This is a genomic window from Nonomuraea sp. NPDC004186, assembly GCF_053603495.1.
This window is the reverse complement of sequence record NZ_JBSGFQ010000023.1, coordinates 53,803-111,473: the sequence shown is the minus strand read 5'-3', so window position 1 is coordinate 111,473 and position 57,671 is coordinate 53,803. Positions and strand designations below refer to the sequence as shown.

Below are 57,671 nucleotides of genomic sequence, written 5' to 3'. Positions count from 1 at the left end.
TCAGCGGGCATCCGCAGGTCGGCGAGTCCGTCGTGGCCCTCTACGAGCCCGTGCCCGGCGACCGCCGCCTGATCGCCTACTTCGTCCCGGCACGCGCGGAAGCCGCGCCGACCCTCACCGAGCTGCGCCGCTACCTCGAACGCGGACTGCCCGCCTACATGGTGCCCTCGACGCTCGTGGAGCTCGACGCGCTTCCCCTCAGCGCCAACGGCAAGCTCGACCGCAAGCGCCTGCCCGCGCCGGACGGCGGCAGGCCCGAACTGATCGAGGACTACGTCGCGCCGAGCACGCCGCTGCAGCGGAAGCTGGCCGACATCGTGGCCACGGTCGTCGGCGTGGACAAGGTCGGCATCTACGACAACTTCTTCGAGCTCGGCGGCGACTCCATCCAGGCCATCCAGGTCGTGGCCAGAGCCCAGGAGGACGGGATCGGGCTGTCGCCACTCGACTTCTTCGAGCAGCCGACGATCGCGCTGCTGGCACAGGCGGCCACGGACGCCAGGCCGGACCGGATCGTCCGGCCACGGCCGCCGGACGCCGAGCCGGTGCTCTCCTTCGACCAGGAACGCCTGTGGCTGGAACACCAGCTTCGGCCCAAGACCGCCTACCACGTCGGCGGCCGCTACCGCCTCGCCGGCCCGCTCCAGGTGGACGTGCTGGAGGCCAGCATCCGCGCGATCGTGGCGCGTCACGAGGTGCTGCGCACCACGTTCCCCGTCGTGGACGGCCGGCCGGTGCCCGTGGTCGGCGAGGTGGGCGACTGGCGGCTCGACGTGGTGGACCTCTCCGCCGCCGAGGACGGCTTCGAGATCGGCAAGCGCATGCTGGACGAGCAGTTCAGCGCCGCCTTCGACCTGGCCGAGGGCCCGCTGTTCAAGTGCACGCTGGTCCGGCTGAGCGACACCGAGCACCTGCTCAACATCACCTCGCACCACGTCGTCTCGGACAACTGGTCGATCGGCCTGTTCGGGCGGGAGCTGCTGGCGCTGTACGAGTCGGGCGGGGACCTGGCGCGGGCGGGCCTGCCCGACCTCCCCGTCCAGTACCGCGACTTCGCCGTCTGGCAGCGCGAACGCCTGACCGGGGACGCGCTCGCGGAAAAGGTCGAGTACTGGCGCGGCCACCTGGCCGGAGCGCCACCCGCGATCACCATGCCGAACGCGCCGCTGAACCTCGGAGCCGGGGGCGGGCGCAGCATGCTGAAGATGACCGACGAGCAGACGGTCGCGCTGCACGAGCTGTGCCGCCGCCTCGGCGTCACTCCGTTCATGCTGGTGCTGGCGTGCCTGGCGACGGTGCTGCGGCGCTGGTCCGGCCAGTCCGACATCGTGATCGGGACCTCCGTGAGCGGGCGGACCGACGTCGCGCTGGAGAACCTGATCGGCTGCTTCATCAACACCATGCCGCTCCACCTCGACCTGTCGGGCGACCCGGACTTCACCGAGCTGCTGCGGCGGGCCCGCCAGGTGTCGGTGGACGGCTACACGCACTCGGACACGCCGTTCGACGTGCTGGTGAAGGAACTGCAGGTGCCCCGAGACCCGCGCAGGACGCCGATCTTCCAGGTGGTCCTGAACGTGTTCGACCTGCCGCCGATCCGGCGCATCGGCGACGTCGGCCTCGAGGTGATGCCGCTGCCGGAGCTGTTGAGCAGCTTCGACCTCGTCTTCACCGCGCTGGAGGCGTTCGGGGCCTTCCAGCTCCGGCTGGAGTACGACGCCGAACGGTACCAGGCGCCGATGATGGACGCGCTGCTGGAGCACCTGCGCACGATGCTCAACGCGGTGGTACGCGATTCGGGCAAGGGGATCCTCGACTATCCGCTGGAGGAGGCGGCCGAGGTCACGCCCGGCGAGCGGGTGCTTCCCGCGCCGCACCTGGCGGTGGTGCGGCAGGGCCGTACCTCTGAGCGGGTCGCGGTGGTGGACCGGGACGGCGAGTGGAGCTACGGATGGCTCGCCGCGGCGGCCGAGCACTTCGCGCGGGCGCTTCCCGACGCGGAGAGGATCAGCATCGTCAGGCGGCCCACGGCGGCGTTCGTGGCGGCGGTCCTCGGATGCGTGCGGGCGGGAGCGGCGTTCGGCGTGGACGCGGCCGGCGCGCAGGGCCCGGCGGTGCTCGACGTGGGTGAAGGCCCGCTCGACCTCGGCGATCTCGGCGGCGCTGCCGAGGGTCTTGACGACCTCGCGGCGGCGGACCGGCGGGACTGGGCGGCCGAGCGGTTCGGGCTCCGCGGTGACGACCGGTTCGCGGCGGTGTCGAGCAACCCCGCCCATCTGGTGTCGGCGATGACGAGCGCGTTCCACGCCGGAGCGACGCTGGTCGTGCCGGACCGCTCGTTCACCGGGGACCTCGACGGCCTCGTGGCATGGCTGAAGGAGAACTCGATCAGCGTCGCCTACGTCGACGCGCCGCTCCTGCGCACCATCGCCGCGGGCGGGAACCTGACGGAGCTGCCGGGGTTGCGGTGCGTGTTCGTGGACAACTCGGGCGAGCTCATCTCCCACGACCTGGACGCGCTGCGGGGGCTGTCGCCGGACTGTCAGTACGTGGCGGTCTACCGGATGGGCCTCGACGGGCGGCCGCTGGCCGCGTACGCGGTGCCGCACGACTGGCAGCTCGACGCGGCGCCGCTGCGGGTGCCGCTCGGCGCGCCGCTCGACGACCTGCCCGCGCGGTTGCTGCACCCGTCGGGACAGCCGGCCGCGACCGGCGAGGTCGCCGAGATCTGCTTCGGCGACTACCACACCAGCGACCTGGGCCGCCGCTGGGCGGACGGGACGCTGGAGTTCGTCGGCAAGCTCCGCTGAGGAAGGGACCGGAAACATCGTGGTGAACCACACCGACCCGCAGGTGGACACCGTCGAGACCCTGGCCGCCCTGCGCCGCGTTCCTGACGTGCGCGGCGCGGTGGTGACCGGATACGTCGGCGTGGACGGCCGGACGATGCTGCTCGGCTACGTCACCGGCCCGGACCCGGCGGTCGGCACGATCCGGATCCGGCAGCACCTCAGCAGCAGGCTGCCCGGCTATTTGATCCCGGACCACCTGTTCGTGCTGGACGCGCTGCCGCTGACGCCGGAGGGCGACTACGACCTGAGCGCGCTGCCGACGCCGGAGGCGGACCTCGGCCCGGCCGACGCGCACGTGGCGCCGCGCACGCCGGTGGAGCGGCGCCTGGCGGAGATCTTCCAGGAGCTCCTCGGCGTCAGCGACGTCGGCGTCCACGACGACTTCTTCGCGCTCGGCGGCTCCTCCATCGTGGCGACCCGGCTGGCCGCCCAGGTCCGCGAGGTGTTCGCGGTGGAGGTGTCGCTGGTGGACGTGCTCGCGGCCTCGACCGTCGACGAGCTGGCGCGGCTCGTGGACGAGGCATGACGAGCTCTCCGGGCAGGTGCGCATGATCCCCGATGAGACCCGGCCGGCTGCCCGTCCCGATCTGCCGGAACCCGGCGGCCCCGTCCCGCGCCGTCGCCGCCGGCTGTGGAGGGTGGTGCGGTGGACGGGCGCCGTGGTCGTGGTGCTCGCGCTGGTGGCGTCCGGGCTGGCGGTGTGGTCGGTGCGGCGCGGCTTCCCCCAGTACGACGGGACGTTGTCCTTGCCCGGCCTGACCGCGCCGGTGAAGGTCTTCCGGGACTCGTACGGCGTCGCCCAGATCTATGCGGATTCGGCCACGGACCTGCTCCAGGCCCAGGGCTACGTCACCGCCCAGGACCGCTTCTGGGAGATGGACTACCGGCGGCACCTGACCTCGGGCCGCCTGGCGGAGTTGCTGGGCCCTCCGCTCGTGCGCACCGACGCCTTCCTGCGCACGCTCGGCTGGCGGCGGACCGCGGAGCGGGAATGGCAGCGGATCTCACCCGAGGCGAGAAGCTACCTGCGCGCCTACGCCGACGGCGTCAACGCCTGGGTTGCCGCGAACGGCGCCGCCGCGGCCTCCGGAGCGAAGAGCCTGGAGTACACCGTCCTCGGCCTGCAGAACCCCGGCTACACGGTGGAGCCGTGGGACCCGGTGGACTCCCTGGCCTGGCTGAAGGCGCTGGCGTGGGAGCTGCTGGGCAACATGGACGCCGAGATCGACCGCTCGCTGCTGCTGGCCCAGGGCCTGAGCAGGCGCCAGATCGAGCAGCTCTACCCGCCCTACCCGTACGCGAGGAACCGCCCCATCGTGGACACGCCGGGCACCCCGTCCCGGCCGGTTCCCGCTCGCGTGTGGCGGGAGGCGGCCCCCGCGCTCGACGCGCTGCGCTCACTCCCGCTCCGCGCGGGCGGGGACAGTGGCGCGGACACTGCGGGCATCGGCTCGAACTCCTGGGTGGTGAGCGGCGCGCTGACGGCGTCGGGCAAGCCGCTGCTGGCCAACGACCCGCATCTGGCGGCGTCGTTGCCGGGGACGTGGTACCAGATCGGGCTCCGGTGCTCCTGCGCGTACAACGTGCAGGGTTTCACGATGCCCGGCCTGCCCGGCGTGGTCACGGGACGCAACGAGCGGATCGCCTGGGGGCTGACCAACCTGCCCGCCGACGTGTCCGACCTGTACCTGGAGAAGGTCGACGGTGAGCGGTACTTCGACGGCAAGGCGTGGCGCGCGCTCGACTCGCGGCAGGAGGTCATCAAGGTGGCGGGCGGCGAGCCGGTGACGATCACCGTGCGCGCCACGCGGCACGGTCCCCTGCTGTCGGACCGGCGGGCGGACATGCTCGGGGTGGCGGCCCGGCCTCCCCTGGACCCGTCGGGCGGACCGCTGCCGAGCCTGAGGCCGGGGCCGCTGCCCAGCCTGGACACCGGCGAGCCCGGAGTGCCCGCGCCGGCGGCGGCGGAGCCGTACGCGGTGGCGCTGCGCTGGACGGCGTCCGAGCCCGGCCGGACGATGGACGCGCTCTTCGGCATCAACAAGGCGGCGAACTGGACGGAGTTCCGGGCGGCGGCGGCGCTCTTCGACGAGCCCGCGCAGAACCTGGTCTACGCCGACGTGGACGGCCACATCGGCTACCAGGCGCCGGGACGCATCCCGGTCCGCGGCAAGGGTGACGGATCCTGGCCGGTCCCGGGCTGGGACCCCGCTTACGACTGGACGGGATTCATCCCGTTCGCCGAGTTGCCGACGCTGTCCGACCCGCCCGGCGGCGTCATCGTGACCGCCAACCAGGCGGTGGCCGGGCCGTCCTACCGGCACGTCATCACCACCGACTGGACGTACGGCTACCGCGGCCGCCGCATCCTCGACCTGATCGCCGAACGCACGGCGCGCGGGAAGATCGGCGTGGCGGACATGCGGCGGATGCAGTCCGACAACCTCAACGGCGGCGCCGCCGCCGTGGTGCCCGCGCTGCTGGCCGTTCCCCTGAACGACGGCGCCGTCGCCAAGGCGCGGAACCTGCTGAAGGGCTGGGACTTCCAGCAGAGCGCCGACTCGGCCGCGGCGGCCTTCTACAACGCGACCTGGCGGAGCCTGCTCGCGCGGACCTTCGACGAACTGCCGCAGGACCGCAGGGCCGGCAACGGCGACCGCTGGTGGGAGGTCGTGGCCGCGCTGCTGAAGTCGCCCGGGTCACCGTGGTGGGACGACCGGCGCACCGGCAAGAGGGAGTCGATGGCCGACATCCTCGCCGCCGCCATGGACGAGGCCACCGCCGAGCTCACCGCGCGGCTCGGCCCCGACCCGGCCGCCTGGCGCTGGGGCGACCTGCACACGCTGACGTTGCGGGGCTACGGGCCGGGCCAGTCCGGCATCGCGCCGGTGGAGTGGCTGTTCAACCGCGGCCCGGTGCCGATCGCGGGCGGCGGCGACGCGGTCAACTCCACGAGCTGGTCGGCCGCGGGTGGGTACGACGACGTCGTCTTCGTGCCCACGATGCGAATGATCGTCGACCTGTCCGATCCGGATGGGTCGCGATGGGTCCTGCTGGCCGGCGCCTCCGGGCACGCCTTCCATCCCCACTTCGACGACCAGCTGGAGCTCTGGCGTACGGGACAGGACACCCCCATGCGCTGGAGGAGGAAGAGCATCGAGGCGGCGGCAGAGCACGTCCTCACCTTCGCACCGACCGGTAAAGGATGACCGTTCATGAAGCTCGCGATCGCGAAACTCGAAGAGTGGATGCGCCTCTACTACCACAACGTCGACCACGACATCGGCAGCAGCGGCGTGCGTGACCTGACCATCGACGAGCTGAGGACGATCTGCGGGTTCGACCTGTCCGAGCTCGGCTCGATGATCTTTCATGACAGCGAGTGCTTCGGCGGCGGCGCGTTGCGGGCGGCGCTGGCCGACCGGTGGACGGGCGGCGACGTGGACGGCGTGATGGTCACTCACGGCTCCAGCGAGGCGATCTACATCGTCATGCACACGCTGCTGGACCCGGGGGACGAGGTGATCGTGGTCGATCCCGCCTACCAGCAGTTGTACGACATCGCCGCCGGGATGGGCTGCCGGATCACCCCGTGGCCGCTGCGCGCGCAGGAGGGCTTCTCCGCCGACCTGCCGCTGCTGCGGAAGCTGGCTTCCACCGGGCCGAAGATGATCGTGGTCAACTTCCCGCACAACCCGACCGGCGTCTCCATCACGCGCGAGCAACAGCAGGAGCTGATCGACATCGCCGCCGAGGCCGGGGCCTGGCTGGTGTGGGACCACGCCTTCGGCGAGCTGACGTACACGGCCGACCCGCTCCCGCTGCCCTTCGGCCGGTACGACAGGTGCATCACGTTCGGCACGTTCTCCAAGAGCTACGGGCTGGCCGGGCTCCGGGTCGGCTGGTGCCTCGCACCCCCCGAGCTGCTGTCCCGGATGGCGGTGCTGCGCGACTACATCGCGTTGTACGTCTCGCCGGTCCTGGAGTTCTTCGCCGAGAAGGCGGTCAGGAACGCCGACCGGATCGTCGCGATGCAGCGCGAGCACGCGCACGGCAACCTGCGGTTGCTGCGCGACTGGGCGGCGGAGCTCCCGGACCTGGTGCGGGTGAACCCGCCCGACGGCGGCGTGACCGCGTTCGTGGAGTTCCCCGGCCACCCCGACGCCACCGCCGTGTGCCGCCGGCTCGCCGAGCGGGACAGGGTGCTGCTGGTGCCCGGCGAGTGTTTCGGCGATGCCTTCACCGGCTACGCGCGGCTGGGCTTCGGCGGCACCACCGCGGAGCTGACGGCCGGGCTGTCGAGCGTACGGCGGGCGCTGCTCGAAGGCATGCCGGTCCCGGAGGCGCGGTGAGCGGCCCCAGGCTCCTGGCGGTCAGCGACCTCCACGTCGGCCACAGGGACAACCGCAGGCTGCTCCTCGACCTGGAGCCCGGGTCCCCGGGCGACTGGCTGATCGTGGCCGGGGACGTCGCGGAGCGGCCCGGCGAGATCGAGTGGGCGCTTCGGCTGCTCACCGAGAGGTTCGCCAAGGTGATCTGGACGCCGGGCAACCACGAGCTGTGGACGCTGCCCGGCGACGTGTACGGCCCGCGTGGCGAGGACCGTTACCGGAGCCTGGTCGAGATGTGCCGCCGGCTGGGCGTCGTCACCCCCGAGGATCCCTACCCGATCTGGACGGGGCCCGGCGGGCCGGTGACGGTGGTGCCCATGTTCCTGCTGTACGACTACAGCTTCCTGCCCGAGGGGACGACGACCAAGGCGGAGGCGCTCGCGCGGGCGTACGAGTCCGGTGTCGTCTGCACGGACGAGCTGCTGCTTCACCCCGACCCGTACGTGAGCCGCGAAGCCTGGTGCGAGGCGCGCGTCAAGGAGATGGAGGAGCGCCTGGCCGAGCTCGGACCCGGGGTCCGCACGGTGCTGGTGAACCACTTCCCGCTGGTGCGCGATCCCACGCGGGTCCTGCGTCACCAGCTGTTCGCGCAGTGGTGCGGCACGCGGCGCACCGCGGACTGGCACCTGCGCTTCAACGCCGCCGCGGTCGTCTACGGCCACCTGCACATCCGCAGGACCACCTGGCACGACGGCGTGCCGCACATCGAGGTCTCCGTGGGCTATCCGCGGGAGTGGTCCAGGCGCGGCGGGGTCAACGGCACCGGGCCGCGCCAGGTGCTGCCCCTTCCCGTCGAGCCGTCGTGATCGAGCGGCTGCTCCCGCCCGTCGTGGCGGCGGCCGAGGCGTACGGCGACGCGCCGGGGGTGCCGCTGCACCCGGAGGAGGCGGTCTGCGTGACGCGGGCGCTGCGCGGCCGCCGCCAGGAGTTCGCGACCGGGCGCCGGCTGGCCCGGTCCGGCCTCGTCCGGCTCGGGTTGCCGCCGGTAGGCATCCCCAAGGGTGAGCGTGGCGCGCCGCGCTGGCCGGAGGGGGTGGTGGGCAGCATCACGCACTGCGCCGGCTACCGGGCCGCCGCGGTGGCGCGAACGGACGACCTGCTCGCGCTCGGCATCGACGCCGAGCCGCATGGTCCGCTGCCTTCCGAGGTGCTGAAGCTCGTGGCCACGCCGGCGGAGGGCGCCAGCCTCGAAAGGCTGGCCGGCGGCAACCCGCGGATCGCCTGGGACCGGGTGCTGTTCAGCGCGAAGGAGTCGGTGTACAAGGCGTGGTATCCGCTGGCCGGGTCGTTCCTCGACTTCGACGCCGTGGAGGTGGTGATCGAGGAGGCCACGGCGTCCTTCGCGGCTCGCCTGCTGCTGCCGGGGCCTTTCGTGGCAGGTGAGCGGCTGCGGGAGCTCACGGGGCGCTTCGCCGTGCAGGGTGGGCTGGTGGTCACCACGGTCACCATTGACGCGGCCTGACGGGGAGTTCCCCGTCAGGCCGCGTGGGGTGCTCACTTCCGGAGTGCCGAGCTGTCGTGGGCCACCGCGAGGTTCTTCACGTGGCCGTTCTCGGCTCATCCGTTCTCGCTACCGACCAGACGGCCCAGCAGGGCCGCGCGGGTGAGCTCGGCCTTGTTGCCCACGCCGAGCTTGGTCCTGATCCGTTTGACGTAGGTGTCGACCGTGTGGGGGCTGATGCCGAGCCGCGTGGCGATCTGCCCGTGCGTCAGGCCCCTGGAGATCTGGCGGAGCACCTGTTCCTCCCGCTCGGAGAGGTGGTAGCCGGGCGCCTCCTGGCGTTCGAGCATGGGCTGTACCTCACACTCGACGGGAACGAAGCGGGAGCCGGACGCCACGGCCCGCACCGCCGAGACCACGCGCTCGGCCGTCGCCCGCTTGCCGATGACGCCCGACGCTCCCGCGTGCAGGTAGCTGTCGGTGTCGTCCCCGTCGTTCAGAACCAGCACTTCGGTGCGCTTGGCGACTTCCCTGATGTAGGCGAGATTGTCGGACAGCGGCAGCGCGTCCACGTCGATTAACGCGGCGTCCGCTATCCAGGAGGGTTCTTCGTCGGGAGAGGATCTCTCCGCGACCACCTGAATACCGGCACTTGTCAGAGCCTGGACGAGCCCAGCGAGGAAGATTGGCGAACTGATAAGGACGTCGATTCTGATCACGGGGCCCCCGTACATCCCGCCGGCCGGGCATCATCATGGATTTCCATTACAAGCGAGGAAATATACTTCTTGACTCGCTTTTCACCTTACCAGCCTTTTCTAAGCCGTTTTCTCGTCGATGTCAACCTCTCGGCGTGCCTATCGAATTTCACATCGAGTGATGATTCCGCGCCGGTCGGTAATTCTCGGAGGTGACCTGGAGCTGGCCCGATAAGGCCTATAGGCAGCGCCGCGGCGGAGATGATAAGGTCCGCCGCGGCCTGCACTTCTAGATGAATTCGGGATCTAGGTAAATGTGATCAATTCGCAGGTATGGTCATGTACGACATTCCCGCGGCAGTCAAGCGACCGGCGAAATCAGTGAACGATTCCTGATCCACATTGCTAAAACTTGCCCGCAGCATCCGACCATCTTCAGGGAGAAATGCCGTACCGGGAATGACGAGCGTGTCATACGTGATCGCCAGGTCCCGGACGACCTCCTCGGTGGGGCGCCCGGCGAACGGATGGCGTATCCACCCGTAAAAGCCCCCGGCGGAGACCAGCTCGAAGCCGCCCGGCCGCTCCGCCATCACGGCGGCGAAGCGCCGCCGCTTCTCCTCCATCTCGCGCGCCCGCGCGAGCTTCCACTCCTGGGCCAGCGTCAGGCCCGCCCAGGCGGCCTCCTGCCCGATGCGCGGCGCGCAGATCGCCACGCAGTCGAGCAGCTTCATCACCTCGCGGTTGAGCAGCGGCGAGGCGACCAGCGCCCCCACCCGGTAGCCGGGAATGGCGTAGTCCTTCGAGAAACTGTGCAGGCTCACCACCGTCTGCTCCCATTGGGGGTCGGACAGGAGCCGGTGCGCCGGTTCGGCGGTGTCGCGGAAGGAGCGGTAGGTCTCGTCGAGGATCAGCGCCAGGTCATGCCGCCTGGCCACCTCCGCCAGGCGTTCGATCGCCTCGGGGCCGGCCGTCACCCCGCTGGGGTTGCCCGGAGTCACCAGGACGATCGCCCGGGTCCGCGGGGTGATCAGCGCCTCGGCCGTCTCCGGGCTCGGCAGGAGATCCGGGCCGGGCTCCAGGTAGACCGGCCGGATGCCGTTCAGGCGCAGCCACATGTCGTGGTTCGGGTAGTACGGCACCGCCAGCACCACTTCGTCGCCCGCCTCCGCCAGCGCGGACACCACGAGGCAGAAGGCCTGGTTGCAGCCCGCCGTGATGACGATCTGCTCCGCGCGCACGTGGCTCAGATAACTTCGGGAGAGGTCGGCGGCGAATGCCTCGCGCAGGTGCGGCAACCCGGCGATGTCGGTGTAGTCCCCGCCGTGGGGGTCTCGCGCGACGGCGGCGATGTGCTCGACCACGGCCGGAGCGGCCGGATAACACGGAGCCGCCTGAGAGAGGTCGAGCAGGTCGCGTTCCCTGCGGCGCAGATTTTCCAACTCGCGTGCCTCGCCGAACGGCGAGTCGATCTGGCGCACCGTCCTCGGACTCAGTCGCAAGTGAATGCTCCCTTCGTATGGCACTGAGCATCCCGAGCACCGCGTGACAACACCATTCCCTCCTTCAGGGGACATTGATCCCGTATATCAACAAACCTTGTGAATCCAGGCGAAAGGGTCGGGGGTGCGGCCGTACTGGATGTCCATGAGGCTCTGGCGCAACCTGAGCGTGACCGGCCCCACTCCGCCGTCGCCGACGAGCCAGTCACCCGAGGTGCTCCTGACCGCGCCGACCGGGATCACGGTGGCCGCCGTGCCGCAGGCGAACACCTCGACGAGCTCGCCGGACGCGCACTGCGCGCGCCACTGATCGACCGAGATCCGGCCCTCCTCGACGTCGATGCCGAGCGTGGGCGCGAGGTGGAGCAGCGAGTCGCGGGTCACCCCCGGCAGCAGCGTCCCGGTCAGCGCGGGCGTCATGATCCGGCGCCGGCCGTCCTCGGTGGCGTAGACGAAGAACAGGTTCATCCCGCCCATCTCCTCGACCCAGACGTGCTCGGCGGCGTCCAGCCAGACCACCTGGTCGCAGCCCCGCGCCACGGCCGCCTGCTGGGCGGCGAGCGCGGGAGCGTAGTTGCAGGCCGCCTTGACGTCGCCGGTGCCGCCGGGAGCGGCGCGCGTGTAGTCCTCCGACAACCACACCGTGAGCGGTCTCGGCGTGCCTCCGCCGAGATAGCTCGCCGGGGAGGCGATGGCGCACAGCAGGTAGCTGCGCGAGGGCAGCGTGAAGCCGAGACCGCGCTGGGTCGCGATCACGAACGGGCGCAGGTAGAGGCTGTTGCCGTCGCCCGACGGCACCCAGTCCCGCTCCTGGGTGACCAGCAGCTCCAGCATCCTGATGAAGACGTCCTCGGGCAGCTCGGGCGCCGCCAGCCGGCGCGCCGTCCGGTTGAACCGGGCGGCGTTCCGCCTCGGCCGGAACATCACGATCGCCCCGCTGTCCTGCCTGTACGCCTTCATCCCCTCGAAGAACTCCTGCGCGTAGTGGAAGACCACGGTCGCCGGATCGAGGCTCAGCGGCGCGTACGGCTCCACGCGGGCGTCATGCCAGCCCTGCTCGGTCGTCCAGCGCAGCGTGGCCATGTGGTCGGTGAAATGCTCGCCGAACCCCGGCGCGGCCAGCACGGCCTGCCGGTCCGCGGCCGGCACGGGGTGGTCGCTGGGGCGGATCTCGAAAGAGATCGACATGGGGTGCTCCTCAGGCGGCGGGCGACGGTTCGGGGCGGAGGGTGAGCTCGGAGGGCAGCGAGGCGAACCCGCGCTGGTGCGGCGAGTGGACGCGCCGGGCGGCGGACAGGTCGAGGTCGTAGTCCGCCACCACCGCGCCGACCTCCTGCAGCACGACCGCGATCTCGAGCTGGGCCAGCGCCGCGCCGAGGCAGAAGTGCGGGCCGTGGCCGAAGGCGATGTGCCTGCTCGTGTCGCGGTCCAGGTCGAAGGTGTCCGGGTCGGGGAAGACCCGCCCGTCGCGGTTGGCGGAAGCGGGCAGCAACGCGATCCTGGCGCCTTCGGCCAGCCGGACGCCGTGGATGACGCTGTCCTCGGTGAGCGTCCTGCCCGTCATCTGGCTGGGCGAGTCGTAGCGGAGCGTCTCCGCCCCCCAGTCCGTGGCCCGCCCGTTCAGGCCCGCGCGGCCGACGTCGGGAAGGCGCCACCCGTGATACCAGGCGTTGCCGATCAGCTTGCCGGTCGAGTCGTTGCCCGCGCTGACAAGCAGGAAGAGGAAGGCCACGAGCTGCGAGTCGGTCAGGGGCCTCCCGTCGACCCGCGCCTCGATCATCATCGAGGTGAGGTCGTCACCCGGCCGCCTGCGCCGCTGCGCGATCAGGTTCACGTAGTAGACGGCGAGGCGCAGCCCCGCGCCGATGGTCTCGCCCGACCTCTCGTCGGTGCCGTCCTCGCAGTGGTTGAGCAGGTCGTTGTCGGCGCGGATCCGGTCCCGGTCCGCCGCCGGTATGCCGACGACCTCGCACATGACGTCGTTCGGCACGGCTGCCGCGAAGTCCGCGAAGTCGAAGACCCCGCCGTCCCGTGCGGGCGCCAGCCTGGCCCGCGTCAGCTCCCGTATCCGGGGCTCCAGTGCCGCCACCCACCGGGGCTTGAACGCGTTGCCCAGCAGGCGGCGCATCGCACCGTGGTCGGGAGGGTCCATGGCGAGGAAGAAGCTGGTCTTGACCGCGGCCTGCCCCCACAGATCCGGCTCCAGGGAGATGCCGTTACGGCTGGAGAACAGGCCCGGGTTCCGCAGCGCGGGCAGGACGTCCTCGTAGCGGGACAGCGCCCAGAAGTCCCGCTCGGCGTTGTGGTAGAGCGGCGCGTGCTCGCGCATCCAGGCGAACACCGGATACGGGTCCTCGTGGATCCGGTACGAGAACGGGTCGTAGACGAGCTCACCCGGTGCCAGGTTGCGCATATTCGGAACGTACGGACATGTCGCCCGTGTCGCCTGTCACGCGAACCAGGGGCTACCCCGGAAGCAGCGTGGTCTCCAGGTCGGGAAGCTTCTCCCACCAGCGGTCGTAGCGGCGATACGGGTGCGGCTCACGCCCGGCCAGCAGCGCCACCAGGGCCTTCGCCTCGGCCGCGAGCCCGTCCCACGCCTCGTCCGGCAGCGGATGGAACGCCGCCGCCTCGATCCCTCCTTCGGCCGGCCGCCACACCCCGGCGACGTAGCCGTCGACGAGCAGCGTGGGCAGCACGTCGCCGTTGGCGCGGATGACGAGCTTGCGGTAGGCCGGCGGGAGCAGGCGGTCGCGCTCCACGTGCGCGAGCAGCGTGTTGTCCCACATGGCCATCAGCCGGGGCGGCGCCGGGACGTCCTCGGGCGGGCGGGACGCGCCCCGCAGGTCCCACATCACCTTGCCGCCGGGGCCTTCGAACTGCTCGACCTCGCCGTCCATGGCACGCAGCGCGACCTTGACCCGGGCCTGCTGGACGAGCGCGAACTGCGCGACGTCCGCCACCGACGCCGGTCCGAACGCCTCCAGGTAACGCCGCGTCAGCACCCGCAGAGCCTCGGCCGAGGCGTCCAGGTCGAGCGTGGGCCGAGGTGAGGAGGCCACGCACGACACCCGCGTGGTGAACGACCACGACCCGCCGGTCGGCACCCGCAGCAGCGGCGTGTACGAGCGCAGGATCGCCCACACCCCCGCCGCCGACAGCCCGCCGAGGCGTGGCTCCAGCCAGTCCTTCATCTCCTCCACGGTCCGCGGCTCAGCGGCGAACTCCAGCAGGTCCCTGACCAGGATCCGCCCCGCCTCGACGGTGAGGCCGCGCGGCGTGAAGCGGCCGTTCAGATGGGTGGCGTACATGGTCGGCTCGATGGCGTCGCGGAAGGCCGGATAGTCGTCGACGTGCACGGCGTGCAGCGTCATCCGCATCATCGTCCCCCGCACGACCGTGTAGCTCGAGAAGGCGGCGTCGAGGTCGGCGAGGTCCAGGTCGGCGACGCGGTTCCACAGCGCGACATACGGCGAGGCCGCCTGCTGCGCCTGCAACGCCATCACGCGGCGCACGGCCTCGGCCACCTCCAGCGGCTCCCTCCGCAGCAGGAGCTGCCGATCGAGTGTGGCCCGGTTGAGTGCCCGCGCGGTGAGCTTCATGCCCGGATTCTCTCAGCCCCCGCCTCCCGGGCAGATCCCCGTGAGGTCCCCAGTAGAGGGGACAGGTGCGCGACCGTGGCTCGACCTAGGCTGCCGCTGCGGCGGCATATGCCGCGAAGCCCCATGTCATGCCGCTGGGAGGGCCACAGATGATCGAGGTTGGCAACCTCACCACGATGGAAGTCGACGCGCTGACCGACGTCGATGGCGGCCTCAACCTAACCGACGGTCACGCGAGGCTGGTCCTCTCCGAGCAGCAGGCGGCCATCGTCGCCCGGATCCCGGAGATGTTCGCCGAAGCGTCCCGCCGTCCATTCCCCGACATCGAACGCGAGGCGCACGCCACGTTCCTGAAGGCGATCGGGCAGCACAGCGCCCCGGTCGGCACCGGTCGCATCCTGAGCTGCTACTCCTCGACGCTCGCCACCGACATCGTGGCGCGGGCGTTGCCCGCCGGGTCGACCGTCGCCGTGCTGCACCCCACCTTCGACAACATCGCCGACCTGCTCGTCACCCGCGGGCTGAAGCTGGTGCCCCTGGCGGAGGAGGAGCTGCTCGACATGAGCTGGCCGGGGCCGCCGGTCAGCGCCATCGTGGTGACGCACCCGAACAACCCGACCGGGCTGGTCACCCCCGAAGGCCATCTGCGCTCGCTCGCCGAGCACGCCGTACGGCACGGCCAGATCATCATCGTGGACGCCAGCTTCCGCGGGCAGGTGCGCGACGCGCAGTACGACACCTACGCCGTCCTCGACGAGGCGGGCGCCGACTGGATCGTGATCGAGGACACCGGCAAGCTGTGGCCGACGCACGAACTCAAGATCGGGCTGCTGGCCTACAGCGCGCGGACGAAGCTGCCCATCGACCGGGCGTTCTCCGAGTCGCTGCTGTCCGCCTCGCCGGTGGTCCTGCTCCTCATCGCGAACCTCGCCGGCGACTGGGTGAACGGCGGCTACGAGCGCGCCCGCGACCTGGTGACGCGCAACCGGACGGTGCTCAGGGAGACGATCGGCGAGGTCGATCTGCGGCTGGCCGACCCCGCCTCGCAGATCAGCGTCGCGCGGATCGAGCTGCCTTCCCACGGGCCGGACTCGTCGCTGTTGTACAAGGACATGGTCGGGCGCGGGGTGCACGTGCTGCCGTGCGCGCCGTTCCACTGGGCCGACTCGGACAGCGGTCTCCGGTTCATCCGGGTGTCCCTGGCGCGCCCGTACGACACGGTGGAGTCGGCGGCGCGGACACTGGTCCAGTCGTACACGGAGATGTCCGCGCGAAAGCCGTGAACCCCGGTTACTCTCCCGTCTCCCCGTCCACCGACTCCCGGAGGAGGTCGGCGTGACCGTTGTGGCGTGCGTACTCCTCGATCATGTGGACCACGATCCAGCGCAGGCTCGGCGCCTGGCCGTTGGGCCAGGCGCGCTGGGCCGGGCGGTCCAGCCCGCCGTCCTCCAGTGCCTCGGCGACCGCCTCGCGGGAGTGGTCCACGGCCTTCTGCCACAGCGCGAACAGCTCGTCCGGGGTGTCGCCGGCGGCGGAGTGCCACTCCCAGTCCTGGTCGGCGCGCCAGTCCACGGTGTTCCACGGAGCGGAGCGGTCCCGGCCGTGCAGCGCTCGGGAGAACCAGTCGTCCTCCACGTAGGCCAGGTGCTTGAGCAGCCCGCCCAGCGTCATCGACGAGGCGCCGACCGTCGCCGTCAGGCCCGCGGTGTCCAGGCCCCGGCACTTCCAGGCCAGCGTCGCGCGCTGGTAGTCGAGGAAACCCAGGAGGGTCGCGGTCTCGTCGCCCGCGACGGGCGGCCAGGGCCGATCGTGCTCGTCCATGTCTGTCATGGGCAGCGAGTGTAGCCACTGGGGCCCTCCACCGGTCACGACTCGCCAGGCCCCAGGTTCCGGGGACGCGACGAGCGCGTGGCCCCGCCGTACAGTCGCCGTGAGCAGCAGTGGAGTGTTGATGCCGCATTACGATCCGTTCGACTTCAAGGTGCAGGAGGATCCGCATCCCGTCTACGCGTGGATGCGTGAGCACGCGCCGGTCTATCGCAACGAGGAGCGCGACTTCTGGGCGCTGTCACGCCACGCCGACGTCCACGCCGCGCTGCGTGAGCCGCACCTTTTCTCCAACAGCCACGGCATCTCGCTGGAGCCGGAGCTGTGGGGGCCGCAGGCGAAGAAGACGAGCCTGTTCCTGTCCATGGACCCTCCCGAGCACGGCCTCTATCGAGGGCTGGTGGCCTCGGCCTTCACCCCCCGCCGCATGGCCGCGCTCGAACCCCGCATCCGCGAGCTGGCCCGCGCCCGGCTGGAGCGGCTGTGGGACGAGCCGACGTTCGACTTCTGCGCCGACTACGCCGCGGCGCTGCCGAACGACGTCCTCTGCGAGATGCTCGGCTTCCCCGCCGACGAGTGGGACGTGGTACGCGCCGACACCGACCTGCTCAACCACCACGTGGACGGCTCGGACGGGCGCAGCCCGGACTCGGCCATGGCCGCCCTGCGCCTGGCGAGCCGCTTCGTCGTCCTGGTGACCTCGCTGCGCCGCCGCCCCGGCGACGACCTGACCTCGGCCATGATCGCGGCGGAGGTCGGCGGTGCCAGGCTCACCGACGCGCAGATCGTCGCCTTCCTGTTCGTGATGATCGGCGCGGGCAACGAGTCCACCGGCAAGACGCTCGGCAACGCGTGGTACCACGGCTGGCTCCGGCCCGACGTGCAGCGGGCGGGGCTCAACGGGCGGGCCGACGACTGGGCCGCCGAGACGCTGCGCTACGACTCCTCCAGCCAGATGGTGGCGCGCGTGCTGACCGAGGACACCGTCATGCACGGCGTCCGGATGCCCAAGGGCGCCCGGATCGCGCTGCTGCCCGCCTCGGCCAACCGGGACCGGCGGGTGTTCCCCGACCCGGACACCTTCGACCTGGACCGCGAGACCAAACGGATGATCAGCTTCGGGCACGGGCCGCACCACTGCCTCGGGGCCGCGCTGGCCAGGCTGGAGATGCGGATCGCGCTGGAGGAGATCGGGGCGTTGATCTCCTCGTACGAGATCGACCTGGCCAACGCCCGGCGGTCACACTCGCCGCACCAGTGCGGGTTCACCTCGCTGCCCTGCGTGGTGACCCCTCGTACCTGAGCCGAGCGGTACGGCCCGGGCCGGGCCGTACCGCTCAGGCGAGGTCGTGGCTGATGGTCCTGATCACCTGCTGCTCGCCGGCGGAGTCGAAGAAGTGCCCGCCGGGCACCGGGTCGAGGTCGAAACGCGCCGCGGTCTCCACGCGCCAGCCGTCCATCCGCGGCGGCGGCGACTCGATGTCCTCGGTGCCGGCGAAGGCGCGGATCGGCACCTCCAGCGGCTTGTCCGGGTGGAAGCCGTGCGTGCTGAGCACGGTGAGGTCCGCGCCCAGCGTGGGCAGCAGGCCCGCGAGCAGCTCGGGCTCGGCCAGCACCTCCGCCGGCGTGCCGCCCATCTCGCGCACGTAGCCCTCCAGGCCGTCCTCGCGGTCTTCCCACGCCCAGGTGCCGTCGTCCAGGCAGGGGGCGATGCTGGCCGCCACGAACAACACGCGCGGCAGCGGCAGCGCGCGTTCCCGCAGCTCGTGCGCGAGCGCCCAGGCCACCCGCGCGCCCATGCTGACGCCGTAGCAGGCGAACGGACGGTCGAGCAAGGGCTTGATCACCGCGATCAGCTCGTCCACGAGCGGCGCCATCCGATCGAACGGCGGCTCGGCGAACCGGTCGGCCCGGCCGGGAAGCTGCACCGCGATCGGCTCGACGTAGCCCGGCACGAGCTGCGGCCAGTGCCGGTACATCGCCGCGCTGCCGCCGGCGTGGTGGAAACAGAGCAACTGGACCTCGGCGGGCGTGCCACGCCCGAAACGCTTGAGCCAGCGGGGGTCGCCGTGCCGCACCTGCCCGTCCTTCCTAACCCGTCCTTACGCGGCGCTCAGCCCTGAGCACATCACGTCCAGCAGATCCTCGGGCGCCTCGATGAAGCGGTGGTGGCGGCCGTCGAGGAGCACGGAGGTCGTCTCGCCGCACTCCCCCCATCCGCCCATGGTCGAGAACGGGATCTCGTCGTCCTCGGTCCAGCCGATCGCCGTGATCGGGCACGACAGCCGGTACGGCTCCGGCATCACGTACCGCTTGTTGGTCTCGACGTCGGCCCGTAACACCTCCAGGTAGAGCTCGATGAGCTCCGCGCTGGGCTTCCCCCCGAGCTGGGTGATCAACTTCTCCAGCTCGGCGCCGAGCCCGGCGTCGTCCATGGACAGGAACCGCCCGGCGGGCCCGTCCTGCGGCGCCACCTCCGAGGAGACGTAGACCCGGGCGGGCGCGGGCATGCCGCTCCTGATCAGCTCGGCCGACACCTCGTAGGCCGCCAGAGCGGACCCGCAGTGGCCGAAGAAGCCGAACGGCACGTCGAGATGGTCCTCGAGCCCGATCACCATGCTCTTGGCGAGCTCCTGGTAGGTCTCGAAGTTCGGCTCGGCGAAGCGGGTCTCGTGGCCGGGCAGTTCGACGGGCAGGAACTCGACACCGCCGCGCCGCCGCGGCCACTGGCGGTACATGCTGGCGCCACAGCCCGAGTACGGGATCAGGAAGACCCGGCCGGTCGCCGTGGCCGACGGCTCGTGCGGCAGCCATGGGTTGCGGCGCTTCGGGCGGTTTGCCATGAGCGGCCCTCCGGGAGTCAGAGCGTCTTAGCGGTGATCGGCAGGTGCTTGAAGCCGGAGATGAAGTTGGAGTGCAGGCGGACGGGCTCGCCGGCCGGCTCGAAGGCGGTGAAGCGCGACAGCAGCTGGTTGAACAGGATGCGCAGGGTGACCCGGGCGACGGTGTGGCCGACGCAGTAATGCGGGCCGATCCCGAAGGCGAGGTGCTTGTTGGGCTTGCGGCGCAGGTCGAACGTCTCGGCGTCCGGGAAGACCTCGGGGTCGCGGTTGGCCGCGCCGAGCCAGGAGACCACCGCCTGACCGGCCTTGATCCTGGTGCCGCGCACCTCGGTGTCCTGGACGGCGTACCTCATGAAGTGGCTGACCGGGGAGCCGAGGCGCAGGCCCTCCTCGACCGCGGTGGGGGTGACGCTCAGATCGGCCGCCCACCGGTCCAGCAGGCCGTCGCCGATGTGCTCGGTCATCATGTAGTTCGGCGAGTGCGGGGTGGTGACCACGGCGCCCAGCAGCACGCTGTAGCAGTTGGACATGACCTCGCCGGGCGACATGGTGCGCCCGTCGACCTCGGTGGTGATCAGGATGCTGATGAGGTCGTCGCCGAGGTTGCGGCGGCGCTCCTTGTAGATGTCCTGGAAATAGGCGAACAACTCGCGGTGCGCCTGGTCCAGGGTGGCCTGCGCGCCGCCGGGTACCCGGTACTCCGGATCCTCGGCGGCGATCGAGGCGTTGAGCAGCTGTCCGAGCCAGGGCCAGTCGGCCCGGGGGAGGCCCATGGACTCCCCGCCCACCGCGACCGGCAGCGCCAGCATGGCCTGGGCGAAGTCGAACGGACCGCCGTCGGCGAGCGGGGAGATCACCTCCAGGACCAGGTCGCGGATCAGGTCCTGCTGCGCCTCGATGGACTTGATGGCCAGCGCCTTCTGCAGGCGGGCCCGCATGATCGTGTGCCGGGGCGGGTCGGTCGCGGCGATCTGCCTGCCGCCCGCCGGGTCCTCGACGCCGAGGATGTTCAGGAGCGTGCCGCGTTCGGAGGTGAACGTCTGGGCGTCGCGCAGCACCCGGTCGACGTCGTGGTATTTCACCACCGACCAGAACCCGTTCCGCTCGTCGATCTGCTCCCAGTCCAGGTGGTCATGGTTGCGCAGGTCCGCCCACTTCTCGCGGAAGCGGAAGTCGAGATCGGCGTAGAGCATCGGGTCGGCCAGCCCTCGCGCGGCGGTGCCGACTGGGCAGCCGGCCGCGGCCTGCTCGCCGGTGCTACTGGGTCCCTGCATCCGCGCTCTCCTTCCTGGTCGTGCCGGGCTCCTGCCTCAGGAGCAGTTCCTCGGCGAGGGCGGCGATCGTCGGCCGCAGGTAGAGGATGCGGGCCGGCAGGTTGACGTCGAACTCGGCCTGGAGCGCGGACAGCAGCTCGGCGGCGAGCAGCGAGTGCCCGCCCAGGTCGAAGAAGTTGTCGTCCACCCCGATCGGCTCGACGTCCAGCGCGTCGCTCCAGATCTCGGCCAGGCGGCGCTCGACCGGGCGGTCCGGCTCGACGTAGTCGTTCCAGACGTTGCGGGGGATCTTCTCGGTGGGCAGCGCCGAGCGGTTCACCTTGCCGTTCGGGTTGAGCGGGATGTCCCTCACCACGATCACCGCCCACGGCACCAGGTGGGCGGCGACGGTCGCGATGAGTTTCTCCCGCAGCGCCGTACCGAAGGAGGTCCACTCGGCCGGATCCATGTCACCCACGGCCACGTAGGCGATCAGGCGGGTGTCACCGGCCCCGTTGGTACGGGTGAGGACGGCGGCCTGCTCGACGCCCGGCTGCCTGAGCAGCTCCATCTCCACCGTGCTCAGCTCGACCCGGTAGCCGCGGATCTTGACCTGCCGGTCGGAGCGGCCGAGGAAGTCCAGCACGCCGTCCTCGGTCCAGCGCGACAGGTCGCCGGTGCGGTACATGCGGCTGCCCGGCGGCCTGGACGGGTCGGGGTCGGCGACGAAGCGCTCGGCCGTCGCGCCGGGCCGGTTGAGGTAGCCGGTGGCGACGCCGTCGCCGCCGACCCACAACTCGCCGACGTCCCCGTGGGGGACCTCGTGCAGCCGTTCGTCCAGGACCCTGCCGGTGCTGCCGTCGATGGGCACGCCGATCGGCACGCGCGTCGCGTCGCCGCTGTCGCGGGTGGTCCAGCACGTGCTGAACGTGGTGTTCTCCGTCGGGCCGTAGCCGTTGGTGAAGACCAGATCCGGGTAGGCGGCCATCACCCGCTGGACGTGCGCGGGAGACAGCACGTCGCCTCCGGCCAGCAGGTGGCGGATGCCGGACAGCCCGTCGAGGTGATGGGTGACGATCTTGTGGAACAGGCCGGTCGTCAGCCACAACACGCTGACGCCTTCGTCGCGGAGCGTCGCCACGATCTCCTCGAGGTCGGCGTGCCCGGTCGGTGCGAGCGCCAGCCTGCACCCCTTCACCAGCGGCATCCAGATCTCGAAGGTGGAGACGTCGAAGCCGACCCGGGTCAGTTGCAGGAAGACGTCGTCGTCGCGGACGTCGATCCAGCCGGGAGCGTTGATCAGCCGCCAGACCGCGCGGTGGGGGACGACGACGCCCTTGGGCTCGCCGGTGGAGCCCGAGGTGTAGCAGACGTAGACGGGGGTGTCGGGGTGGAGCGGCCGCGCCGTTCCGGCCGGCTCAGGTGCGCTCGCCTCGGTCATCTCGGGCTCGACGTAGAGGATGTGCTCCACGTCCGGCGCCTGCTCACCGAAGCGCGAGCCGACGACGGCGAACCGGGCCCGCGCGTCGCACACGATCTGCTCCCGCTGGCCGGACGGCTCCGCCGGGTCGAGATAGAGGTAGGCGCCGCCCGCCTTGAGGATCGCGTACAAGGTGACGATGAGCTCCGGCGTGCGGCCCAGGACCACCGCGACCACCGACCCGCTGCCGACCCCGGCCGCTCGCAGGCGCGACGCCAGAGCCTCCGCGGCCTCGTCGAGCCGGCGGAAGGTCAGGGTGCTGCCGCGGAAACTGACCGCGATCCGGTCAGGCGTGCGTGCGACCTGCTCGGCCACCATCTCGTGGATGCATCGCGGTGCTCCTGCGTCGGTCATCGCCACTCCTACTCGTGAGCGGTACTCGCGAGGTGCTCGCGACGGGCGCTGCGCGGGCGCAGGTCCGTCCAGTTGGCCTCGATGTAGTCCAGGCACGCCTGCCGCGTGTCCTCGCCGTGCACGACCCGCCACCCGGCGGGGACGTCCAGCGCCGCCGGCCACAGCGAGTGCTGGTCCTCGTCGTTGACGAGCACCGTGAAGCTGCCATCGGGGTCATCGAACGGGTTCATGAAGTCCTCTCCTTACGCTCCACCAGCAAAGCTAACGAGGACGCCGCTCGCCCGGATGTCCCCTCTAACGGGGACCCATGCGGGACGCGGATGGCTCCTACACTCCGGAATGTCACCGACATGGAAGGGAACCGCGGTGCGCCGTTTGACGCTGACACCGGAGGACAACGCGGAGCTGTCCCCGATGATCGCCGAGATCGCCAAGGCCTATGACACGGTCGAGAACCCCGAGCTGATCCGCCGGGCGCCGGTGCTCGCCCGGTCCTTGCCGGTCCACGTGCTGGAGTTCCTGGAGGAGTACCGGATCGGGGAACCCTCGGCCCTGTGCGTGATCTCCGGGCTCGACGTCGACGAGGCGCAGCTCGGGCACACCCCCGAGCACTGGCGCGACAGCCAGTACGACTCCCCGGCCTTCCCCCAGGAGGTGTTCTTCCTCCTGTGCGGCTCCGTGCTCGGCGACGTGTTCGGCTGGGCCACCCAGCAGGACGGCCGGATCATGCACGACGTGCTCCCCATCAAGGGCCACGAGCACTACGAGATCGGCTCCAACAGCCTGCAGCACCTGTCCTGGCACACCGAGGACGCCTTCCACCCCTGCCGGGGCGACTACGTGGCGCTCATGTGCCTGAAGAACCCCGACGCCGTCGAGACCATGGTCTGCGACGCCGCCGACCTCGACTGGCCGGCCATCGACGTCGAGACGTTGTTCGCCGCCGAGTTCACGCAGATGCCCGACAACTCGCACCTGCCGCAGAACGCCACCGAGTCCACCGGCGACCCGACCATCGACCGGCTCCGGGCCAGGAGCTTCGCGCTCATCCAGTCCTGGAACGACGATCCGGTCAGGCGGCCCGTCCTGTTCGGCGACCGCGCGCAGCCGTACATGGCGCTCGACCCGTACCACATGAAGACCGAGGGCTGGTCCGAGGCGTCGCTGCGTGCCTTCCAGGGGTTGTGCGACCAGATCGAAGCCAACATGAAGGACGTCAGCCTGCGTCCCGGCGACTGCGTGTTCATCGACAACTTCCGGGCCGTGCACGGCCGCAAGTCCTTCCGTCCTCGCTACGACGGGTCCGACCGCTGGCTCAAACGCCTCAACATCACCCGCAACCTTCGCGGCTCTCGCGCATGGCGGCCGGCTGCCGACAACCGCATCATCTACTGAACCCGCGCCGCGGAGGTAACAGGGCCAGTGACCAGAGGAGACTTCCCCAACGTTCGCACGGTCGCCGAGGTGGAGACGCTGGCGTGGCTGCTCCGGTGGCGGGCTGTCCGCCGGCCCGAGCAGGTCGGTCACGTCTTCCTCGCCGAAGACGGTGCCGAAACCCCCCTCACCTACGGCGAGCTGGACCTCCGGGCCCGCGCGATCGCGGTCCGGCTGCGGCGGGCGGGCCTGGCCGAGGGTGATCGGGCGCTGCTGCTCTACCCGCCCGGCGTGGACTTCCTCGCGGCGTTCTTCGGCTGCCTGTACGCCGGTGTGGTCGCCGTCCCCACGTTCCCTCCCGACCCGCTCCGGCTGGACCGCACGCTGCCGCGCCTGCTGGCCACCGTCACGGACGCCGACCCTCGCGCGGCGCTCACCGTCACTCCGCTGCTGCCCCTGGCCGGCAGCCTGCCCGGGCAGCCGGCCTGGATCGCCACCGACGCACCTGCCTCGGACGCCGCCGAATGGCGGCCGCCCGAGGCGACCGCTTCCTCCACCGCCGTGCTGCAGTACACCTCCGGCTCCACCGCCGAGCCCAAAGGCGTGATCCTCTCCCACGGCAACCTGCTGCACAACTCCCGGCTCATCCACGAGTTCTTCGGCACCACCGAGGACAGCCGCGGCATGAGCTGGCTGCCTCCCTACCACGACATGGGCCTGATCGGCGGTCTCCTCCAGCCGCTCTACGCGGGCTTCCCCGTCTGGCTCATGTCTCCCCTCGACTTCCTGCGGCGGCCGCTGAGCTGGCTGGAGACGCTGTCGCGGGTGGGTGTGACGGTCAGCGGCGGCCCCAACTTCGCCTACGACCTGTGCGTGCGCAAGACCACGGCGAGCGAGCGGGACCGCCTGGACCTCAGCTCGTGGCGGGTCGCCTTCAACGGCGCCGAACCCGTCCGCCGCGCCACCCTCGAACGCTTCGCCGACGCCTTCGCACCCGCCGGTTTCTCCAAGGAGTCCTTCTTCCCCTGTTACGGCCTCGCCGAGGCCACGCTCATCGTCACCGGCGGCTTCGCCTCCACCGTGGACGACTCCGTGGACGACTCCGTGGACGACCGGGTCAGCAGCGGCCGAAGCGCACCCGACCAGAGCGTCGAGATCGTCGACCCCGGCACCTGCCGCCCCTGCCCGCCCGGTCAGGTCGGCGAGATCTGGGTACGCGGCCCCAGCGTGGCAGGAGGCTACTGGGGCCGTCCCGACCTGAGCCGCGAGGTCTTCCAGGCGAAGCTCGCCGCTGGGTCCGACTACCTCCGGAGCGGCGACCTCGGCTTCCTGCGCGACGGCGAGCTCGTGGTCACCGGCCGGATCAAGGACCTGATCATCATCCGGGGCCGCAACCACTACCCCCAGGACCTCGAGGCCACCGCCGAGCGGGCCCACGCCGCCGTGCGTCCCGGCGGGGTCGCCGCCTTCCTCGTCGAGGACCGGCTGGCCCTGGTGTACGAGCTCGCCAGGGACGCCGGTGACGTGGACATCGCCGCCGTCTCCCGCTCGATCCGCCACCGGGTCGCGGAGGAGCACGGGGTGAGCGCCGTACTGGTCGTGGCCATCCCCGCCGGCGCTCTGCCCAAGACCACCAGCGGCAAGGTACGGCGTGACGCCTGCCGTCAGCGACTGCTGGCAGGAGACCTGCCCGAGATCGGCAGGAGCGAAAGCGACCCCGACGCGATGGACGTGTCCGCCGCCGGTCTCACCCGGGAGGCGCTGCTCGCCATGCCCGGCGACCGGCGTGCCGGGGCCGTCCAGGACTACCTGCGCGCCCGGCTCGCCGCCCTCTGCGCCGTGCCCGCCGACGACCTGACGCCGGACCTGCCGCTGCTGGCCGCCGGGCTGGACTCGCTGGGCGCGCAGCAGCTCCAGCAGGACGTGGAGACCGAGCTGGGGTTGCGCCTGCCCCTCGCCGACATCCTCAGCGGCGCCGCGCTGTCCGAGGTCGCCACCCGGATCGCCGCGTCCGCGGACGGCGAGGCCGTACCGGACCCGCACACCACGGCACCGGCGGTGCCTGAGACGACGACGCGGCTCACCCCCGGCCAGCGCACCCTGTGGTTCCTGCAGCAGCTGGCACCGGAGAGCACCGCGCACACCACGGTGGCGGCGTTCCGGCTGAGCGGCCCGCTCGACCCGCTCGCGCTGCGGGCGGCCTTCGACGCGCTCGTGTCCCGGCACGACGCGCTGCGGGCGGCCTTCACCGGCAAGGACGGCGAGCCCGTACGGGTGGCCCTGCCGAACCTGCCGGGAGCCTTCGAGCACGTCGAGGTGGACGGGCTCGACGACGAGGCGCTGCGGGCGCGGCTGGCCGAGGACGCCCACCGGCCGTTCGACCTCGCCTCCGGCCCGCTCGTGCGACTGCGCCTGTACCGGCGCGCGAGCGACGAGCACGTGGTCCTGGTGACGGCGCACCATATCGTGACGGACTTCTGGTCGACGATGATCCTCGGCCGTGAGCTCGCGGCGCTGTACACGGAACGGGCGGGCGGCCCGCCCGCCGAGCTCGCACCGCCCGGCGCGGACGTCACGGACGTGCTCGCGTGGCAGGACGCGCTGCTCTCCGGCCCGGCCGGACGTGAGCTGGATCGCTACTGGAGCCGGCGGATCGGCGACGGCGCTCCTCCGCTGGAGCTCGCGTCGTGGAACGCGGACAACGCATCGGATCGCGGTCAGGCCCGGCATTTCAGGATCGACAGCGCGCTGATCGGCAGGCTGAAGCGATGCGCGGCGGAAGAAGGCGTCACGCTGAACGTGCTGCTGCTCGCCGGTTTCCAGGCACTGCTGCACCGGCTGACGGGCCAGGACGACATCGTGGTCGGCACGCCGGTGGCCGCCCGCACCGGACCGGGTTTCGCGGAGATCGTCGGCTACCTCATGAACCCGGTGCCGATCAGAAGCCGCGCCGACGGACGGCTCACCTTCCGGCACCTGCTGAAGGAGACCAGAAGCCAGGTCATCGGCGCGATCGAGCACCAGAGCCTGCCCAGCGCGCTCCTGGCCGAGCGGCACGCGCGCCGCGGGTTGTTCCAGACGATGTTCGTGTTCAACCAGCCGAGCGCCGCCGACCTGGCGCGCTTCCCCGCGGTGCTGCTCGGCCACGCGGGGGTGCGCAGAGCCTTCGGCGGCGGTCTGGTGGCCGAGTCGCTGCCGGTCGAACCCCGGGAGAGCGCGTTCGACGTGGAGGTGTCGCTGTCCGAGATCGACGGCGAGGTCCGCGGCCTGCTCCGATACCGGACCAGCGTGTTCGACGGCCCGGGAGCGGAGCGGTTCGCGGAGACCTTCCTGACGCTGCTGGAGGCCGCCGCCGGCGATCCGGAGACCCGGCTCGGCACGCTGCTGCCCGCGACGGGGGCCGAGCGCGTGCGGGTCCTGCGGGAGTGGAACGCCACGGATCGCGCCGTGGACACGAGCACGACCGTGGCGGAGCTGTTCGAACGGCAGGCCGCCCGGACACCGGACGCGACGGCCGTCGTGGCGGGCGGCGAGCGGGTCTCCTATCGGGAGCTGGACGAGCGCGCCAACCAGCTCGCGCACCTGCTCGGCGAGAGGGGGGTCAGCCCAGGAACACGGGTGGGGATATATCTGGACAAGGGCCCGGCCATGGTCGAGGCGCTGCTCGCGGTCGTCAAGGCGGGAGCGACCTATGTCCCGCTCGATCCCCTCAACCCCCCGGAGCGGGTCGCCACCGCCTTCGCCGACGCCTCCGTGACGGGCGTGCTGAGCGAGCGTGCCCTGAGAGACAAGCTGCCGGAAGCCCCGGTGATCCTGCTCGACGCGGACCGGCCGGAGATCCGGCGGCAGCCGACGACGCCGCCACGGATGAAGCCCTCCGACACGGCATACGTGATCTACACCTCAGGCTCGACGGGGACGCCGAAGGGGGTGGCGGTCCCGCACGCGGCCCTGACCAATCACACGCTGCACGCCGCCGGGATGTACGGGATCGGCCCGGCCGACCGGATCCTCCAGTTCGCCTCGATCGGGTTCGACGCCAGCGCCGAGGAGATCTACCCCGCCCTGGCTCAGGGCGCCTGCCTGGTCCTGCGCACGGACCGCATGCTGGCCGACCCGGCCGGGTTCCTGCGGGCCTGCGCGGCGGAGGCGGTGACCGTGCTCGATCTGCCGACCGCGTTCTGGCACGACCTGGTGGGAGCGCTGGAGGACGGCGAAGCCGTACTGCCGGAAACCCTGAGGCTCGTCATCATCGGTGGCGAGCGCGCTCTGCCGGATCGGGTCGCGGCCTGGCGGGAACGGGCCGGCGACCGGGTGCGGCTGGTCAACACCTACGGGCCCACGGAGGCCACGATCGTGGCCACGTCCGGCGAGCTGACGGGCGCCGCGGCCCCCATCGGCCGTCCGATCGCGAACACCCGCGCCTACGTGCTCGACGAGGCGTGCCGGCCGGTGCGGGCCGGAGTGGTGGGTGAGCTGTATCTGGGTGGCATCGGGCTGGCCCACGGCTATCTCCATCGGCCGGCGCTGACGGCGGAGAGGTTCGTGGCCGACCCGTTCGGCCCCGCGGGCGGGCGGCTGTACCGGACGGGCGACCTGGTCAGGCACCTGCCGGACGGCTCGCTGGCGTTCGTGGCCCGCGCCGACCGCCAGATCAAGCTGAACGGCTACCGCGTCGAGCTCGGCGAGATCGAGTCGGCGCTGCGCCGCCTGCCCGGCGTCGCCGACGCGGCGGTGACCCTGCGAGAGCACCTGATCGCCTACGTGACGCCTGCCCTGCCCGCCGAGGAACTGCGCGCGTCTCTGCGCGCCGTCCTCCCCGGGTACATGGTCCCGGCCCACTATGTCCCCTTGGCCGCGCTGCCCCGGACCGTCAACGGCAAGATCGACTATGCCGGGCTGCCCATGGCCGATCCCGCCCCCGTGCGGGAGGGCCCGGCCGAGCCGCCGCGGACGCCGGAGGAGCGCGCGCTGGCGGAGATCTGGCGCGAGGTGCTGGGAGTGCCGGAGGTGGGGCGGCACGACGACTTCTTCGCGCTCGGCGGCCACTCGCTGCAGGCCACCAAGGTGCTGGCCCGCGTGGCCGACACCCTCGGGCTGGACCTGCCGTTGCGCGCGGTCTTCGAGTCGCCCACGCTCGCCGCCCTCGCGGCCCGCCTTCCCGGCGCCGCGCCCACCCGATCCGGGCCGGTGCCGCCCGCCCCGCGGGACCAGCCGCTGCCCCTGTCGTTCGTCCAGGAACGCATCTGGTTCCTGCAGCAGGTCGAGCCGGACAGCACCAATTACAACGTCCCCCGGGCCATGCGCCTGTACGGCAAGGTGAACCTGGAGACGGTCACCCGGGCGCTGGCCGACCTGGAGGTCAGGCACGAGATCCTCCGCACGACCTTCCCCGACTTCGACGGCGAGCCGGTGCAGCACGTGCACGAGCCACGCGGCATCCCGGTGACCACGCTCGACCGGACCGGGCTGCCCGAGCACGAGCGCGACGCCTGGATCCGCGACTACATCCTGGCCGCGGGACAGGAGCCGTTCGACCTGGCGGAGGGCCCGCTGCTTCGCGTGTCCCTGGTCCGGCTGGCGGCCGAGGAGTACGTGCTGGTCGTCGTGGAGCACCACATGATCCACGACGGGTGGGCACAAGGGGTGTTCCTGCGCGACTTCCTGGAGCTGTACGAGGCGCACGCCACCGGCCGCGAGCCACGTCTGCCCGAGCTGCCCGTCCAGTACGCCGACTTCGCGCACTGGCAGCGCCGCGCGATCGCGGGGGAGCGGCTGACGACCCTGCTGGACTTCTGGCGCCGCCGGCTCGACGGCGCGCCGCCCCTGCTGCGACTCACCACCGACCGGCCCAGGCCCGCCGCGCCGACGTTGCGCGGTGGTGAGGAGGTCCTGGTCATCGAGGACGGCCTCGCGCGGCGACTGCGCGAGCTCGGGCGGGACCACGACGCCACCCTGTTCATGACCATGTTCGCGGTGTTCGCGATGCTGTTGTACGGCGACAGCCGCCAGCAGGACATCGTCATCGGCAGCGGGATCGCCAACCGGCAGCGGGCCGAGCTGGAGAACCTGCTCGGCATGATGATCAACACCGTTCTGCTGCGGGTGGACCTGTCCGGGGACCCGGCCTTCCCGGAACTGCTGGAGCGGGTCCGTGACACCTGCCTGGAGGCGTACGCACACCAGGACATGCCGTTCGAGAAGCTCGTCCAGCACCTGCGACCGGCGCGGAGCCTGAGCCACACGCCGTTGTTCCAGGTGATGTTCAGCTTCCTCGACACGCCGATGCCGAGACTGCGGCTGCCCGACGTGCGCTTGGAGGTGCTGAACGCGCACAACCGCTCGGCCAAGTTCGACCTGAACGCGGTGATCATCCCGCATGCCGAGGACCGCTTCCAGGACGCGGGCTCCGGGCCGCGTGAGGAGACGATCACGGTGTTGCTGGAGTACAGCACGGATCTGTTCGACGCGGCGACCGTGCGCGGGATGCTGGATCGCTACCTCACGCTGCTGCGCGCGGTCGTCGCGCGGCCGGGGATGTCGGTGGCGGAGCTGGTGACGGGTGACGGGGTGCTCCTGTGAACGACTCGCTTCCCGCGTTGTTCGCGGAGGTGTGCGCGCGGCAGCCGTACCGGATCGCGGTCGTCTGCGGTGCGGAGCGCCTGACCTACGCGGAGCTGGACGCCGCGGCCCGGGGGCTCGCCGCCGAGCTCGTGCGCCGGGGTGTGCGGCGCCGGGAGCTGGTGGGGCTGCGGGTGAGCCGGTCGGCCGACGTTCCGGTGGCGGTGCTCGGGATCATGCTGGCGGGCGCGGCGTATGTGCCGCTCGATCCGCGGTATCCGGCCGAGCGGCTGCGGCTCATGGTGGACGAATCCGGGATTCGGCACACGGTGGGCGGCGACGTGCCGGTCTGGGGCCACGAGCCGGCACCGGCGGACGGGCTGCCCGCGCTGACCCCCGGCGACCTCGCCTACGTGATCTACACCTCCGGCTCCACCGGGCGGCCGAAGGGCTGCGTGCTCACCCACGCGAACGTGCTGAGCCTGCTCGACGCCGCGCTGCCGCTGTTCGACGTCGGGGCGGACGACCGGTGGACGCTGTTCCACTCGATCAACTTCGACTTCTCGGTGTGGGAGCTGTGGGGGGCGCTGGCCACCGGCGCGACCCTGGTGATCGTGGACGCCGAGACCTCCGTGGACCCGGTGGAGTTCCTGGAGCTGCTGATCCGGGAAGGGGTGAGCGTGCTCAACCAGGTGCCGCCGGTGTTCCGCGTGCTGGTGGAGACGCACGCCGACGCGGGACGGCCGCCGCTGCCGCTGCGCTATGTGATCTTCGGCGGGGACGCCGTGGACCTGGACGTCACCGCCGCCTTCCTGGACGCGCTGCCCGAGGACGGCAGGCCGGTCGTGGTCAACATGTACGGGATCACCGAGACCACCGTGCACGTCACCTTCAAGGAGCTCGACCAGGCGGCGTTGCGGGGCCCCGACCGCTCGCCGATCGGCCGTCCGCTCCCGCATCTGGACGTCGTGCTCCGCGACGCGTACGGCGTGGCGGTGCCGGACGGCGAGGCCGGCGAGATGTGGGTGTCCGGCGGCGGGGTCGGCGTGGGGTACCTGGGCCGTGACGACCTGACGGCCGAGCGGTTCGTCGTCGCGGACGGCGTTCGCTGGTACCGGTCGGGGGATCTGGCCCGCCGTACAGGTGACGGCGAGTTGCAGTACCTCGGGCGGGCCGACCGGCAGGTGAAGCTGCGCGGGCTGCGCGTCGAGCTCGGGGAGATCGAGACGGTGTTGCGCGGGTGCACGGGGGTCCGGGACGCGGTGGTGCGGTTGGTCGCCGATCGCACGCTCGGGGATCTCCTGATCGCCTATGTGGTGGCGGGCAACGGCTATGACGCCAAGCTGGTGCGGGACGAGTGCGGGACGGTGTTGCCCGCCTACATGGTGCCCGCCCGGTACGAGACCCTGCCGGCGATTCCGCTGTCCACCACCGGCAAGGTCGACCGGGCTGCCCTGCCGTACCCCTAAGGGCGCTTCATCGCGACGATGCGCAGCTCGGCGGTGTAACGGGCGCCGCGGGCGTCGCGCAGCCACAGGCGGTCGATGTCCGGCAGCATCTCCGAGATCGTGACCGTACCGGACCCGGTTTCGGCGCTGCGGCGGATGGACTTGCCGAGCAGGTTCACCAGCGACAGGCTCCTGAAGTCCACGGCCATCGGCTTGCGCTCGGTCGGCACCCGGACGAAGCCGCGTTCCGGCAGGCCATGCTGAGCGCGCCAGCGTCGTCCCTGCACGTAACGCCGCCGCTCGTCCTTGACGAAGGCCCAGGCCACGTCGGCGGCCGGGAACGTCCACGCCTCGCGGTTGACGACCAGCCGGTCGACGGTGATGCGCGGGCTGTGCGCCGCGCCGCCGAACGGCTTGAACGCGTCGACGACCAGCGAGCTGAACAGGTCGCCCGCGGCCTCCGTGAACGTGTGCTCGCGGCCGTGCCCGGAGCGATGCCGCACGACGAGGTCGTCCCCGCGCCGCTCCACCACCAGGTCCAGCACGGAGACCAGCGGAGACTCCGGTGGCGGCTCGAACGACTCGGCGCCGATGCACAGGTAGGTGTAGCCGGACAGCATCATCTCGTCGGCGCGCGACATCCGCGTGGTGGCCAGCGGCGAGTCGGCGCGCGGGACGACCACCACGCGCTCGTCCAGGCCGCTGGCGACGGCGGCCTCGTGCAGGCGGCGCGGGTCCGGGTGCTGGTTGACGAACACCTTGTTCTCCAGCGTGTTGGCCGAGCAGTGCAGCTCGCCGAGCACGAAGTCCACGTCGCCGCGGGCCAGCGCGTCCTCGTCGGCGGTGAGGAGCATGAGGTCCGGCGAGAACCAGTGCGCGGCGCTCCAGCGCGGCACGCCCGTGGCGAACTCGGCCGCCACCCGGCCGGCGAGCTCCCCGGCGGTGAACCGGAGCTCCCGCGTCAAGCCGAACTCCTCCGGCGGCAGCTCGATCACCCGCAGCCAGCGCCGCCGGAACTCCTCCACGACCTCGTCCACGATCTCCGACCCCGGCGTCAGCGTGAGCCTGCCCAGCTCCGGCATGACCGAGGTCAGCAGTTGCAGCAGCGGCATCGTGGCAGAGCCCGTGCGGGCCGTCTCGCGGTCGAACGACTCGCGCGCCCGCGCCTCGTAGCGCTCGGCGACGGCATCGGTCAGCCACCTCGCGCTGTCCAGCATCAGCCCGAGCGGCGCGGCCAGCGCGTCGGTCACCCTCCGTCCCAGCCGCACGTCGAGGTCGCGGACGGTGTCCTCATAGACGAGGGTACGGCCGGCGTACACGCCACCGGAGCGGCGGGTGGCCTGCCGGCCGGTGATCCGCTCGAACGTCTCGGCCAGCTCACCCTGCGCCGTCATGAGCCGCTCCGCGTCCCCCGCCGCGGCCGACACGGCGTCACGCGCGCCGACCAGCTCGTCCAGCGAGGACCGGGCGCGGGCGCGTACCGCGGCGTCGGCGATCAGGTCGATGCGCTCGGCCAGCTCCCGCTCGGGCCAGGTGACCAGCTTGCCGTTCAGGTCGACGCGCACCGCGCCGAGCTCGCACAGCCGTAGCAGGACGGCGACGATCGCCGGATCCGGCGGGTCGCCCGCGAGGTCGCGCACGGTGCGGCGGCCGTCGCAGCGTCCGAGGACACGCAGCTCGGCGGCCCGCAGCGGGACCGGCTTGCGGAACGGCAGCCGCAGCACCCCTCCGGTGAGCGTCGCCGCCGCGTCCGTCGTGGGACGAAGCCAGGGCCACACCTCGGGACGCGCCGCGAGCGTCTCCGCCACGGCGTCGATAGCCCAGCCCTCGAAGTAGGCGGTGCGCCGGGACAGCAACCCGGGCCCCGGAGTCATTTCCAGGCCGGTGTCATCCGCGCCGATCCGGGCCCAGCCGAGCGGGCCGAAAAAGCCGACGGTGTCGTTCTTGAGGGAGTAGCGCTGCAGGTATGTCGTGATGGTGAGCTCGTGGCGGCGGCCCTCGCGGTGCGAGCGCGGCTCACCCGCGGCCACCTTGTCCAGGCAGACGCGGACGACCTGCGGGTTCTGCCAGGCCACCGCCTCGCGGAACAGGGGATCGGTGGACGCCCGGCGCATCACGGCGGTCAGCCGGTCGGTGGCGGCGGCCCAGACCTTCTCCCACTGCTGCTGGGTGGCCGGAGCGCGCTCATCCAGGTGGTCCGCCGCGGCGGCCAGCTCGGCGTCGCACAGCTCGGCGAACCACGCGGCCGGCAACCCCGTGCTGCGCAGCGCGCATTCGCGCCACAGCATCCAGCCCGTCGCGCCCAGCGGCGTGTGGTGCTCGGTTTCCTGGGTCATCGTCCTCAAGCTCCCGGTCCTGCCGACTCGATCTCGTTCAGCAGCGCTTCGAGGTCGTCGGCGCCGTACAGCTCTCCCTGAGCGCGGACGATCAACTGGGCCAGGCTCTCCACCGTCGGCGAGCCGAAGACGTCCCGCAGCGACAGCTCGATGCCGAACGTGTCACGGATGCGCGAGGCGAGCTGGGTGGCCAGCAGTGAGAAGCCGCTCAGCTCGAAGAACGTGTCGTGGACGCCGACCCGCTCCACGCTGAGCAGCTCCTCGAAGATCGCGACGAGACGGTGTTCGATCGGCGTGCTCGGCGGCGCATAGTCGTCGACCGGGTCGCCGTCGTCGTCGGGGACGGGGAGAGCGTCGAGGTCGTAGTCGCCGTCGCGGGTGCGGGGCAGCTCATCCAGGATGAACAGGTGCTCGGGCATCAAGGCGTCGGACAGCACCGTGAGGAGGTACTGCCGGATCTTGACGGTGCCGAGCGCCGGGTCGGGGCCGGTGAGGTAGCAGACCAGCACGATCCTGCCGTCCGCCGCGACATGCTCGGTCACCAGCGCGTCCCGGATGTCCGGGCCGTCGCGCAGCGCGGCCAGCGTCTCGACGGGATCGGCGTCCGCCCGGCCGACGAACTCCAGCGTGCCGTCGATCCAGCGGCGGGCCAGGTCGCCGAAGTGCTGGGAGCCGGAGCAGAGCTCGGCCACCTCGCCCACGGCGGCGAGCTGATCGCCGGCGTGGCGCAGCTCGGCCCGGTCGTCGGCCGGACCGCCGCTCAGCGGCACCCGCACGCCTGCGTTCTGCGGCTGCCAGTCGGCCGGGACCGGATAGACGGCGACCGGCCGCCCGTCGCGGCCCACCCGGTAGACGCCGACACCCCGGCATCCGGGCGACAGGCGGCGCAGCGCCACCAGGTCGTGGGAGATCAGGTCGCCGGAGTTCTCCACGAACGCGTGGCGGAGCGCCGGGAGCGTCTCGCGGGCAGCGTCCAGACCGCGCAGGATCGCCGGGGTCAGGTAGGCGACCGTGACCGCGTGTTCCCTCAGCAGGGACAGGTCGCCGCGCTCCGGCAGCAGCAGCGCCGCCCCGGCGCCGAACGCGCTGGACATCGCCGACACCAGGTGACCGGGCAGGGCCGACAACACCGCGAACCGGTCATCCTCCTCCAGCCCGAACCTCCGCACCGCCCAGTCAGCCTCCGGCCGTGCGTCCGGCGGCTCCTGATCCGGCCCCTCTCCGTCTCCGGTCACCCTCTCGCCGTCGTTGTCGGATATTTCGGCGAAGATCGGGCTCAGATCGACATCCGCCTCGCTCCCCGGGAGCACGTCCACCACCGTGGAAACCCCGAGATACCGTGCCGCGACCGGCCCCGCCTCCTCGATCACGGAGAAGGTCACGCCTGCCTTCCCGCATCCGAGGACCGCCGCCACGAAGGCCGCCGAGGCCCGCCGTACCACCCCGAAGTGCTCCATCTGCGACGCCGCACGCTCCGACACCACGCGAGCCACCCGATCGGCCGCGCGGCTGATCCACCGGTAGCTCCGCTCGCCGTCCCGGTCGATCACCGCGACCCGATCCCGCCCCTGCGCGAACCAGTCCACCGCCAGATGCGGCGCCACGGCAGGCCAGTCACCGGCGGCCGTCTTCCCGGCCGCGTCCGGCGGGTAGTCCAGCAACCCCCGGCCGGGATCCTCCACCACGGCGTGCAGGAACACCCGCAGATGCTCCATCAACACCCGCATCATCGCCGACCGGTACCGCTCGGCGTTGAACTCGAGGTGGATCTGCAGCGCCTCCCCGACCTCCTGCGCGCTGATCATGAGATCGAACTTGCTGTCCAGCGCGGGCATCTCCATCGGCTCGACCGCGACGCCGGTGATCTCCTCCGCCACCGGACTCCCGATCACGTTGAGCAGCACCTGGAACAGCGGCGTCCGGCCCGGGTCCCGTGGCACCCGCAGCTCCTTCACCAGCACGTCGAACGGCGCGTCGGAGTGCGCGTACCCGTCCAGCGCGACCTGGCGCACCCGGGTCAGCAGGTCCGCGAACGTCGGCTCGCCCGACAGGTCCACCCGGAACGGCAGCGTGTTGACGAAGAACCCGATCAACCGATCGGTGCCCTCGTCCGTACGCCCGGCGACCGGCACGCCGATCACCACGTCCCGCTGCCCGGACCAGCGGCCCAGCGTGGTGGCCAGGCTCGCCAGCAGCACCATGAACGGCGTCACACCGTGCTTGCGGCACAACTCGTGCAGCTCACCGGTCTCCTGCGGCGACAGATCGAACCGCAGCCGCTCACCCCGCGCTCCCCTGGCCGGCGAGAACCGCCGCGCCAGCGGCAACGCCAGCGGCGGTGGCGCGTCGGCCAGATGCTCGCGCCAGTAGCCCACCTCCCGCTGGAGCGCCTCGCCCGCCAGCGCCGCCCGCTGCCACACCGCGTAGTCCCGGTACTGGATCGGCAGCTCGGCCAGCTCCGCCCGCTCCACGTCGCCGCCGGCCTCGTACAACGCCGACAACTCACGCACGAACAGCCCGACCGACCAGGCGTCGGAGACGATGTGGTGCATCGTGACGGCCAGCACGTGCTCGGTGTCGCTCAGCCTGACCAGCAGGCACCGGAACAACGGCCCCCGCGCCAGATCGAACGGAGTGGTCGCCTGCTCGTCCGCCAGCCGGCGCGCCTCGTCGAGATCGGCGCCCTCGACGACCTCCAGCCTCCAGTCGGCGCCGAGATCGTCCACCACCTGGACCGGCCGCCCGTCCACCGTCGGAAAGCGGGTACGCAGCGTCTCGTGCCGGACCAGGATCGCGCGGATGCTCGCCTCCATCGCCGCCACGTCGAGCGGCCCCACCAGCCGCCGCCGCCCGTGCACGTTGTAGGCGGTACCGGGCCGGAGCTGGTTCTCCAGCCACAACCGCTCCTGGTCGAACGACAACACCGGCTCGGCCTCGGCCGTACGCGGCTCGACGGCGGAACCCTCCGACGACGAGCGCGCGGCCACCACCGCTGCCAGCCCGGCCACGGTGGGGGCGGCGAAGAACTCCTTCACCGAGACCCGCACACCCAGGATCTTCCTGATCCGCGCCACCACCTTGGGCGCCAGCAGCGAGTGCCCGCCCAGCTCGAAGAAGTCGTCGAACACGCTCAGGTGCGGAGAGCCGAGGATGTCGCGCCAGATGTCCGCGACAACCTCCTCATAGGGGGTACGCGGGGCCATGCGCCGGCTCGGAGCCCAGGAAGGGTGTGCCATAGTCGAACCGTACGTGTCGCCCCCGGGCGTCCGGATGTCACACAAAAGGGGGATCGCAGCAGCCCGGCCCGTCCGTGCGCTACCCCCGGATCACGTGCTCCGGGCCGGGCAGCGCCGCCGACTCGGGGTTGCGCAGATATCCCATGACGAGATCGGCCAACCCGGCCCGCCGCGCCTGCCCGCGCGGGTCGGGGGTGGGCTCGCCCCTGACGAGGAGCTCGGCCTGCCTCCCGGCCCGGCTCGCGCTCACGACCGCGGCCGCCATCGGCCCGGCCGGCTCGGTGGACCCGGTGAGGACGTAATGGCCGGCCAGTAACTCCTCGATGTCGCCGCTCACCTGCACCTGACCGTCGTTCAACATGACCAGCCAGTCACAGGTCTCCTCGATGTCGGCGACCACGTGCGAGGACAGCAGCACGGTCAGTTCCCGCTCGGCCACCTCCGCCATGATCGAGCGCATCACATCGTGCCTGGCCAGGGGGTCGAGGTTGGCCAGCGGCTCGTCCAGCACGAGAAGGTCGGGCCGCCGGGCCATCGCCAGCGTGATCGCCACCTGCGCCCGCTGCCCGCCCGACAGGACGCCCACCTTCCGATCCAGAGGCACACCCAGCCGGCCGAGCCGGTCACGGGCGGCGCCGTCGTCGAAGCGGGAGTTCACCCGGCGGCCGAAGGCGAGCATCTCGGCGGCGGTGAACCTCTCGGTCAGCGGCCTGTCCTGGGCCACGAACGCCACCTCGCCGTGCACCACGACGCTGCCGCAGGTGGGCTTGAGCATGCCGACGGCGGCGTGCATGAGCGTGGTCTTGCCCGCGCCGTTCGGTCCTACGAGCGCGGCCACGCGCCCGGCCGGGATGGACAACGAGCAGTCACGCAACGCCCAGGAGCGGCGGTACCGCACACCCAGCCCGTTCGTCTCCAGCGCCGGCCTCACGCCGCCCCTTCCTTCGCGCCCTTCCCGGGGCCGCCCTTCTGGGAGTCCGCGAGGACAACGGTGACCAGCGCCCTCAGGTCCTCCTGGTCGAGCCCGGCCTCGCGCGCCTCGCGTACCCACCTCTCCAGGTCGCGCCGCAATCGGGTGTGCGCGACGAGCGTCGCGCCCGTGACGCTCTGCAGCACGAATGTCCCCATGCCCGGCCGCCCTTCGACCAGCCCGTCCCGCTCCAGCTCGCGGTAGGCCTTGAGCACGGTGTTGGGGTTGATGGCCAGGCTCTCGACCACCTCGCGGGCGGTGGGCAGCTGGTCGCCCGGCCGCAGCGTGCCGAGCCTGAGAGCCTGCTTGACCTGGTGGACGAGCTGGAGGTAGGTCGACACTCCCGAGCCGCGGTCGAGATGGAACTCGATCACCGCAACACCCTTTCTCTATTCGATTAGTGAAAGAGTGTTGCAGGGGATCACCTGTTGTCAACTCCGAGCCGCGTCATGGGGTGAAGCGGTAGCCCATGCCCGGCTCGGTGATCAGGTGGACCGGGTGGGCCGGGTCGCGTTCGAACTTCTTGCGCAACTGGGCCATGTACTGGCGCAGGTAGTGGGTCTCCTTGACGTGCTTGCTGCCCCACACCTCCGTCAGCAGGTAGCGCTGGGGGATGAGCTTGCCGGGGTTGCGCAGCAGGATCTCCAGGATGTGCCATTCGGTGGGGGTGAGCCGCTGGCCACCCGAGATGGTCTTGCCGACGAGGTCGACCGTGTGGTCGCCGATCTGGATGCTGGCCAGCTCGGCCTCGTGGATGGCGGCGCGGCGGGAGACGGCTCGGATGCGGGCCAGGAACTCCTCGATGCTGAACGGTTTCGTCACGTAGTCGTCGGCGCCGGCGTCCAGAGCGTCGATCTTGTCCCGGTTCCCGGCCCGGCCGGACAGCACCACGATCGGGATCCGGGTCCAGCCGCGCAGGCCGTGGATGACGTCGACGCCGTCGATGTCGGGCAGGCCGAGGTCGAGCACGACGAGGTCGGGATGCCATTCGGCGGCTTCGCGCAGCGCGGCGGAGCCGTTCTCGGCGACGGCGACCTCGTACTGGCGGGCGGCCAGGTTGATGCGCAGGGCCCGCAGGATCTGCGGTTCGTCGTCGACGACGAGGATCTTGGTCATGCTGTCACCGCCTGGGATGAGATGGGCATCTGGACGGTCATGGTGAGACCTCCCCCTGGTGTCTCCTCCGGTATGAGCGTGCCGCCCATGGCCTCGGTCAGGCCGCGGGAGAGCGCGAGCCCGAGGCCGACGCCCGTGCCGTTGTCGCGGTCGCCGAGCCGCTGGAACGGCTGGAAGACCCGGTCGCGGGCCTCGGGCGGGATGCCGGGGCCGCGGTCGATGACGCGGATCTCCACCTGCTCGTCGTGCCAGCTGGCGGTGATGAGCACCTTCCGGCCGGCGGGGCTGTAGCGGACGGCGTTGGTCATCAGGTTGACCAGGACGCGCTCCAGCAGGGCGGGGTCGGCGACGATCTCGGGGAGTTCGATGGAGATGTCGCCCTCGACGCGGTCGCGCAGCGATCCGAGGTCGTCGATAGCGCGGGGCACGACCTCTTCCAGGGCGACGGGCTGGAGCGACAGGCCGAGCACTCCGGCCTGCAGGCGGCTCATGTCGAGCAGGTTCTCCACCAGCCGGTCGAGGCGGCCCAGCGATTCATGGGCGGTGTCGAGCAGTTCGTCGCGGTCCTGGGGAGACCAGTCGATGTCGGCGCTGCGCAGACTGTCGACGGAGGCCTTGGCGGCGGCCAGCGGGGTGCGCAGGTCGTGGCTGACGGCGGCCAGCAGGGCGGTGCGCATCTTGTCGGCCTCGGCCAGCGGCTTGGCCTGCCCGGCCTCCTCCTCCAGGCGTTCCTGCCGCAGCGCGACGGCGGCTTCGGCGGCGAACGCCTCCAGCACCCGCCGGTCGCTGGCGTCCAGCAGCCGGCCGCGGGCGGCGAGCACGAGCCGGTCGTTGATCTGCACGTCGGTGTCGGCCGCGCCGGGGTTGGTGCACGGGGTCTGGCCGGTGGTGGCGATGATGCGCCAGGCGGCGGGCTCGGACTGGTCGTCCGGGGTGGGCTCGCCGAGGCGTTCGAGCAGGGTGACCGAGTCCAGCCCGAACGTCTCGCGCAGGCGGCCGAGCAGCGACGGCAGCGCCGCCTCACCGCGCAGCACGTGCCCGGCCAGCGTGGACAGCGCCTCGGCGTCCGCGCTCGCGCGGGCGGCCTGTCTGGTACGGCGCGCGGCGAGGTCCACGATCGAGCTGACCGCCGCCGCGACCAGCACGAACACGACCAGCGCGAACAGGTTCTCCGGATCGTTGATGGTGAACTCGCCGAGCGGCGGCGTGAAGTACCAGTTGAGCAGCAGCGATCCGCCGACGGCCGCGGTGACGGCCGGCCACATGCCACCGGCCAGCGCGACCCCGACGGTCAGGCAGAGGAAGAACAGGATCTCGCTGGGCAGCGACAGCACGTCCCTGAACGGCGCGAGCATGGCCGTGAGCAGCGGCATCCCGGCCACCGCCAGCGCCCAGCCGGTCAGGCGGCGCTTCCTGGTCAACGCGGCCCGCGAGCGTTCGGGACGCCTGCGCCCCTGCTTGACCTCCTCGTGGGTGATCATGTGGACGTCGATGGAGCCGGACAGGGCCGTGGTCTCCACGCCGACGCCCCGGGAGAAGATCTGGGCGAAGCGGCCTCTCCGCGACGCTCCGAGGACGAGCTGGGTGGCGTTGACGCCGCGGGCGAAGTCGAGCAGCGCCTGGGGGATGTCGTCGCCGACGACCTGGTGGTAGGTGCCGCCCATGCTCTCGACCAGCGTGCGCTGGCGGGCCAGGTTGGCCGGGTCGCCGCCGGCCAGTCCGTCGGCGCTGGTGACGTGGACGGCCAGCAGGTCGGCGCCCTTGGTGCGGGCGGCGACGCGGGCCGCCCGGCGTACCAGCGTGTCGCCTTCCGGGCCGCCGGTCAGTGCGACCACGACGCGTTCCCGGGTGTCCCAGGTGGTGGCGATGCCGTGCTCGGCGCGGTAGCGGTCGAGCTGGTCGTCGACCTTTCCCGCGACCCAGAGAAGGGCGAGCTCACGGAGGGCCGTGAGGTTGCCGACGCGGAAGTAGTTCGACAGGGCGGCGTCGACCTTCTCGGGCATGTACACGTTGCCGTGGGCCATGCGGCGGCGCAGCGCCTCCGGCGACATGTCGACCAGCTCGACCTGGTCGGCGCGGCGCACCACCTCGTCGGGGACGGTCTCGCGCTGCGGGATTCCGGTGATCTCCTGGACGACGTCGTTGACGGACTCCAGGTGCTGGATGTTCACCGTCGAGATGACGTCGATCCCGGCGTCCAGGATGTCGTCGATGTCCTGCCAGCGCTTGACGTTCCTGGAGCCGGGCACGTTGGTGTGGGCCAGCTCGTCGATCAGCGCGATCTTCGGCTTGCGCTCGATGACGGCGTCCACGTCCAGCTCGGTGAAGGTGGCCCCGCGATAGACCAGCGTCCCGCGCGGGATCACCTCCATGCCCTCCAGGAGGGCCGCGGTGCGGGCGCGGCCGTGGGTCTCGACGAAGCCCACGACCACGTCCCGGCCGCGCTCCATACCGCGACGGCCCTCGCTGAGCATCGCGTACGTCTTGCCGACCCCGGGCGCCGCCCCGAGGTAGACCCGCAGGCGGCCCCGGCTCATGACCGATCCAGCGCCAGGTTGAGTTCGAGGACGTTGACGGCGGGTTCGCCCATGAAGCCGAGCACCCGGCCGGTCGTGTTCTCGTCGATCAGCGCCTTGACCCTGTCCAGGGCCAGGCCGCGTTTCCTGGCCACCCGGGGAGCTTGGAGCTCGGCGTAGGCGACGGAGATGTGCGGGTCCAGGCCCGATCCGCTCGCGGTCACCGCGTCCGCGGGCACCGGCACCCGGCTCACCTCGCCGCGCACGGGTATGGTCCGGCCGGCGGCGTAGTCCTCGCCCGGCTTGGCGCACTCCACCTTCAGCCCCTGGTAGGTGGCGACGAAGGGGGCGGCCGGGCAGGCCTGGTTGACGCTGACCGCCCGGTCGGGGAAGACCTTCAGCACCGCGCCGACCCCGTCGGCGGTGCAGTACGGGCGGGCGCCGCTGACGCCCTCCAGCTCGCCGACCGCCTTGGACCGGGCGCACACCCGGGTCAGCAGCGACTGCCTGCCCTCGGCGCCCGGCACCGGCAGCACGTCGACGACGTCCTCGGGACCGAGGTTGCTGGCCCCGGTCGAGGTCGGGTCGTAGCCGTCGCCGGCGGCCGACGGGCGGGACTGGAAGTACTTCTTGACCGGATTGCCGTCGGCGTCGGTGAAGGATTGACCGATGATCGCGCTGCCCACGTCCTTGCCGCCGGCCCGCACGATCGAGCCGTTGGCCTTGCCGTTGAACAGCGCCTGCGCGATCCCGGTCGTGGCCAGCGGATAGATCAGGCCGAGCAGCACGGTCAGGACGGCCACGGCCCTGATCGCGGCCAGATGCCGGCGCAGCCAGCTGGGTAGACGGTCCATTACGACATCCCCGGAAGAAACTGGATGAACAGGTCGATGATCTTGATGCCGACGAACGGCGCGACGATGCCGCCCAGGCCGTAGACGTACAGGTTGCGGGAGAGCAGCTTGGAGGCGCTGGAGGGCCGGTACCGGACGCCGCGCAGCGCCAGCGGGATCAGCGCGATGATGACCAGGGCGTTGAACACGACCGCGGACAGGATCGCCGACTGCGGGCTGGCCAGGCGCATGACGTTCAGGGCGTCCAGGCCCGGGTAGACCGCCGCGAACATGGCCGGGATGATCGCGAAGTACTTCGCGATGTCGTTGGCGATGGAGAACGTGGTCAGCGCGCCGCGGGTGATGAGCAGCTGCTTGCCGATCTCGACGATCTCGATCAGCTTGGTCGGGTTGGAGTCGAGGTCGACCATGTTCCCGGCCTCCTTGGCGGCCGAGGTGCCGGTGTTCATCGCCACGCCGACGTCCGACTGGGCCAGGGCGGGGGCGTCGTTGGTGCCGTCGCCGGTCATCGCGACCAGGCGGCCGCCCTGCTGCTCCTTCCTGATCAGGGCGAGCTTGTCCTCGGGGGTGGCCTCGGCCAGGAAGTCGTCCACGCCGGCCTCGTCCGCGATGGCCTTGGCGGTCAGCGGGTTGTCACCGGTGATCATGACGGTGCGGATGCCCATGCGGCGCATCTCGTCGAAGCGTTCGCGCATGCCCTGCTTGACCACGTCCTTGAGGTGGATGACCCCGAGCACGCGGCCCTTCTCCGCGACGACCAGCGGAGTCCCGCCGGAGCCGGAGATGCCGTCCACGATGTGCCCGACCTCGTCGGTGGGGTGGCCGCCCCGGTCGCGGACCCACTTCATCACCGCGGTCGCCGCGCCCTTGCGGACCTGCCGATCGCCCAGGTTGACCCCGGACATTCGGGTCTGGGCGGTGAACTGCACCCACTCGGCGCCGTGGATCTCCCGCTCGCGCAGGCCGTAGCGCTGCTTGGCGAAGACCACGATCGAGCGGCCCTCGGGGGTCTCGTCGGCCAGGCTGGACAGCTGCGCCGCCTCCGCGAGCTCGGCCTCGGTGACGCCGTTCACGGGGACGAACTCCGACGCCTGCCGGTTGCCCAGGGTGATCGTGCCGGTCTTGTCCAGCAGCAGCGTGGACACGTCCCCGGCGGCCTCGACCGCGCGGCCGGACATGGCCAGGACGTTGCGCTGGACGAGGCGGTCCATGCCCGCGATGCCGATCGCGGACAGCAGCGCGCCGATCGTGGTCGGGATCAGGCAGACCAGCAGCGAGACCAGCACCACGCCGGTGACGCCGTCGGCGTTCAGCGCGAGCGAGTCCGGCACGCCGGGGTTGGTGAGCTTGGAGTAGATGGCCAGCGGCTGCATGGTGACGGTGGCCACCAGGAAGATGACCGTCAGCGCGGCGAGCAGGATGTTGAGGGCGATCTCGTTCGGCGTCTTCTGCCGGTTCGCCCCCTCGACCAGGGCGATCATGCGGTCGATGAAGCTCTCGCCGGGCTTCTGGGTGATCCGGACGACGATCCGGTCGGACAGCACCTTGGTGCCGCCGGTGACCGCCGAGCGGTCGCCGCCGGACTCGCGGATCACCGGGGCGGACTCGCCGGTGATGGCCGACTCGTCCACCGACGCGATGCCCTCGACCACGTCGCCGTCGCCGGGGATGGTCTCCCCGGCCTCGACGATCACGAAGTCGCCCTGCCGCAGCTCGGGCGCGCCGACCACGTCCCAGTCCGTGGACGTGCGGCTCTTGAGGCGGCGGGCCCGGGTGTCGGTCTTGGCCTTGCGCAACGTGGCCGCCTGCGCCTTGCCGCGCCCCTCGGCGACGGCCTCGGCCAGGTTGGCGAAGACGGCGGTCAGCCAGAGCCAGACCACGATGGCCCAGGCGAAGAACGACGGGTCGAGGATCGCCAGCACGGTGGTGAACGCGGCGCCGACCTCGACGATGAGCATCACCGGGTTGCGCCACAGCGTGGCCGGGTTGAGCTTCTTCAGCGCGTCCGGCAGCGACCTCAGCAGCTGCTTCGGATCGAGCAGACCGCCGCCCACGCGGCCGTTCCGCTCCGCTGTCTTGAGCGCGGGGGATGACATGTCAGGACAGTCCTTCTGCGATGGGGCCGAGCGCGAGCGCCGGGAGGAAGGTGAGGGCGACCAGGATGATCGTCACGCCGACGACCATGCCGACGAACTGCGGCCGGTGCGTCGGCAGCGTGCCGGCGCTCTCGGGGACCGGCGACTGCGCGGCCAGCGATCCGGCCAGCGCCAGCACCAGGATGATCGGCAGGAACCGGCCGAACGCCATGCACAGGCCGAGCGCCACGTCGTACCAGGGTGTGTTGACGGTGATCCCGGCGAAGGCGGAGCCGTTGTTGTTGGAGGCGCTGGTGAACGCGTACAGCACTTCGGACAGGCCGTGCGGGCCCGCGTTCAGCATGCTCGCCCGCTGCTGCGCCGAGCCCATCGCGAACGCCGTGCCGACCAGCACCAGCACCGGCGTGACCAGGAAGTACAGGGAGGCCAGCTTGATCTCGCGCGAGCTGATCTTCTTGCCCAGGTATTCGGGGGTGCGGCCGACCATCAGGCCCGCCACGAACACCGTGATCACGGCCAGGATCAGCATGCCGTACAGGCCGGACCCGACCCCGCCGGGCGCGACCTCGCCCAGCATCATGTTGAACAGCGTCATCATGCCGCCGAACGGCGTGTAGGAGTCGTGGAAGGAATTGACCGCGCCGGTCGACGTCAGGGTGGTGGCGGCGGCGAAGGTGGCTGAGTTCGAGACGCCGAAGCGGGCTTCCTTGCCCTCCATGGCCGCCCCGACCGCCTGCGGCACCGTCGCGTGTCCGCCCAGCTCGAAGACGTTGGTGAGCAGCACGCTGGCCAGCGCGATCACGCTCATCACGGCGAGGATCGCGTACCCCTGCCTGACCTGCCCGACCATCTTGCCGAAGGTGCGCGTCAGCGTGAACGGGATCACCAGGATCAGGAAGATCTCCAGCCAGTTCGTCCAGGTGGTGGCGTTCTCGAACGGGTGGGCCGAGTTGGCGTTGTAGAAGCCGCCGCCGTTGGTGCCCAGCTCCTTGATGACCTCCTGCGAGGCCACCGGGCCGCCGGTGATCGGCTGGGTGCCGCCGGTCAGCGTGGTGATCTCGTGCGGGCCGGAGAAGTTCTGGATCAGCCCGCCGGCCACCAGCACCAGAGCGCCGACGAAGGCGATCGGCAGCAGGATCCGGAGCGAACCGCGGACCAGGTCCACCCAGAAGTTGCCGATCGTGTCGGAGGTGCGCCGGGCGAACCCGCGCACCAGGGCGATGGCCACGGCCATGCCCACCGACGCCGACACGAAGTTCTGCACCGCCAGCGCGGCCATCTGGGTCAGGTGGCCCATCGTGGACTCGCCGGAGTAGGCCTGCCAGTTGGTGTTGGTGACGAAGCTGATCGCCGTGTTCCAGGCGATGTGGTCGGTGACCGGCTTCATCCCGACGCTGAGCGGCAGCTTGTCCTGCAGCCGCTGGATCGCGTACACGAACAGGATCGAGATCAGCGAGAACGCCAGCAGGCTGCGGGCGTAGACACCCCAGCTCTGCTCGGCGTCCGCGCGCACCCCGAGCAGCCGGTAGATCACGCGCTCGACGGCGTTGTGCTTGGCGCTCGTGTAGACCCGGTGCATGTAGTCGCCGAACGGCTTGTGCACCAGGGCCAGAGCGGCGATCAGGGAGACGATGAAGATCATCCCTGCGACGGTCGTGCTCATCAGAAACGCTCCGGGAACAGCAGGGCCACGACCATGAAGATCACCAGACCGGCGACCACGATCAGGCCGGCGGCGTTGACGGCACTCACAGCCGCTCCACCGCCTTCACCACGAGCCCGAAGATCACGAAGATCGCGATCGTCAGGGCGACGAAGATGACGTCAGCCATCCCCACTCCTCAATCTGGACATGTTGGTTGGGCCGCGCCCATCTCGGGCGGCGCCAAGGCCAGCAAACCCCGAGATTTGGGGCGTTTTTCCTTTCTTGACGGCTTCCATACGGCCGGAGCCTGATTTTTGACGGCATCTCTACGCGCCGCTCCGAGCGCGCCTCGGAGTTCCCCGGTCGTGGCCATGCTGCGGTACCTGGTCCTCGGCGGCGGTGACGTCCCGCCGCTGACCGGCCTCGTAGGTTTCACATAGGTATTGGGGCGTTTCGCGTCTTAAATGCGTATATATGGACGTCCCTGGGAGCGCATCGGGATCAGCATGTTCTCCATGTCCATCGTGAAAACTCCCCCCGCCAAGGAGCCTGCCGATACCGGCGAACGGCATCGCCTGTCCGTCGTCGGCGGTCTGGCCGCGCTGTCCCTGGACGCGATGGCGTCGGTGGCGTACGGGCCCGAGGCGATCGTGCTGGTGCTCGCCCTCGCGGGCGGCGCCGGGCTCGGCTTCACCATCCCGGTCACGCTGACCATCGCGGGCCTGCTGGCCGTGCTCACCCTCTCCTACCGGCAGGTCATCGCCGCCTTCCCCGACGGCGGCGGCGCGTACGGGGTGGCCAGGACGTACCTCGGCCGCCGGGCATCCCTGGTGGCGGGGGCCTCCCTGGTCATCGACTACGTGCTCAACGTCGCCGTCTCGGTCGCCGCCGGGGTGGCCGCGCTCACCTCGGCCTTCCCGGAGCTGCTGCCGTACACGGTGTGGTTGTGCCTGGCCGTGCTGGCTCTTGTGACGGCGGTCAACCTGCGCGGGATCGCGCACAGCGCCCGCGCGTTCATCGCCCCGACCGTGATCTACGTGGGCGCGATCCTGCTCGTCGTCGTGGCCGGGCTCATCCGCCGCGAACCCGCCGTGGACGTCTCCCACCAGGTGAGCAGCCTGCAGACGGTCGGGGTGCTGCTGTTGCTGAAGGCGTTCGCGAACGGCTGCGCGTCGCTGACCGGCGTGGAGGCCATCGCCAACGCCGTGCCGTCCTTCAGGAAGCCCCGCGTACGGCGGGCGCAGCGGGCCGAGGTCGCCTTGGGCGCCCTGCTGGCGGTCATGTTGCTGGGCATCGCCGCGCTGATCGAGAAGTTCGCCATCGCCCCGGCGGACGGGGTGACCGTGCTCGCCCAGGTCACGCGGGCCTCGCTCGGGGACGGGCCGCTGTTCTACGTGGTGCAGTTCGCCACTGTGGTGCTGCTGGCGCTGGCCGCGAACACCTCCTTCGGCGGCCTGCCGGTGCTGGCCGAGCTGCTGGCCCGCGACAACAACCTGCCGCACTTCTTCGCCCTGCGCGCCGACCGCCAGGTGCACCGCTACGGCATCGCGTTCCTGACCGTCACCAGCGCCCTGCTGCTGATCGTGGCGGGCGGCGAGATGAATCTGCTGGTGCCGCTGTTCGCGATCGGGGTGTTCGTCGGGTTCACGCTGTCGCAGGCCGGCATGGTCCGGCACTGGGTGGGCGAGCGGCCCGCCGGGTGGCGGTGGCGGGCCGGGCTGAACGGGTTCGGCGCGCTGCTGACCTTCGTGGCCGCGATCGTGGTGACGGGCTCGAAGTTCGGTGAGGGCGGCTGGCTGATCGTGGTGGCGCTGCCGCTGATGGTGGCCGTCATGGAGTGGGTCAACCGCTCGTACGCGCGGATCGGCGGGCGGCTGGAGCTGGGCAGGACGCCGTCGCCGCCGAGGCCACGCCGTTCGCTGGTGGTGGTGCCGGTGCACGCGGTCACCCGGCTGACCCGCGACGCCCTGTCGGCGGCGCTGTCGCTGGGGGACCGGGTGGTGGCCGTCAACGTCACCCACCCCGAGGACGAGCGGCAGGCGCGGGCGTTCGTCGACGACTGGGACCGCTGGGACCCGGGCGTGGAGCTGGTGCAGCTCTTCGACGCCCGCCGGCGGCTCGACGAACCGCTGCTCACCTACCTGGCCGAGGTGCCCGAACCGCACGTGTTCGTGCTCATCGCCGAGGTCGAGCCGGAGCACGCCTGGCAGCGGATGCTGCAGAACCAGCGCGGCGCGGTGCTGGCCAGGGCGCTGCGGCGGCGTACCGACGCGGTGGTGTGCCGGATGAGGTTCCGCGTCTCATGAGGCCCACGGGGGAGTGGGCGTGGGCGGGACGGGGTCATCGGGCGCACGGTGTGACGGGGCTGGTCGCGCTCCTGGCCGGCTGTCTCGCCGGGCTGCTGGCGGCCGGGTCGCTCGTACGCGAGATCGACGCCTACCGGGCCACGCACCGGCAGGTCGTCGCGTGGATCGTCGAGGAGCGGGCCATCGTGTCGCACGTGGTCTGGGACGGCGGGCGGCAGGGCGGCTGGGCCCGCGGGCCGCTGGACCGGGTCTCGGACACGACCGCCCGGATCTGGCTGGACGCGCGTGGCCGCCTGGCGCCGCGGCCTCTCGGTGCGGTGGAGGTCGTCTTCGGCGCCTTCATCGCCGCCGTCCCCGCCGGGGCGTTGGGGTGGCTGGTCGTGGGGGCGCTGCTCCCGTGGTGGGCCGCTCGCCGGGCCGTCCTGCGGGTGGATCGGGAGTGGCGCGAGTACGGCTCGTCAGGGCCGTAGCGCCGGTTCGGTTGGGCTTGTCATGGTCGGAGCAGGGCCCGTACCCGGTCCATGGTCGCGGCGGCGCGCTCCAGATTCTCCTGGAACGTGCCGGTGGCGTGCCGGAGCTGGTCGGCGATGACCTGCTGGTCGGTGACGAGCCCGTTGTCGCCCAGGAACTCCTCGGCTCTCTTGCGCTGTTCGGCCTCGGCATGCTCCCTGGCCTGGTGGATCAGGCCGAGGATGGTCTCGGCCAGCCGCGCCGACTCCATGCGCATGGCGCGTGGGTCGAGCCGCAGGTCCGTGACGCCTGACGCGCTGCTGTACTCGACGCTCACCCAGCCGTCCCGCGATTCCGCGCGGGTCGTCGAGGCACTGTCGGGCAGGCGGCTCAGCCGGCCGAAGAAGCGGTCGGCGTCGGCCGCCGGCCGCTCGGGGGGAGCCGTCGGCCGCCTGCTCCGGCACGTACCGCTCGCCCGGCCCTTGCCCGGGACGCGGCCGGTGAGGCCGTGGGCGGTCAGGCCGCGTTCGACCCGGTTGGCCGTGCGCCAGATGAGCATGGGGCCCTGGGCGAAGGTCGCCGCCGCCAGATCGTTCAGGCCGCTGTGGTCGCCGCGGGCGGACTCATCGATGCCCACGTCCACGGTCACGACCGCGCTGAGTGCGGCGGCGCACCCGTGCAGCAACGCGTTCAGCAGTGACTCCACCGCGCGGTAGCCCTCGAAGAGCTTGATCGCATCCTGCCAGTTCGTGAGGGACGCGGTCGTGCCGTCCTGGATCCGTACCATGTCCTCGGCCCGGTGGCGCAGCTCCGCGATGGTGAACGCCTCGACCTCGAGACCCGGCGGCCAGGCCCTGGCGGTGGGCAGCTCGCCCCGCCCGCTCGAAACGCGGGCGTGCGCGTCCCCGAGCCAGTAAAGGCCGTCAAAGCTGCGCCAGTATTTACGCGGTCAGCGTCAGAATTGCGTAGCGATCGCGGATTGCGGCCGGCGCCGGCTCTAGCGTCTTCTGCGTACGACAGTTCGCTGGAAGGAAGCAGATGTCAGAGCCCCGATTGTGCGTCCCTGTCACGGTGGGAACGTGCGCCTTGACCCTTCGGTTGTTCCGCACGGCCTCGGGCAAGCGGACGGCGGTCGCGTTCTCCTCGCCGCTCAAGCTGGCCAAGGTGCTCGGAGCCGACCAGCGGTGGGTGCTGCTCACCGCCCCGGCGCTGCGTGGCATGATCGCCGACCTGGACGTCATCGGCATCGTCATCGATCCTGCGGGCACGACGACCAGGCCCACGGAGCGGGTGGCCTGATGTGCCTCCTGCAGCAGGATCAGGCGGGGCAGGAGTCCGGCTCCGGATTCCAGCAGGTCGCGGACGCCGAGGGGGCGCCGGGTGCTTCCCCTCAGGCGGCGGGCGGAGACCGTCCCCTTTGCTGAAGTGTCGGGGACCGGCCGTCAGGAGCGGCCGGTGCCGGCGGTGTCGATCGCGGCGCCTGCCTGGTCCGCCGGCGTGACCGCGACCAGCCGGGCCTGCAGGCAGCGCCGTCAAAACCGCGTCAGAGTTTTCGTGATATGCGTCCAGATTGCGTAGAAATTTGCTGACTTATCCTGCGATGCCTTTAGCGTCCAAATTGAAGCATTTCTCGCAGGAGGAACCAGATGTCAGAGCCCCGATTGCTCGTCCCCGGCCCGCGTGAGCCCGCACGCTTCGACGAAGCGGCGGAGCCCTGGTCGGCCACCACCGGTTTCCGGCCGGTCGCCGCCACCGGAGGCGTGCCGCTCATGGACATCGTCGAGCGCTTCGGCACCCCCGCGTACGTGGTGGACGAGGCCGACGTGCGCCGGCGCTGCCGGGCCTTCCGCGCCGCCCTGCCGGAGGCCGACATCCGGTACGCGGCCAAGGCGTTCCTGTGCCGGGCGATGGCCACCTGGATCCGGGAGGAGGGGCTCGGCCTGGACGTCTGCTCCGGCGGCGAGCTGGCCACCGCCCGATCCGTCGGCTTCCCCGCCGAGCGGATCGTCTTCCACGGCAACGCCAAGACCCCGCACGAGCTGGCCGAGGCGGTTCACTACGGGGTCGGTCGCATCGTCGTCGACAACCTCGCCGAGGTCGCCCGGCTCGCGATGCTGGTCCCGCACGGGCACCGGCAGAAGGTGCTGCTGCGGGTCATTCCGGACATCGAGGCGGGCGCCTGTGCGGCGATCCGCACCGGTGGCGAGGGCCAGAAGTTCGGCCTGTCCATAGCCTCCGGGGACGCCGCCGCAGCCGTCGCCAGGGTGCTGCGCCAGCCGGAGCTGCGGCTGGCGGGCCTGCACTGCCACCTGGGCTCCCAGATCCACACGACCGAGCCGTACGAGCAGGCCGCCAGGGTCATGGTCGAGCAACTGGCCGCGATCCGCGACACGTACGGGATCGTGCTGCCCGAGCTGGACCTGGGCGGCGGCATGGGCATCGCCTACCTGGAGTCGGAGCACGGCCTGACCCCCGACGAGTACGCCACGACGGTCACCAAGGCCGTGGTGGAGCGCAGCGCGGCGCTGAACCTGCCCGTACCCCGGCTGACCGTCGAGCCGGGCCGGGCGATCAGCGGCCCGGCCGGGCTCACCCTCTACCGCGTCATCGCCGTCAAACGCACCCTCACCCGCACCTTCGTGGCCGTCGACGGCGGGATGAGTGACAACCCCCGCCCGTCCCTGTACGGCGCGCGCTACACGGCCCGCCTGATCGGCCGCCGCTCGGCCATGGCCGCCCGCGAGGTCACCCTGGTCGGCCACCACTGTGAGGCGGGCGACGTCATAGCCGAAAGCGTGCCGCTGCCCTCGGACATCAGGCCCGGCGACGTCATCGCGGTCCCGGCCACGGGCGCCTACCACCACTCGATGGCCTCCACCTACAACCTCACCGGCCGCCCACCCGTCATCGCGGTCGCCGACGGCGCGGCTCGGGTGGTCGTGCGCCGGGAGGAGATCGACGACCTGCTGCGCCGGGACGTGGGACTGTGACGCGCATCCGGCCACGGCGGGGAGCCCGGAAGGGCATCCGACCAGAGGGCCTCGTGCTCCTGGCTCTCATCGCGCTCGTCGCGCTCCTCACACTGATCCGGACAGGGGCCTGACGCCGCCTGCCATGCTTCCGGTCGGCAGGTCGGGGGCGCCGCGTGTACGGCCGCGACTGTCCGCTCATATCGATCTTGCTTCACTCGATGGGTGTGCCGTTGACCACCGGCAGCGAGATCGAGGTGCCGGCCAGGTCGACGGTGACCTTGGCCCCGGTGCCGGGTTCGACGTCGGTGCCGGTTCCGGTGCCGCTCTCGTCGAGGTTGAAGTCGTCGTTGGCTCCGGTCAGGACCAGGCCCAGCCGGTGCCCGGCCCTGAACTCGTAGTCCTGCGGCAGCGTCTTCCAGGTGATCTGGTACGACTTGCCCGGCGTCAGCGGTGCCGAGCGGCTGAGCGACTTGTGGTTCTGGGCGTCCAGGATTCCGCGGGTAACCACGTTGAAGCCGGAGGTCGCCGTGTTGTCGCCGCCCCTGAGGTAGCAGCCGTCGTCATCGGCCGTGCTTTCGCCGACGCAGTCTTCGCCGCCGATGAACTTGAGGCCTTCCGCAGCCGTCGCGGAGCGTTCGCGGTAGTTGATGCGGGTGTCCTGGCCGTAGTCGACGAGCAGGACGCCCAGGTTGGCGGTCGGCTTGTCCAGCTTGAGGCGCAGGCTCGCCGTCGGCGTTCCGGACATCCTGATCGCGTTCTTCAGCGGCGGGGTCAGGTAGGCCAGCCGGTGGGGGTTGGCGGTGGCGGGGTCGGCGGCCATCGCGATCTCGGTCTGGGCGATGTCGACGTAGCCGGCGGTGCCGGTCGAGGGCGTGCGGCCCAGGGAGCCGTCCTGCCGCGGCCGCAGGGTCGTCGTCCGCGCCGTGGGTGCGGGCCAGTCGGCCTGGGTGATCCAGCGGTCCGGGCCGAGCTGCACGTCGACGCGCGGACGGCGCAGGATGTCGTTGGAGACGCCCATCAGTTCGTGGTCGAACCACTGGTTGAGGGTGGTGAGCCACACCTCGCGGCGGGCCCAGAACGGGTCGAGGTGCCCGTACTGCGTCACCCACGCCTTGCGCTGCACCGTGCGGGGCAGCTTGGTCCACCACTCGGAGAACTGGCTGCCCACCACGTTGCGGTCCTGCATGCCCATCACCGAGAAGACACTGGCGCGGACGTTGCGCACCTTGGAGATCGGGCCGGTCCGGTAGTTGCGTTCGTCCCAGTAGGCGTTGTAGTTGCCGGTCTCATCGTCGGATTCGGCGTCCATCCGCTGGCGCACCGCCTCGCACTTCTCCGCCGGATCCTTGTCGACCCGCTCGGACTGCCACCTCGCCCCGCCCTTGAACCAGGTGAGGGTGCCGTTGGCGTGCGAGTTCTCGTAGCCGCTGGTGTAGCCCGAGATGTTCACGATCGTCGCCAGCCCCTGCACGCCGGTGCCGGCGACGCCGACGCCGAGCGCTCCCTCGTACGAGTGGCCGATCATCCCGGTACGGCCGGTGGTCCAGGTGGCTCTGACCGGATCGCCCTGGTCGTCGTAGGCGGTCGCCCGGCCGTTCAGCCAGTCGACGACCGCCTTGCCGCCGAGCACGTCGGAGGCGCCGTAGGAGGTGGGGCAGCCGTCGGACAACCTGGTGCCGATCATGTCGACGGACACGAACGCGTACCCGCGCGGCACGAAGTAGTTGTCGTAATACATCGGGAACTTCGTCACGTTCCCGTCCGCGTCGTATTTCTTCTTCTCGATCTCGAAGCCGACGCCAGGGTCGTCGTAATACGGGCTTTCCTGCATGATCACCGGAACCCTGAGTCCGGAACCGGACTCCTTCGGCCGGATGATGTCCACCCGGACCAGATCCTTCTTGCCGTCGCCGTCACTGTCGACCTGCGACTGCACCCGGACGTGCTCACGGATGGCGTCCTTGTAGGAGAAGACCGGCTGGGTGAGCCCACCGGAGAGTTTGATCTTCGGCTCCGCCGTCGCGGATGCGGCGGGAGCACCGGCGACCACGAGCGGGATCGCGAGTGCGACTGCGGCGAGGAACCCTCGCCGTCGGGAGTTTGACATGTGCCTTCCTGCTGCTGTCGGTGGGATCGGCGGCGGCCGACGAAGCGCGCGGAGACGGCGGCGTAGTGCGCTGACGGGCAGCAGCGAGCTTGCCGTGATGAGAGTGCGACCGGCTTTGGCCTTGGTGCGGCGCGAGCGCATCGGGCGGAACGCCTTGCGCCACGGGTTTCAGCCTGACGGCGCCGACAAGGGGATCTGGTGCCCAGTCGGGCAGGTCGCGGTGTAGATGGCGAATGCGTCGAGGGCTGCGGTGATCTTGCGGATCATGTCGGCCCCGGTAGGTCCGGGTGGCTGCTTCGACGGCGACGATGACAGTGTTGCGGAACGCGGTGGCGTTCTCGCCATCGGCCGTCGGTCACGCGTCCCAGGCGACCGGGAGGCTCTTGACGCCGTAGATGTCGGCGGTCTCCGGGCGCAGGGCGACCTCTTCGGCCGGTACGGCCAGGCGCAGGGTGGGGAAGCGGTTGACCAGTGCGGGGAGCGCGACGCGCAGCTCGACGCGGGCCAGCTGCTGGCCCAGGCACTGGTGGATGCCGTGGCTGAAGGCCAGGTGCCCGCCGTCCTGCCGGCGGATGTCCAGCACGTGGGGGTCGGTGAAGCGCTCGGGGTCGCGGTTGGCGGTGGCGTACGACAGGATGACCGTCGAGCCGCTCTTGATGGTCTGGCCGCCCAGCTCGACGTCCTCCAGCGCGACCCTGGCGAACTGCTTGGCGACGGTCAGATACCGCAGCAGCTCCTCCACGGCCGGTTCGGCGAGCGCGGGGTCGGTGCGCAGCGCCGCCAGCTGGTCCGGGTTCTGCAGCAGCGCGAAGGTGCCCAGGGCCAGCATGTTGGCAGTGGTGTCGAAGCCGGCCGACAGCAGGATCAGGGCCATGCCCTGCAGCTCCTCATCGGTCAGGTCGCCGTCCATGAGGTCGCTGAGCACGTCGTCGGTGGGATTGGCGCGCTTGGCGGCCACGAGCTGCGCGAGGTACTGCTGGGTGGCGGTGTAGGCGGCGATCAGTTCCTCGTCGCTGACCTCCCCGCCGAGGAACTTGTCGATGTTGTCCTGGAAGGAGCCCCGGTCCTCGTACGGCACGCCCAGCAGCTCGCAGATGATGATGGCGGGGATGGGCTTGGCGAAGGCGGTCACCAGGTCGGCCGACGGTCCGGCCTTCTCCATGGCGTCCAGGTGTTCGGCGGTGACCTGCTCGACGCGCTCGGTGAGCAGCCGCATCCGCCGGACGGTGAACTTGCCCACCAGCGGTTTACGGTAGCGGCTGTGCTGCGGGTCGTCCATGAGGAGGAACTCGCCGGGCGGCGCCGGGGGGACCTCGATGTCGCCGTACTCGCTGTAGTCGATCAGCGGGTGGTGGCGCATGAGCTCCTTGCGCGAGCTGAACCGCGGGTCGGCCAGGACCGACCGCGCCAGGTCGTAGCCGGTGACCAGCCAGCCCTCGTGCCCGTCGGGGAAGGGGAAGCGGCTGATCGGGCCGTGCTCGCGCGCCTGGATCAGCTCCTTGGGCGGGTCGAAGGGGCAGCCGGGCTGACGCTCCGTCGGCATCGTGGGGAGGGTGTGGAGGGATTCAGTCATAACCGTTCCTTCGTTGCAATGAATGGGGGAAGTCAGGAGATCTTGCGGCGGTAGGCGTTCATGGCGAAGACGTACGCGACGGCGAGGATGCCGACACACCAGGCCAGGGCGACCCAGACATCGGTGCCGACCGGCTGCTGGCTGAACAGGGCGCGGATGGCGTTGACGATGGAGGTCACCGGCTGGTGCTCGGCGAAGAAGCGCACCGGGCCGGGCATGGTGGCGGTGGGTACGAAGGCCGAGCTGAGGAACGGCAGGAAGATGAGCGGGTAGGAGAACGCGCTCGCGCCTTCCATGGTCTTCGCGGTCAGGCCGGGGATGATGGCGATCCACGTCAGCGCCAGGGTGAACAGGATCAGGATGCCGGCGACCGCGAGCCATGCCTGCACTCCTGCCGCCGAGCGGAAGCCCATGAGCAGGGCGACGAGCACGACGACCACGAGCGAGATCAGGTTGGCGACCAGCGAGGTCAGCACGTGCGCCCACAGCACGGACGAGCGCGCGGTCGGCATGGACTGGAATCGCTCGAAGATGCCGCTCTTCATGTCCATGAACAGCCGGAACGCGGTGTAGGCGACGCCCGAGGCGACCGTGATGAGCAGGATGCCGGGCAGTTGGTAGTTCACGTACGAGTCCGACCCAGTGTTGATCGCACCGCCGAACACGTACACGAACATCAGCATCATGGCGATCGGCATGACCGCGGTCGTGATGATGGTGTCCGGGCTGCGCGTGATGTGGCGCAGAGATCGTCCCAGCAGGACGGTGGTGTCGCCGAAGAAGTGCTTGGTCATCGTGGTTCCCTTAGGCGTTGTTGGCGGCGACGAGGGAGAGGAAGACGTCCTCGAGGGTCGGCTGCTTTTCGATGTATTCGACCTTGGCGGGCGGGAGCAGCTGCTTGAGCTCGGCCAGGGTGCCGTTGACGATGATCCGGCCCTCGTGCAGGATCGCGATCCGGTCGGCGAGTTGTTCGGCCTCGTCCAGGTACTGCGTCGTCAGCAGCACCGTCGTACCCCGGTGGGCGAGTTCCTTGACGGCCTGCCACACCTCGATGCGCGCCTGGGGGTCGAGTCCGGTGGTCGGCTCGTCGAGGAAGATGACCGGCGGGTTCCCGATGAGGCTCATCGCGATGTCGAGGCGGCGGCGCATGCCCCCCGAATACGTCGCCACCTTCCGCGCGCCGGCGTCGGTCAGCGAGAAACGGGCGAGCAGGTCATCGGCGACCTTGCCCGGGTTCTTGAGGTGCCGTAGCCGGGCGACCAGTACGAGGTTCTCCCGCCCGCTGAGGATCTCGTCCACGGCGGCGAACTGTCCGGTGAGGCTGATGGACTCCCGCACGTCGCCGGCCTGCGTGGCGACATCGAAGCCGTTCACGCTCGCCGTGCCCGCGTCGGCCTTGAGCAGCGTGGACAGGATTTTCACGGCGGTGGTCTTGCCTGCCCCGTTCGAGCCGAGCAGGGCGAAGATGCTGCCGGGCGCCACCTCGAAGTCCACGCCGCGCAGCACGTGTAGTTCCTTGTACGACTTCTCCAGGCCTCGCACCTGGATCGCCTGGGCTTGCTGTTTCGTCATCAGCTGGTCCTGTCTTCTGTGTCTTCGCCGGCGGCGCGCACGATGGCGCTGGTGAGGCGGTTTCGCTCCCGGGCTCTCCACTGCCCGATGGGGTAGTTCTGTGCGAACGCCTCGACGAACTCCACGGGGTCCTCCCCGAAGATGTCGCGGATCGGGGTTCCGTCCGCCGCGCTCCGTTCGAACAGGTCGGCGAGGTCCTCGTACATCGCGATCGAGCCCTCCACCGGCCCGGTGTGGATCAGGTACCGATCCATCGCTTCGACTGCTGTGCGGTAGTTCTCGGGAAGCTGCTTGAT

Annotated in this window: 42 protein-coding genes (2 of these 42 only partly in view); 15 read left to right on the top strand and 27 right to left on the bottom strand. The window is 71.0% G+C overall.

The window, feature by feature from the left end:
- The 6 genes in view from ACWEPL_RS20795 to ACWEPL_RS20770 are tightly spaced (at most 22 nt apart) and all read left to right on the top strand, a layout consistent with a single transcriptional unit that may run on beyond the window.
- Positions 1–2,810, top strand: partial view of an amino acid adenylation domain-containing protein gene (locus ACWEPL_RS20795; protein WP_452437154.1) — the 3' portion only. 2,731 nt of this gene lie to the left of the window's left edge; the window shows 2,810 of its 5,541 coding nt (coding positions 2,732–5,541); its start codon lies off the left edge, out of view; the stop codon is at positions 2,808–2,810.
- A 19-nt stretch (positions 2,811–2,829) separates the two neighbouring features.
- A complete protein-coding gene (locus ACWEPL_RS20790; protein ID WP_449904333.1) occupies positions 2,830–3,378 on the top strand; it encodes a phosphopantetheine-binding protein in 549 nt (182 codons plus the stop codon).
- 22 nt (positions 3,379–3,400) lie between these two features.
- Positions 3,401–6,061 (top strand): penicillin acylase family protein, encoded by a 2,661-nt coding sequence (locus tag ACWEPL_RS20785; protein WP_452437153.1) that lies wholly within the window; start codon positions 3,401–3,403, stop codon positions 6,059–6,061.
- Positions 6,062–6,067: 6 nt separating this feature from the next.
- The gene (vioD, locus tag ACWEPL_RS20780) at positions 6,068–7,204 is read left to right on the top strand and encodes a capreomycidine synthase (protein WP_363983627.1); all 1,137 of its coding nucleotides are present in this window, start codon (positions 6,068–6,070) and stop codon (positions 7,202–7,204) included.
- Positions 7,201–8,049, top strand: coding sequence for a metallophosphoesterase family protein (locus tag ACWEPL_RS20775; RefSeq protein WP_452437152.1), 849 nt, complete (start codon positions 7,201–7,203; stop codon positions 8,047–8,049). The genes vioD and ACWEPL_RS20775 overlap by 4 nt, the downstream gene beginning before the upstream one ends.
- Positions 8,046–8,705 carry a 4'-phosphopantetheinyl transferase family protein gene (locus ACWEPL_RS20770; protein ID WP_452437151.1) on the top strand — a complete coding sequence of 220 codons (660 nt, stop codon included), beginning with the start codon at positions 8,046–8,048 and terminating at the stop codon, positions 8,703–8,705. Before ACWEPL_RS20775 ends, ACWEPL_RS20770 begins: the two co-directional genes overlap by 4 nt.
- 95 nt (positions 8,706–8,800) lie before the next feature.
- Here ACWEPL_RS20770 and ACWEPL_RS20765 read toward each other — a convergent pair whose 3' ends face one another.
- The 5 genes from ACWEPL_RS20765 to ACWEPL_RS20745 form a co-directional block, all read right to left on the bottom strand.
- On the bottom strand, positions 8,801–9,322 hold the full coding sequence (locus ACWEPL_RS20765) for a LuxR C-terminal-related transcriptional regulator (RefSeq protein WP_452437150.1): 522 nt from the start codon (positions 9,320–9,322) through the stop codon (positions 8,801–8,803).
- Between the two features lie 380 nt (positions 9,323–9,702).
- Positions 9,703–10,884, bottom strand: coding sequence for an aminotransferase (locus ACWEPL_RS20760; protein WP_452437149.1), 1,182 nt, complete (start codon positions 10,882–10,884; stop codon positions 9,703–9,705).
- An 87-nt stretch (positions 10,885–10,971) separates the two neighbouring features.
- A complete protein-coding gene (locus ACWEPL_RS20755) occupies positions 10,972–12,072 on the bottom strand; it encodes a branched-chain amino acid aminotransferase (RefSeq protein ID WP_452437148.1) in 1,101 nt (366 codons plus the stop codon).
- A gap of 10 nt (positions 12,073–12,082) precedes the next feature.
- Entirely contained in the window at positions 12,083–13,297 is a 1,215-nt protein-coding gene (locus tag ACWEPL_RS20750; protein ID WP_363983640.1) for a cytochrome P450, read from the bottom strand.
- A 52-nt stretch (positions 13,298–13,349) separates the two neighbouring features.
- Entirely contained in the window at positions 13,350–14,486 is a 1,137-nt protein-coding gene (locus ACWEPL_RS20745) for a winged helix DNA-binding domain-containing protein (protein WP_363983642.1), read from the bottom strand.
- 149 nt (positions 14,487–14,635) lie between these two features.
- On the opposite strand from ACWEPL_RS20745, the gene ACWEPL_RS20740 reads away from it, so the two are divergent.
- Positions 14,636–15,769 (top strand): aminotransferase class I/II-fold pyridoxal phosphate-dependent enzyme, encoded by a 1,134-nt coding sequence (locus tag ACWEPL_RS20740; protein ID WP_355205814.1) that lies wholly within the window; start codon positions 14,636–14,638, stop codon positions 15,767–15,769.
- Between the two features lie 7 nt (positions 15,770–15,776).
- On the opposite strand, the gene ACWEPL_RS20735 is transcribed toward ACWEPL_RS20740, so the two are convergent.
- Positions 15,777–16,316, bottom strand: coding sequence for a DinB family protein (locus tag ACWEPL_RS20735; protein WP_363983645.1), 540 nt, complete (start codon positions 16,314–16,316; stop codon positions 15,777–15,779).
- Positions 16,317–16,437: 121 nt separating this feature from the next.
- On the opposite strand from ACWEPL_RS20735, the gene ACWEPL_RS20730 reads away from it, so the two are divergent.
- Positions 16,438–17,616 (top strand): cytochrome P450, encoded by a 1,179-nt coding sequence (locus ACWEPL_RS20730; RefSeq protein ID WP_452437147.1) that lies wholly within the window; start codon positions 16,438–16,440, stop codon positions 17,614–17,616.
- 34 nt (positions 17,617–17,650) lie between these two features.
- On the opposite strand, the gene ACWEPL_RS20725 is transcribed toward ACWEPL_RS20730, so the two are convergent.
- The 5 genes from ACWEPL_RS20725 to ACWEPL_RS20705 are packed head-to-tail and all read right to left on the bottom strand — an operon-like array spanning position 17,651 to position 22,473.
- Positions 17,651–18,391 (bottom strand): thioesterase II family protein, encoded by a 741-nt coding sequence (locus ACWEPL_RS20725; RefSeq protein WP_363983649.1) that lies wholly within the window; start codon positions 18,389–18,391, stop codon positions 17,651–17,653.
- 24 nt (positions 18,392–18,415) lie between these two features.
- The gene (locus ACWEPL_RS20720; RefSeq protein WP_350737231.1) at positions 18,416–19,156 is read right to left on the bottom strand and encodes a thioesterase II family protein; all 741 of its coding nucleotides are present in this window, start codon (positions 19,154–19,156) and stop codon (positions 18,416–18,418) included.
- Between the two features lie 17 nt (positions 19,157–19,173).
- Entirely contained in the window at positions 19,174–20,430 is a 1,257-nt protein-coding gene (locus ACWEPL_RS20715) for a cytochrome P450 (RefSeq protein WP_452437146.1), read from the bottom strand.
- The gene (locus tag ACWEPL_RS20710) at positions 20,414–22,243 is read right to left on the bottom strand and encodes an amino acid adenylation domain-containing protein (RefSeq protein ID WP_449904367.1); all 1,830 of its coding nucleotides are present in this window, start codon (positions 22,241–22,243) and stop codon (positions 20,414–20,416) included. The genes ACWEPL_RS20715 and ACWEPL_RS20710 overlap by 17 nt, the downstream gene beginning before the upstream one ends.
- 8 nt (positions 22,244–22,251) lie before the next feature.
- The gene (locus ACWEPL_RS20705) at positions 22,252–22,473 is read right to left on the bottom strand and encodes an MbtH family protein (protein ID WP_355205830.1); all 222 of its coding nucleotides are present in this window, start codon (positions 22,471–22,473) and stop codon (positions 22,252–22,254) included.
- 136 nt (positions 22,474–22,609) lie between these two features.
- Here ACWEPL_RS20705 and vioC point away from each other — a divergent pair, with 136 nt between their 5' ends.
- Genes vioC through ACWEPL_RS20690 form a run of 3 tightly spaced genes read left to right on the top strand, consistent with a single transcriptional unit; the run spans position 22,610 to position 31,647 of the window.
- Entirely contained in the window at positions 22,610–23,638 is a 1,029-nt protein-coding gene (vioC, locus tag ACWEPL_RS20700) for an arginine beta-hydroxylase, Fe(II)/alpha-ketoglutarate-dependent (protein WP_355205833.1), read from the top strand.
- Positions 23,639–23,665: 27 nt separating this feature from the next.
- Positions 23,666–30,199, top strand: a complete 6,534-nt coding sequence (locus tag ACWEPL_RS20695) for an amino acid adenylation domain-containing protein (protein ID WP_452437145.1) — start codon at positions 23,666–23,668, stop codon at positions 30,197–30,199.
- Complete coding sequence (locus ACWEPL_RS20690; RefSeq protein ID WP_452437144.1) at positions 30,196–31,647, top strand: amino acid adenylation domain-containing protein; 1,452 nt, start codon at positions 30,196–30,198, stop codon at positions 31,645–31,647. Before ACWEPL_RS20695 ends, ACWEPL_RS20690 begins: the two co-directional genes overlap by 4 nt.
- On the opposite strand, the gene ACWEPL_RS20685 is transcribed toward ACWEPL_RS20690, so the two are convergent.
- From ACWEPL_RS20685 to kdpF, 10 genes are all read right to left on the bottom strand, one after another.
- Entirely contained in the window at positions 31,644–33,962 is a 2,319-nt protein-coding gene (locus tag ACWEPL_RS20685) for a lantibiotic dehydratase (protein WP_452437143.1), read from the bottom strand. The two genes, ACWEPL_RS20690 and ACWEPL_RS20685, sit on opposite strands and share 4 nt — an antisense overlap.
- Positions 33,963–33,967: 5 nt before the next feature.
- Positions 33,968–37,198, bottom strand: a complete 3,231-nt coding sequence (locus ACWEPL_RS20680) for a condensation domain-containing protein (protein WP_452437142.1) — start codon at positions 37,196–37,198, stop codon at positions 33,968–33,970.
- 79 nt (positions 37,199–37,277) lie between these two features.
- Positions 37,278–38,129: an ABC transporter ATP-binding protein gene (locus ACWEPL_RS20675; RefSeq protein ID WP_452437141.1), complete on the bottom strand. Its 852-nt coding sequence runs from the start codon at positions 38,127–38,129 to the stop codon at positions 37,278–37,280.
- Positions 38,126–38,542, bottom strand: a complete 417-nt coding sequence (locus tag ACWEPL_RS20670) for a GntR family transcriptional regulator (protein WP_364260734.1) — start codon at positions 38,540–38,542, stop codon at positions 38,126–38,128. The genes ACWEPL_RS20675 and ACWEPL_RS20670 overlap by 4 nt, the downstream gene beginning before the upstream one ends.
- A 73-nt stretch (positions 38,543–38,615) precedes the next feature.
- A complete protein-coding gene (locus ACWEPL_RS20665; RefSeq protein WP_452437140.1) occupies positions 38,616–39,284 on the bottom strand; it encodes a response regulator in 669 nt (222 codons plus the stop codon).
- Positions 39,281–41,821, bottom strand: coding sequence for a DUF4118 domain-containing protein (locus ACWEPL_RS20660; RefSeq protein WP_452437139.1), 2,541 nt, complete (start codon positions 41,819–41,821; stop codon positions 39,281–39,283). Before ACWEPL_RS20660 ends, ACWEPL_RS20665 begins: the two co-directional genes overlap by 4 nt.
- On the bottom strand, positions 41,818–42,654 hold the full coding sequence (locus tag ACWEPL_RS20655; protein WP_452437138.1) for a potassium-transporting ATPase subunit C: 837 nt from the start codon (positions 42,652–42,654) through the stop codon (positions 41,818–41,820). Before ACWEPL_RS20655 ends, ACWEPL_RS20660 begins: the two co-directional genes overlap by 4 nt.
- Complete coding sequence (gene kdpB, locus ACWEPL_RS20650; protein WP_452437137.1) at positions 42,654–44,750, bottom strand: potassium-transporting ATPase subunit KdpB; 2,097 nt, start codon at positions 44,748–44,750, stop codon at positions 42,654–42,656. Before kdpB ends, ACWEPL_RS20655 begins: the two co-directional genes overlap by 1 nt.
- Before the next feature lies 1 nt (position 44,751).
- Positions 44,752–46,413 carry a potassium-transporting ATPase subunit KdpA gene (gene kdpA / locus ACWEPL_RS20645; RefSeq protein ID WP_452437136.1) on the bottom strand — a complete coding sequence of 554 codons (1,662 nt, stop codon included), beginning with the start codon at positions 46,411–46,413 and terminating at the stop codon, positions 44,752–44,754.
- Complete coding sequence (gene kdpF, locus ACWEPL_RS20640; RefSeq protein ID WP_350737184.1) at positions 46,413–46,502, bottom strand: K(+)-transporting ATPase subunit F; 90 nt, start codon at positions 46,500–46,502, stop codon at positions 46,413–46,415. Before kdpF ends, kdpA begins: the two co-directional genes overlap by 1 nt.
- Before the next feature lie 408 nt (positions 46,503–46,910).
- On the opposite strand from kdpF, the gene ACWEPL_RS20635 reads away from it, so the two are divergent.
- Positions 46,911–48,701, top strand: a complete 1,791-nt coding sequence (locus tag ACWEPL_RS20635; protein WP_452437135.1) for an APC family permease — start codon at positions 46,911–46,913, stop codon at positions 48,699–48,701.
- A complete protein-coding gene (locus ACWEPL_RS20630; RefSeq protein ID WP_452437134.1) occupies positions 48,698–49,171 on the top strand; it encodes a hypothetical protein in 474 nt (157 codons plus the stop codon). Before ACWEPL_RS20635 ends, ACWEPL_RS20630 begins: the two co-directional genes overlap by 4 nt.
- Positions 49,172–49,191: 20 nt before the next feature.
- Here ACWEPL_RS20630 and ACWEPL_RS20625 read toward each other — a convergent pair whose 3' ends face one another.
- Entirely contained in the window at positions 49,192–49,938 is a 747-nt protein-coding gene (locus ACWEPL_RS20625) for a YbaB/EbfC family nucleoid-associated protein (RefSeq protein WP_452437133.1), read from the bottom strand.
- A gap of 251 nt (positions 49,939–50,189) precedes the next feature.
- Between ACWEPL_RS20625 and ACWEPL_RS20620 the strand changes: the two genes are divergently transcribed.
- Together ACWEPL_RS20620 and lysA are read left to right on the top strand one after the other, a co-directional pair.
- Positions 50,190–50,450 (top strand): SAV_915 family protein, encoded by a 261-nt coding sequence (locus ACWEPL_RS20620; RefSeq protein WP_452437132.1) that lies wholly within the window; start codon positions 50,190–50,192, stop codon positions 50,448–50,450.
- Positions 50,451–50,797: 347 nt separating this feature from the next.
- Entirely contained in the window at positions 50,798–52,141 is a 1,344-nt protein-coding gene (lysA, locus tag ACWEPL_RS20615) for a diaminopimelate decarboxylase (protein ID WP_452437131.1), read from the top strand.
- A 193-nt stretch (positions 52,142–52,334) separates the two neighbouring features.
- Here lysA and ACWEPL_RS20610 read toward each other — a convergent pair whose 3' ends face one another.
- The 5 genes from ACWEPL_RS20610 to ACWEPL_RS20590 all read right to left on the bottom strand — a co-directional run.
- Positions 52,335–54,230 carry a CocE/NonD family hydrolase gene (locus tag ACWEPL_RS20610; RefSeq protein WP_452437130.1) on the bottom strand — a complete coding sequence of 632 codons (1,896 nt, stop codon included), beginning with the start codon at positions 54,228–54,230 and terminating at the stop codon, positions 52,335–52,337.
- 355 nt (positions 54,231–54,585) lie between these two features.
- Positions 54,586–55,803, bottom strand: a complete 1,218-nt coding sequence (locus ACWEPL_RS20605; RefSeq protein ID WP_452437129.1) for a cytochrome P450 — start codon at positions 55,801–55,803, stop codon at positions 54,586–54,588.
- Positions 55,804–55,835: 32 nt separating this feature from the next.
- Positions 55,836–56,597 carry an ABC transporter permease gene (locus tag ACWEPL_RS20600; RefSeq protein ID WP_452437128.1) on the bottom strand — a complete coding sequence of 254 codons (762 nt, stop codon included), beginning with the start codon at positions 56,595–56,597 and terminating at the stop codon, positions 55,836–55,838.
- A 10-nt stretch (positions 56,598–56,607) separates the two neighbouring features.
- Complete coding sequence (locus ACWEPL_RS20595; protein ID WP_452437127.1) at positions 56,608–57,375, bottom strand: ABC transporter ATP-binding protein; 768 nt, start codon at positions 57,373–57,375, stop codon at positions 56,608–56,610.
- On the bottom strand, positions 57,375–57,671 hold the 3' portion of the coding sequence (locus tag ACWEPL_RS20590; protein ID WP_363983696.1) for a DUF1048 domain-containing protein. It continues 105 nt past the right edge of the window; the window shows 297 of its 402 coding nt (coding positions 106–402); its start codon lies off the right edge, out of view; it ends in the stop codon at positions 57,375–57,377. The genes ACWEPL_RS20595 and ACWEPL_RS20590 overlap by 1 nt, the downstream gene beginning before the upstream one ends.

What these genes read in the sequence shown, in the direction of transcription:
- ACWEPL_RS20785 (WP_452437153.1), top strand. Translation starts at nt 3,401, where the DNA reads ATGATCCCCGATGAGACCCGGCCGGCTGCCCGTCCCGATCTGCCGGAA.
- vioD (WP_363983627.1), top strand. Translation starts at nt 6,068, where the DNA reads ATGAAGCTCGCGATCGCGAAACTCGAAGAGTGGATGCGCCTCTACTAC.
- ACWEPL_RS20755 (WP_452437148.1), bottom strand. Translation starts at nt 12,072, where the DNA reads ATGTCGATCTCTTTCGAGATCCGCCCCAGCGACCACCCCGTGCCGGCC.
- ACWEPL_RS20750 (WP_363983640.1), bottom strand. Translation starts at nt 13,297, where the DNA reads ATGCGCAACCTGGCACCGGGTGAGCTCGTCTACGACCCGTTCTCGTAC.
- ACWEPL_RS20745 (WP_363983642.1), bottom strand. Translation starts at nt 14,486, where the DNA reads ATGAAGCTCACCGCGCGGGCACTCAACCGGGCCACACTCGATCGGCAG.
- ACWEPL_RS20740 (WP_355205814.1), top strand. Translation starts at nt 14,636, where the DNA reads ATGATCGAGGTTGGCAACCTCACCACGATGGAAGTCGACGCGCTGACC.
- ACWEPL_RS20735 (WP_363983645.1), bottom strand. Translation starts at nt 16,316, where the DNA reads ATGACAGACATGGACGAGCACGATCGGCCCTGGCCGCCCGTCGCGGGC.
- ACWEPL_RS20730 (WP_452437147.1), top strand. Translation starts at nt 16,438, where the DNA reads ATGCCGCATTACGATCCGTTCGACTTCAAGGTGCAGGAGGATCCGCAT.
- ACWEPL_RS20720 (WP_350737231.1), bottom strand. Translation starts at nt 19,156, where the DNA reads ATGGCAAACCGCCCGAAGCGCCGCAACCCATGGCTGCCGCACGAGCCG.
- ACWEPL_RS20715 (WP_452437146.1), bottom strand. Translation starts at nt 20,430, where the DNA reads ATGCAGGGACCCAGTAGCACCGGCGAGCAGGCCGCGGCCGGCTGCCCA.
- ACWEPL_RS20710 (WP_449904367.1), bottom strand. Translation starts at nt 22,243, where the DNA reads ATGACCGACGCAGGAGCACCGCGATGCATCCACGAGATGGTGGCCGAG.
- ACWEPL_RS20705 (WP_355205830.1), bottom strand. Translation starts at nt 22,473, where the DNA reads ATGAACCCGTTCGATGACCCCGATGGCAGCTTCACGGTGCTCGTCAAC.
- ACWEPL_RS20685 (WP_452437143.1), bottom strand. Translation starts at nt 33,962, where the DNA reads ATGACCCAGGAAACCGAGCACCACACGCCGCTGGGCGCGACGGGCTGG.
- ACWEPL_RS20680 (WP_452437142.1), bottom strand. Translation starts at nt 37,198, where the DNA reads ATGGCACACCCTTCCTGGGCTCCGAGCCGGCGCATGGCCCCGCGTACC.
- ACWEPL_RS20665 (WP_452437140.1), bottom strand. Translation starts at nt 39,284, where the DNA reads ATGACCAAGATCCTCGTCGTCGACGACGAACCGCAGATCCTGCGGGCC.
- ACWEPL_RS20660 (WP_452437139.1), bottom strand. Translation starts at nt 41,821, where the DNA reads ATGAGCCGGGGCCGCCTGCGGGTCTACCTCGGGGCGGCGCCCGGGGTC.
- ACWEPL_RS20655 (WP_452437138.1), bottom strand. Translation starts at nt 42,654, where the DNA reads ATGGACCGTCTACCCAGCTGGCTGCGCCGGCATCTGGCCGCGATCAGG.
- kdpB (WP_452437137.1), bottom strand. Translation starts at nt 44,750, where the DNA reads ATGTCATCCCCCGCGCTCAAGACAGCGGAGCGGAACGGCCGCGTGGGC.
- kdpA (WP_452437136.1), bottom strand. Translation starts at nt 46,413, where the DNA reads ATGAGCACGACCGTCGCAGGGATGATCTTCATCGTCTCCCTGATCGCC.
- ACWEPL_RS20635 (WP_452437135.1), top strand. Translation starts at nt 46,911, where the DNA reads ATGTCCATCGTGAAAACTCCCCCCGCCAAGGAGCCTGCCGATACCGGC.
- ACWEPL_RS20630 (WP_452437134.1), top strand. Translation starts at nt 48,698, where the DNA reads ATGAGGCCCACGGGGGAGTGGGCGTGGGCGGGACGGGGTCATCGGGCG.
- ACWEPL_RS20625 (WP_452437133.1), bottom strand. Translation starts at nt 49,938, where the DNA reads ATGGTACGGATCCAGGACGGCACGACCGCGTCCCTCACGAACTGGCAG.
- ACWEPL_RS20620 (WP_452437132.1), top strand. Translation starts at nt 50,190, where the DNA reads ATGTCAGAGCCCCGATTGTGCGTCCCTGTCACGGTGGGAACGTGCGCC.
- lysA (WP_452437131.1), top strand. Translation starts at nt 50,798, where the DNA reads ATGTCAGAGCCCCGATTGCTCGTCCCCGGCCCGCGTGAGCCCGCACGC.
- ACWEPL_RS20610 (WP_452437130.1), bottom strand. Translation starts at nt 54,230, where the DNA reads ATGTCAAACTCCCGACGGCGAGGGTTCCTCGCCGCAGTCGCACTCGCG.
- ACWEPL_RS20605 (WP_452437129.1), bottom strand. Translation starts at nt 55,803, where the DNA reads ATGACTGAATCCCTCCACACCCTCCCCACGATGCCGACGGAGCGTCAG.
- ACWEPL_RS20600 (WP_452437128.1), bottom strand. Translation starts at nt 56,597, where the DNA reads ATGACCAAGCACTTCTTCGGCGACACCACCGTCCTGCTGGGACGATCT.
- ACWEPL_RS20595 (WP_452437127.1), bottom strand. Translation starts at nt 57,375, where the DNA reads ATGACGAAACAGCAAGCCCAGGCGATCCAGGTGCGAGGCCTGGAGAAG.